The sequence below is a fragment of the Bacillus sp. COPE52 genome, assembly GCF_003355115.1.
In the GTDB taxonomy this organism is placed as follows: Bacteria; Bacillota; Bacilli; order Bacillales; family Bacillaceae_G; genus Bacillus_A; species Bacillus_A toyonensis.
In genome coordinates this window covers 4,776,636-4,831,589 of sequence record NZ_CP031292.1, presented here as the reverse complement: position 1 = coordinate 4,831,589, position 54,954 = coordinate 4,776,636, and the positions used below count along the sequence as shown (strand labels likewise).

Annotated in this window: 62 protein-coding genes and 3 pseudogenes (1 of these 65 cut by a window edge); 37 read left to right on the top strand and 28 right to left on the bottom strand. The window is 36.5% G+C overall.

The genetic code is table 11. The features are described from left to right. Positions 1-778 carry the 5' portion of a class II fructose-bisphosphatase gene (gene glpX, locus DPQ31_RS24595; RefSeq protein WP_000439085.1) on the bottom strand. It extends 194 nt beyond the left edge of the window, so 778 of the gene's 972 nt are visible here — the first part of the coding sequence; it begins with the start codon at positions 776-778; its stop codon lies off the left edge, out of view. 147 nt (positions 779-925) lie between these two features. Between glpX and DPQ31_RS24590 the strand changes: the two genes are divergently transcribed. The 4 genes from DPQ31_RS24590 (at position 926) to DPQ31_RS24575 (ending at position 3,604) form a co-directional block, all read left to right on the top strand. Continuing rightward, on the top strand, positions 926-1,366 hold the full coding sequence (locus DPQ31_RS24590) for a DUF86 domain-containing protein (protein ID WP_087949220.1): 441 nt from the start codon (positions 926-928) through the stop codon (positions 1,364-1,366). 86 nt (positions 1,367-1,452) lie between these two features. Further along, on the top strand, positions 1,453-2,085 hold the full coding sequence (locus tag DPQ31_RS24585) for a helix-turn-helix transcriptional regulator (protein ID WP_000503334.1): 633 nt from the start codon (positions 1,453-1,455) through the stop codon (positions 2,083-2,085). Positions 2,086-2,193: 108 nt separating this feature from the next. Continuing rightward, positions 2,194-2,958: a TIGR01457 family HAD-type hydrolase gene (locus DPQ31_RS24580; protein WP_000276473.1), complete on the top strand. Its 765-nt coding sequence runs from the start codon at positions 2,194-2,196 to the stop codon at positions 2,956-2,958. A 115-nt stretch (positions 2,959-3,073) separates the two neighbouring features. Next, positions 3,074-3,604: a DUF5673 domain-containing protein gene (locus DPQ31_RS24575; protein ID WP_087969453.1), complete on the top strand. Its 531-nt coding sequence runs from the start codon at positions 3,074-3,076 to the stop codon at positions 3,602-3,604. A gap of 33 nt (positions 3,605-3,637) precedes the next feature. On the opposite strand, the gene DPQ31_RS24570 is transcribed toward DPQ31_RS24575, so the two are convergent. Then, positions 3,638-4,219 (bottom strand): NAD(P)H-dependent oxidoreductase, encoded by a 582-nt coding sequence (locus DPQ31_RS24570; protein ID WP_097957509.1) that lies wholly within the window; start codon positions 4,217-4,219, stop codon positions 3,638-3,640. Positions 4,220-4,505: 286 nt separating this feature from the next. On the opposite strand from DPQ31_RS24570, the gene DPQ31_RS24565 reads away from it, so the two are divergent. From DPQ31_RS24565 to DPQ31_RS24555, 3 genes are all read left to right on the top strand, one after another. After that, positions 4,506-5,294, top strand: coding sequence for an ABC transporter ATP-binding protein (locus DPQ31_RS24565; RefSeq protein WP_087969451.1), 789 nt, complete (start codon positions 4,506-4,508; stop codon positions 5,292-5,294). After that, positions 5,278-7,851 carry an FtsX-like permease family protein gene (locus DPQ31_RS24560; RefSeq protein ID WP_001267758.1) on the top strand — a complete coding sequence of 858 codons (2,574 nt, stop codon included), beginning with the start codon at positions 5,278-5,280 and terminating at the stop codon, positions 7,849-7,851. Before DPQ31_RS24565 ends, DPQ31_RS24560 begins: the two co-directional genes overlap by 17 nt. 507 nt (positions 7,852-8,358) lie before the next feature. Continuing rightward, positions 8,359-8,838 carry a GNAT family N-acetyltransferase gene (locus tag DPQ31_RS24555; protein WP_098138120.1) on the top strand — a complete coding sequence of 160 codons (480 nt, stop codon included), beginning with the start codon at positions 8,359-8,361 and terminating at the stop codon, positions 8,836-8,838. 23 nt (positions 8,839-8,861) lie between these two features. On the opposite strand, the gene DPQ31_RS24550 is transcribed toward DPQ31_RS24555, so the two are convergent. Further along, entirely contained in the window at positions 8,862-9,353 is a 492-nt protein-coding gene (locus DPQ31_RS24550; RefSeq protein ID WP_000665097.1) for a phosphatidylglycerophosphatase A family protein, read from the bottom strand. 120 nt (positions 9,354-9,473) lie between these two features. On the opposite strand from DPQ31_RS24550, the gene yutH reads away from it, so the two are divergent. Further along, positions 9,474-10,475, top strand: coding sequence for a spore coat putative kinase YutH (yutH, locus tag DPQ31_RS24545; protein WP_000614220.1), 1,002 nt, complete (start codon positions 9,474-9,476; stop codon positions 10,473-10,475). Positions 10,476-10,536: 61 nt separating this feature from the next. Here yutH and DPQ31_RS24540 read toward each other — a convergent pair whose 3' ends face one another. Next, the gene (locus DPQ31_RS24540) at positions 10,537-10,752 is read right to left on the bottom strand and encodes a hypothetical protein (RefSeq protein WP_001125484.1); all 216 of its coding nucleotides are present in this window, start codon (positions 10,750-10,752) and stop codon (positions 10,537-10,539) included. 502 nt (positions 10,753-11,254) lie between these two features. Next, the gene (locus tag DPQ31_RS24535) at positions 11,255-11,491 is read right to left on the bottom strand and encodes a NifU family protein (RefSeq protein ID WP_000431159.1); all 237 of its coding nucleotides are present in this window, start codon (positions 11,489-11,491) and stop codon (positions 11,255-11,257) included. Positions 11,492-11,697: 206 nt separating this feature from the next. Here DPQ31_RS24535 and DPQ31_RS24530 point away from each other — a divergent pair, with 206 nt between their 5' ends. Continuing rightward, positions 11,698-12,006, top strand: a complete 309-nt coding sequence (locus DPQ31_RS24530; RefSeq protein WP_000248598.1) for a YuzD family protein — start codon at positions 11,698-11,700, stop codon at positions 12,004-12,006. Between the two features lie 52 nt (positions 12,007-12,058). Beyond that, positions 12,059-12,853 (top strand): nucleotidyltransferase domain-containing protein, encoded by a 795-nt coding sequence (locus DPQ31_RS24525; protein ID WP_208731131.1) that lies wholly within the window; start codon positions 12,059-12,061, stop codon positions 12,851-12,853. A gap of 29 nt (positions 12,854-12,882) precedes the next feature. Here DPQ31_RS24525 and DPQ31_RS29440 read toward each other — a convergent pair. Further along, positions 12,883-13,175, bottom strand: a pseudogene (locus DPQ31_RS29440) (hypothetical protein); the annotation flags it as partial. Between DPQ31_RS29440 and DPQ31_RS29875 the strand changes: the two are divergent. The 3 genes and pseudogenes from DPQ31_RS29875 to phnA all read left to right on the top strand — a co-directional run. Next, positions 13,170-13,379: pseudogene (locus tag DPQ31_RS29875) on the top strand (hypothetical protein); the annotation flags it as partial. The pseudogenes DPQ31_RS29440 and DPQ31_RS29875 sit on opposite strands and share 6 nt — an antisense overlap. Before the next feature lie 311 nt (positions 13,380-13,690). Next, entirely contained in the window at positions 13,691-14,485 is a 795-nt protein-coding gene (locus DPQ31_RS24520; protein ID WP_208731129.1) for a DUF2628 domain-containing protein, read from the top strand. A gap of 234 nt (positions 14,486-14,719) precedes the next feature. Continuing rightward, on the top strand, positions 14,720-15,061 hold the full coding sequence (gene phnA, locus DPQ31_RS24515) for an alkylphosphonate utilization operon protein PhnA (protein WP_000212733.1): 342 nt from the start codon (positions 14,720-14,722) through the stop codon (positions 15,059-15,061). Between the two features lie 201 nt (positions 15,062-15,262). Here the strand turns inward: phnA and DPQ31_RS24510 are convergent, their stop codons facing one another. The 4 genes from DPQ31_RS24510 to DPQ31_RS24495 form a co-directional block, all read right to left on the bottom strand. Continuing rightward, positions 15,263-16,060, bottom strand: a complete 798-nt coding sequence (locus DPQ31_RS24510) for an ABC transporter permease (RefSeq protein WP_000679276.1) — start codon at positions 16,058-16,060, stop codon at positions 15,263-15,265. Beyond that, entirely contained in the window at positions 16,044-16,703 is a 660-nt protein-coding gene (locus tag DPQ31_RS24505; protein WP_098138130.1) for an ABC transporter ATP-binding protein, read from the bottom strand. Before DPQ31_RS24505 ends, DPQ31_RS24510 begins: the two co-directional genes overlap by 17 nt. A gap of 64 nt (positions 16,704-16,767) precedes the next feature. Beyond that, positions 16,768-16,941, bottom strand: a complete 174-nt coding sequence (locus tag DPQ31_RS24500; RefSeq protein WP_001054619.1) for an aspartyl-phosphate phosphatase Spo0E family protein — start codon at positions 16,939-16,941, stop codon at positions 16,768-16,770. Positions 16,942-17,191: 250 nt separating this feature from the next. Next, positions 17,192-18,262 (bottom strand): NAD(P)/FAD-dependent oxidoreductase, encoded by a 1,071-nt coding sequence (locus DPQ31_RS24495; RefSeq protein WP_208731127.1) that lies wholly within the window; start codon positions 18,260-18,262, stop codon positions 17,192-17,194. A 371-nt stretch (positions 18,263-18,633) separates the two neighbouring features. Between DPQ31_RS24495 and DPQ31_RS24490 the strand changes: the two genes are divergently transcribed. The 3 genes from DPQ31_RS24490 (at position 18,634) to DPQ31_RS24480 (ending at position 20,375) form a co-directional block, all read left to right on the top strand. Next, a complete protein-coding gene (locus tag DPQ31_RS24490) occupies positions 18,634-18,873 on the top strand; it encodes a YuzB family protein (RefSeq protein ID WP_000595027.1) in 240 nt (79 codons plus the stop codon). 240 nt (positions 18,874-19,113) lie between these two features. Continuing rightward, entirely contained in the window at positions 19,114-19,980 is an 867-nt protein-coding gene (dapF, locus tag DPQ31_RS24485; RefSeq protein WP_097957527.1) for a diaminopimelate epimerase, read from the top strand. A gap of 41 nt (positions 19,981-20,021) precedes the next feature. Further along, on the top strand, positions 20,022-20,375 hold the full coding sequence (locus tag DPQ31_RS24480; RefSeq protein WP_000573824.1) for a HesB/IscA family protein: 354 nt from the start codon (positions 20,022-20,024) through the stop codon (positions 20,373-20,375). 151 nt (positions 20,376-20,526) lie between these two features. Here DPQ31_RS24480 and DPQ31_RS24475 read toward each other — a convergent pair whose 3' ends face one another. After that, entirely contained in the window at positions 20,527-21,090 is a 564-nt protein-coding gene (locus DPQ31_RS24475; protein ID WP_097837606.1) for a GNAT family N-acetyltransferase, read from the bottom strand. 228 nt (positions 21,091-21,318) lie between these two features. Here DPQ31_RS24475 and DPQ31_RS24470 point away from each other — a divergent pair. Beyond that, positions 21,319-21,417: pseudogene (locus DPQ31_RS24470) on the top strand (methyltransferase); the annotation flags it as partial. Between the two features lie 106 nt (positions 21,418-21,523). Next, the gene (locus tag DPQ31_RS24465; RefSeq protein WP_000833123.1) at positions 21,524-21,877 is read left to right on the top strand and encodes a YxeA family protein; all 354 of its coding nucleotides are present in this window, start codon (positions 21,524-21,526) and stop codon (positions 21,875-21,877) included. A gap of 28 nt (positions 21,878-21,905) precedes the next feature. Here DPQ31_RS24465 and DPQ31_RS24460 read toward each other — a convergent pair whose 3' ends face one another. Continuing rightward, positions 21,906-22,367, bottom strand: a complete 462-nt coding sequence (locus tag DPQ31_RS24460) for a 2-thiouracil desulfurase family protein (RefSeq protein ID WP_199634317.1) — start codon at positions 22,365-22,367, stop codon at positions 21,906-21,908. Between the two features lie 80 nt (positions 22,368-22,447). On the opposite strand from DPQ31_RS24460, the gene DPQ31_RS24455 reads away from it, so the two are divergent. Further along, positions 22,448-23,329, top strand: a complete 882-nt coding sequence (locus tag DPQ31_RS24455) for a helix-turn-helix domain-containing protein (RefSeq protein WP_208731125.1) — start codon at positions 22,448-22,450, stop codon at positions 23,327-23,329. Between the two features lie 17 nt (positions 23,330-23,346). Here DPQ31_RS24455 and DPQ31_RS24450 read toward each other — a convergent pair whose 3' ends face one another. From DPQ31_RS24450 to DPQ31_RS24440, 3 genes are all read right to left on the bottom strand, one after another. After that, the gene (locus tag DPQ31_RS24450) at positions 23,347-24,594 is read right to left on the bottom strand and encodes an MFS transporter (RefSeq protein WP_000391933.1); all 1,248 of its coding nucleotides are present in this window, start codon (positions 24,592-24,594) and stop codon (positions 23,347-23,349) included. 319 nt (positions 24,595-24,913) lie between these two features. Next, on the bottom strand, positions 24,914-25,393 hold the full coding sequence (locus DPQ31_RS24445; RefSeq protein WP_097957532.1) for a GyrI-like domain-containing protein: 480 nt from the start codon (positions 25,391-25,393) through the stop codon (positions 24,914-24,916). Positions 25,394-25,543: 150 nt separating this feature from the next. Then, positions 25,544-26,533, bottom strand: coding sequence for an NAD(P)/FAD-dependent oxidoreductase (locus DPQ31_RS24440; protein WP_208731122.1), 990 nt, complete (start codon positions 26,531-26,533; stop codon positions 25,544-25,546). 462 nt (positions 26,534-26,995) lie between these two features. Between DPQ31_RS24440 and DPQ31_RS24435 the strand changes: the two genes are divergently transcribed. The 5 genes from DPQ31_RS24435 (at position 26,996) to pepA (ending at position 31,593) form a co-directional block, all read left to right on the top strand. Beyond that, a complete protein-coding gene (locus tag DPQ31_RS24435) occupies positions 26,996-28,204 on the top strand; it encodes an NAD(P)/FAD-dependent oxidoreductase (RefSeq protein ID WP_000856621.1) in 1,209 nt (402 codons plus the stop codon). Between the two features lie 123 nt (positions 28,205-28,327). Continuing rightward, on the top strand, positions 28,328-28,834 hold the full coding sequence (locus tag DPQ31_RS24430; protein WP_000415305.1) for an NUDIX hydrolase: 507 nt from the start codon (positions 28,328-28,330) through the stop codon (positions 28,832-28,834). After that, a complete protein-coding gene (locus DPQ31_RS24425; RefSeq protein ID WP_199632712.1) occupies positions 28,831-29,148 on the top strand; it encodes a YuiB family protein in 318 nt (105 codons plus the stop codon). The genes DPQ31_RS24430 and DPQ31_RS24425 overlap by 4 nt, the downstream gene beginning before the upstream one ends. Before the next feature lie 86 nt (positions 29,149-29,234). Then, positions 29,235-29,861 carry a 3D domain-containing protein gene (locus DPQ31_RS24420; protein ID WP_002156546.1) on the top strand — a complete coding sequence of 209 codons (627 nt, stop codon included), beginning with the start codon at positions 29,235-29,237 and terminating at the stop codon, positions 29,859-29,861. Between the two features lie 247 nt (positions 29,862-30,108). After that, on the top strand, positions 30,109-31,593 hold the full coding sequence (pepA, locus tag DPQ31_RS24415; RefSeq protein WP_000487963.1) for a cytosol aminopeptidase: 1,485 nt from the start codon (positions 30,109-30,111) through the stop codon (positions 31,591-31,593). Positions 31,594-31,740: 147 nt separating this feature from the next. Here pepA and cdaS read toward each other — a convergent pair whose 3' ends face one another. Continuing rightward, positions 31,741-32,346, bottom strand: coding sequence for a sporulation-specific diadenylate cyclase CdaS (gene cdaS / locus DPQ31_RS24410; protein WP_001158745.1), 606 nt, complete (start codon positions 32,344-32,346; stop codon positions 31,741-31,743). Between the two features lie 143 nt (positions 32,347-32,489). Between cdaS and DPQ31_RS24405 the strand changes: the two genes are divergently transcribed. Both DPQ31_RS24405 and galU read left to right on the top strand, forming a co-directional pair. Continuing rightward, positions 32,490-34,214: a phospho-sugar mutase gene (locus DPQ31_RS24405; RefSeq protein ID WP_208731121.1), complete on the top strand. Its 1,725-nt coding sequence runs from the start codon at positions 32,490-32,492 to the stop codon at positions 34,212-34,214. A 108-nt stretch (positions 34,215-34,322) separates the two neighbouring features. Further along, complete coding sequence (galU, locus tag DPQ31_RS24400) at positions 34,323-35,210, top strand: UTP--glucose-1-phosphate uridylyltransferase GalU (RefSeq protein WP_000757818.1); 888 nt, start codon at positions 34,323-34,325, stop codon at positions 35,208-35,210. Between the two features lie 45 nt (positions 35,211-35,255). Here galU and DPQ31_RS24395 read toward each other — a convergent pair whose 3' ends face one another. Together DPQ31_RS24395 and DPQ31_RS24390 are read right to left on the bottom strand one after the other, a co-directional pair. Beyond that, a complete protein-coding gene (locus DPQ31_RS24395; RefSeq protein WP_001252145.1) occupies positions 35,256-35,849 on the bottom strand; it encodes a biotin transporter BioY in 594 nt (197 codons plus the stop codon). Between the two features lie 50 nt (positions 35,850-35,899). Continuing rightward, the gene (locus DPQ31_RS24390) at positions 35,900-36,643 is read right to left on the bottom strand and encodes a DUF3298 and DUF4163 domain-containing protein (protein WP_199632682.1); all 744 of its coding nucleotides are present in this window, start codon (positions 36,641-36,643) and stop codon (positions 35,900-35,902) included. Between the two features lie 93 nt (positions 36,644-36,736). Here DPQ31_RS24390 and DPQ31_RS24385 point away from each other — a divergent pair, with 93 nt between their 5' ends. Then, positions 36,737-37,120, top strand: coding sequence for a hotdog fold thioesterase (locus tag DPQ31_RS24385; RefSeq protein ID WP_001140604.1), 384 nt, complete (start codon positions 36,737-36,739; stop codon positions 37,118-37,120). 38 nt (positions 37,121-37,158) lie between these two features. Here the strand turns inward: DPQ31_RS24385 and DPQ31_RS24380 are convergent, their stop codons facing one another. Both DPQ31_RS24380 and DPQ31_RS24375 read right to left on the bottom strand, forming a co-directional pair. Beyond that, positions 37,159-38,535, bottom strand: coding sequence for a glycine--tRNA ligase (locus DPQ31_RS24380; protein WP_199632681.1), 1,377 nt, complete (start codon positions 38,533-38,535; stop codon positions 37,159-37,161). A 346-nt stretch (positions 38,536-38,881) separates the two neighbouring features. Then, the gene (locus DPQ31_RS24375) at positions 38,882-39,595 is read right to left on the bottom strand and encodes a DNA alkylation repair protein (RefSeq protein ID WP_000553335.1); all 714 of its coding nucleotides are present in this window, start codon (positions 39,593-39,595) and stop codon (positions 38,882-38,884) included. Positions 39,596-39,712: 117 nt separating this feature from the next. On the opposite strand from DPQ31_RS24375, the gene DPQ31_RS24370 reads away from it, so the two are divergent. After that, positions 39,713-40,180: a hypothetical protein gene (locus DPQ31_RS24370; RefSeq protein WP_000390112.1), complete on the top strand. Its 468-nt coding sequence runs from the start codon at positions 39,713-39,715 to the stop codon at positions 40,178-40,180. 110 nt (positions 40,181-40,290) lie between these two features. Here DPQ31_RS24370 and DPQ31_RS24365 read toward each other — a convergent pair whose 3' ends face one another. Further along, the gene (locus DPQ31_RS24365) at positions 40,291-41,616 is read right to left on the bottom strand and encodes an ArsB/NhaD family transporter (protein ID WP_000545233.1); all 1,326 of its coding nucleotides are present in this window, start codon (positions 41,614-41,616) and stop codon (positions 40,291-40,293) included. A 289-nt stretch (positions 41,617-41,905) separates the two neighbouring features. Between DPQ31_RS24365 and kapD the strand changes: the two genes are divergently transcribed. Then, entirely contained in the window at positions 41,906-42,529 is a 624-nt protein-coding gene (kapD, locus tag DPQ31_RS24360; protein WP_000344367.1) for a 3'-5' exonuclease KapD, read from the top strand. Positions 42,530-42,570: 41 nt separating this feature from the next. On the opposite strand, the gene DPQ31_RS24355 is transcribed toward kapD, so the two are convergent. Further along, positions 42,571-42,954 carry a kinase-associated lipoprotein KapB gene (locus tag DPQ31_RS24355; protein WP_001209336.1) on the bottom strand — a complete coding sequence of 128 codons (384 nt, stop codon included), beginning with the start codon at positions 42,952-42,954 and terminating at the stop codon, positions 42,571-42,573. Between the two features lie 164 nt (positions 42,955-43,118). On the opposite strand from DPQ31_RS24355, the gene DPQ31_RS24350 reads away from it, so the two are divergent. Both DPQ31_RS24350 and sodC read left to right on the top strand, forming a co-directional pair. After that, positions 43,119-43,295 carry a hypothetical protein gene (locus DPQ31_RS24350; RefSeq protein WP_000982764.1) on the top strand — a complete coding sequence of 59 codons (177 nt, stop codon included), beginning with the start codon at positions 43,119-43,121 and terminating at the stop codon, positions 43,293-43,295. 68 nt (positions 43,296-43,363) lie between these two features. Beyond that, a complete protein-coding gene (gene sodC, locus DPQ31_RS24345) occupies positions 43,364-43,903 on the top strand; it encodes a superoxide dismutase [Cu-Zn] (RefSeq protein ID WP_000746516.1) in 540 nt (179 codons plus the stop codon). Positions 43,904-44,122: 219 nt separating this feature from the next. Here sodC and DPQ31_RS24340 read toward each other — a convergent pair whose 3' ends face one another. After that, positions 44,123-45,274, bottom strand: a complete 1,152-nt coding sequence (locus tag DPQ31_RS24340; RefSeq protein WP_199632679.1) for a MalY/PatB family protein — start codon at positions 45,272-45,274, stop codon at positions 44,123-44,125. A 117-nt stretch (positions 45,275-45,391) separates the two neighbouring features. Here DPQ31_RS24340 and DPQ31_RS24335 point away from each other — a divergent pair, with 117 nt between their 5' ends. Further along, positions 45,392-45,643, top strand: a complete 252-nt coding sequence (locus tag DPQ31_RS24335; RefSeq protein WP_000537646.1) for a YugE family protein — start codon at positions 45,392-45,394, stop codon at positions 45,641-45,643. 181 nt (positions 45,644-45,824) lie between these two features. Here the strand turns inward: DPQ31_RS24335 and DPQ31_RS24330 are convergent, their stop codons facing one another. Together DPQ31_RS24330 and DPQ31_RS24325 are read right to left on the bottom strand one after the other, a co-directional pair. Then, positions 45,825-46,664 (bottom strand): alpha/beta fold hydrolase, encoded by an 840-nt coding sequence (locus tag DPQ31_RS24330; RefSeq protein ID WP_001015213.1) that lies wholly within the window; start codon positions 46,662-46,664, stop codon positions 45,825-45,827. 109 nt (positions 46,665-46,773) lie between these two features. Beyond that, positions 46,774-47,754 (bottom strand): 2-hydroxyacid dehydrogenase, encoded by a 981-nt coding sequence (locus tag DPQ31_RS24325; protein ID WP_199632678.1) that lies wholly within the window; start codon positions 47,752-47,754, stop codon positions 46,774-46,776. A 244-nt stretch (positions 47,755-47,998) separates the two neighbouring features. Here DPQ31_RS24325 and DPQ31_RS24320 point away from each other — a divergent pair, with 244 nt between their 5' ends. From DPQ31_RS24320 to yugI, 3 genes are all read left to right on the top strand, one after another. Beyond that, positions 47,999-48,496: an Lrp/AsnC family transcriptional regulator gene (locus DPQ31_RS24320; RefSeq protein ID WP_000255691.1), complete on the top strand. Its 498-nt coding sequence runs from the start codon at positions 47,999-48,001 to the stop codon at positions 48,494-48,496. Then, positions 48,493-49,683: an aminotransferase gene (locus DPQ31_RS24315; RefSeq protein ID WP_199632677.1), complete on the top strand. Its 1,191-nt coding sequence runs from the start codon at positions 48,493-48,495 to the stop codon at positions 49,681-49,683. Before DPQ31_RS24320 ends, DPQ31_RS24315 begins: the two co-directional genes overlap by 4 nt. 253 nt (positions 49,684-49,936) lie before the next feature. Beyond that, positions 49,937-50,281 (top strand): S1 domain-containing post-transcriptional regulator GSP13, encoded by a 345-nt coding sequence (gene yugI, locus DPQ31_RS24310; RefSeq protein ID WP_000003767.1) that lies wholly within the window; start codon positions 49,937-49,939, stop codon positions 50,279-50,281. A gap of 109 nt (positions 50,282-50,390) precedes the next feature. Here yugI and DPQ31_RS24305 read toward each other — a convergent pair whose 3' ends face one another. Then, a complete protein-coding gene (locus DPQ31_RS24305; RefSeq protein WP_000105788.1) occupies positions 50,391-50,624 on the bottom strand; it encodes a DUF378 domain-containing protein in 234 nt (77 codons plus the stop codon). A 275-nt stretch (positions 50,625-50,899) separates the two neighbouring features. Between DPQ31_RS24305 and DPQ31_RS24300 the strand changes: the two genes are divergently transcribed. Further along, positions 50,900-52,252 carry a glucose-6-phosphate isomerase gene (locus DPQ31_RS24300; RefSeq protein WP_000103665.1) on the top strand — a complete coding sequence of 451 codons (1,353 nt, stop codon included), beginning with the start codon at positions 50,900-50,902 and terminating at the stop codon, positions 52,250-52,252. Between the two features lie 108 nt (positions 52,253-52,360). Beyond that, entirely contained in the window at positions 52,361-52,774 is a 414-nt protein-coding gene (locus DPQ31_RS24295; protein WP_000612324.1) for a YugN-like family protein, read from the top strand. On the opposite strand, the gene DPQ31_RS24290 is transcribed toward DPQ31_RS24295, so the two are convergent. Both DPQ31_RS24290 and DPQ31_RS24285 read right to left on the bottom strand, forming a co-directional pair. Beyond that, positions 52,761-53,756, bottom strand: coding sequence for a potassium channel family protein (locus tag DPQ31_RS24290; RefSeq protein WP_208731118.1), 996 nt, complete (start codon positions 53,754-53,756; stop codon positions 52,761-52,763). The genes DPQ31_RS24295 and DPQ31_RS24290 overlap by 14 nt on opposite strands. 94 nt (positions 53,757-53,850) lie before the next feature. Further along, complete coding sequence (locus DPQ31_RS24285; protein WP_000386692.1) at positions 53,851-54,531, bottom strand: MgtC/SapB family protein; 681 nt, start codon at positions 54,529-54,531, stop codon at positions 53,851-53,853. Between the last annotated feature and the right edge of the window lie 423 nt (positions 54,532-54,954).

Below are 54,954 nucleotides of genomic sequence, written 5' to 3'. Positions count from 1 at the left end.
AGTCATCTAACATAAGAAGTTGACGAGGATCTTCTAATCCCATTTCACGACAACGAGCTTCTTCTTCTTCGTTCATTGGAACTAAGCGAGCTTGCATTTCACCTTCAAGGCATTTTAATGCTGCTGCAGAAATAACGCCTTCTGGAGCTCCGCCAACACCTACGAATAAGTCGATACCTGTTCCAGGGAGTGCTGTTGCGATTGATGCACCAACATCGCCATCACCAAATAATTTCACGCGAGCCCCTTTTGCACGAACACGGTCAATAATATCTTGATGACGTTCACGTTCTTGAATGATAACTGTTAGATCACGAATCTTTTTATTGTTAGCTTCTGCTACAATTTCAATTGTTTTTTCAATTGGATCATCTAAGCTAATTTTACCAGCTGCTTTTGGACCAACCGCGATTTTTTCCATGTACATATCAGGAGCGTGAAGAAGGTTTCCTTTATCTGCGATTGCGATAACTGCCATTGCGTTTGCAAGACCTTTTGCAACGATGTTTGTACCTTCTAATGGATCAACGGCGATATCTACTTCTGGACCGTTACCTGTTCCTAGTTCTTCACCAATATATAACATCGGTGCTTCATCAAGTTCTCCTTCACCAATTACAACTGTACCTGCCATGTTTACTGAATCGAACATATCACGCATAGCTGTAGTTGCTGCATCATCTGCTTCATTTTTCTTTCCGCGGCCCATCCACTGTGCGGATGCTAATGCTGCTGCTTCTGTTACACGGACAATTTCTAGTGCGAGTTCACGTTCCAAGATTTCATTCCTCCAATTTCAAAAATCATACAAATATAACTATAACAAATAACGGAGAAAAGGTGAATTCGAAAAATTGTCGATTTTTTCAGAAGAAAGCGTTACAATTAAAATGTAAATGCTTTAATTTCCAGGTAGGTGACATGAATGTACTTCGTAGACAGAAAAAAAATAGAACAAATGCTAGTATGTTTAGAACGAGCAACAAATACATTTCAAGAGAAGAAGATATATGAAACCGAGTTTGAATTTTATGCATTAGAGCGCATAGCCCATCTTATGATTGATTGCGTATTAGATGTAGGGAATGCGATGATTGATGGATTTATTATGCGCGATCCAGGAAGCTATGAAGATATTATCGATATTTTAATGGATGAGCGAGTGATAAGTGCAGAAGAAGGACAAGGAATGAAAGAAGTTATCCTTCTTCGAAAAATGCTTACGCAAGATTATATTCAAATGAATCATGATGAATTATATAAGACGATTCAAAAACATATTGCAGTGGTAGAGAACTACCCAGCAAATATTCGCAGTTATTTAGAGAAGGAATTAGGGCCTGTATCTGCATTTGTACCAGAATAATTATGCTTATGAGATCCCCGGGAATACCTTTTGGGGATCTTATATTGTATGTGAGAAAGAAAAGGGAGAAGGGAGAAGGGTAAAGCATGGGGGAAGCACGCACTACGAAAGACGAGATTGTCCAATTGTTGAAAGTAAAGGGAGAACATACGGTAGCAGAATTAGCTGACGTTTTAGAGATTACAGAAATGGCGATTCGAAGACATTTAAGTAATCTTGAGAAAGATGGGTTCATTTATTCTAAGATGGTCAGGCAACATGTCGGAAGACCAACTTATTTGTACGGGTTAAGTGAAAAGGGAGAAGATACATTCCCGAAAGAATATAAGCAATTTGCGATTGATATGCTAGAAGATTTAGCTCGAATGGGCGATGAAAAAATACTTCGTTACGTTTTGAAAGAAAGAACGAAGCGAATGGAAGAAAAATTGCAAAAGAGAATCAGTAATCAAAAGAACTTAGCATATAAAGTGCAAGAGGTAGCAGCAATGCAAGAGAAAAATGGTTATATGGTTCAAATAAAGAGAGATGGAGAGAACTCTTTCGTAATTGAAAAGCAAAACTGTCCGTTAAAGGAAATTGCAGAGAGATTCCCGCAAGTATGTGCAGATGAAAAAGAGATGTATAAGCGTTTATTTGCGAATGCAGATGTAAATACGCTAGCAAACATGTGTGAGGGTGATTGTAGTTGTTCTTACCAAGTAAAAGAGAAAAAATGAACGTTCTGGGGCGCTTTAAGGTAAAGCGTTTTTTTCTTTTGGAAAAGGGGGTAATATAAGAGTGGTATGATAGATGAGAACTCTAGCATAGAAGGAGAGACATAATAGATGTATAAAGGTTATTTAATTGACTTAGACGGTACGATGTATCGTGGTGAAGAACAAATTGAAGAAGCAAGCGACTTCGTGAAAGCATTAGGAGAGCGCGGCATTCCGTATTTATTCGTTACGAATAACTCAACTCGTAAACCAGAACAAGTTGCAGAAAAACTTGTTCGTTTCGATATTCCAGCGAAAGCAGAGCAAGTATTCACAACGAGTATGGCGACAGCGAATTTCATTTATGAACGTAAACAAGATGCAACTGTATACATGATTGGTGAAGAAGGCTTACATGATGCTCTTGTGGAAAAAGGATTTGAACTTGTGGATGAAAACCCTGATTTCGTTGTTGTTGGTTTAGATCGCGACATCACATATGAAAAATTAGCAAAAGCATGTCTTGCTGTACGTAACGGTGCAACGTTTATTTCTACAAATGGAGATATTGCTATTCCAACTGAGCGTGGATTATTACCAGGTAACGGTTCATTAACATCAGTTGTTACAGTATCAACAGGTGTGGAGCCAATCTTTATTGGAAAACCAGAATCAATCATTATGGAACAAGCGTTAAAAGTGCTTGGCATAGGAAAAGATGAGGCATTAATGGTTGGGGATAACTACGATACGGACATTTTAGCGGGAGTAAATGCTGGTATGCATACCCTTCTTGTCCACACTGGAGTCACAACTGTGGAGAAGTTAACAGAATACGAAGTTCAACCGACGCAAGTTGTGCATAACTTGACGGAGTGGATTGAGAAGATGTAATGAAATGCAGGTAACCGGAAGAGGTTACCTGTTTTTTTATGCATAATTGCATATGTACTATAAGTATATAAAATGTAAAATTTAAATGTAATGATGTAAGGGGGAGAGAATAAGAATGTACTGGATGTCATGTATTATGTTTGTTTTTACATTATGTGTTTTGTTTTTTATTCTATGGAAGATATATAAAATAAATGAAATGAAAAAAAGCGCAGGAAAACTCATTGCAATGTATCCTCGGGTGAAAAGACGTTGGGTTGCATTACTTGGACCAGCATATTTCATTGGACAATGTATGTATATATATGCTCAATACGTAAGTGGTGATATTGGCACACTTGAACAGTTTCTCATTCAGTCAGGTAGTTATGCTGTAGCAAGTTGTTTTATGACTTTAATAGCGATCCATCTTATTAAAAGTGTACAAATATATGAAAAAGGTGTAGTAGACGGATTAAACTTTTATTCATACGAAGAATTGAAAGGCTATAAAACATCAACATGGGAAAATCCAAAAGAAAATATATTTTTATATCGCGGGCGAGAAAAAATGAATGACAATGTGAATTTACTTATTAGACAGGAAGATATGAATGAATTAGAAAGCATTCTTCAAAGGTATATTCCGAAATTAATGATGAAATGAAAAACTCCGGTTGTTAAAGCCGGAGTTTTTTTATTAAAATGCACGATTCACAACATCTTTAACCTCTTCAAGATATTGTTTACGCACACTGTCATCCACAGAAGGAACACTTGTATAGAATGTATGCTCAAGTGTTTCAATGCCTGTAAATTCAAAAATACCAACATCTGCTGTTTTTTTCATTGCATCAAACATACCGCCTGCTGTGTATACTTCTTTTGAATTTCCCATCGTAGATAATAACAATCCTTTTTTACTGCTTAATAATTTTTCAATACCATTCTCACCGTAAGCATAAGCGAAGCCGTGGCTAAATACACGGTCAACGTATCCTTTTAAAATAGCAGGAAGACCTGCCCACCAAACTGGGTAAATGAATGTAATACTATCAGCCCAAGTGATATGCTCTTGTTCTTCTTTAATATCTTCTGGTGTGTTTCCTTGGGAAAATGAGATGAAATCGGAAGCACCTAATACTGGATTGAAGTTTAATTCATATAAATCACGAACGCGTACTTCATGACCTTTGCCTTCTAATTCACTTTTTACAGTTTCTAAAATTGCATGGTTAAAGCTTTCTGTATTCGGGTGTGCATAAACGATTACATGTTTCATTGTTCTTCCTCCTACTTGTGGATATGTGAATAGTTTTTAAATATTCGTGTAACTATTATGGTTACTTTCGTTGCGAGAGTCAACTTTTCTGACGTGAGAAATAAAGTGAAATTTTAATCGGTGGGGGCTATCCATCCCGCACTGATTATTTGCTTACACTAATCGGGCACTTACTGCCGGTTAATATAAATGTTAGTATGTGACAAAAAAATACAAAATAGTAGGGATTTTGCATTTTCGAATAGAATATATAGATTGGTAAATAGAGAGAGAAGGGGATATCGGGATGAATATTATTGAAATTGAAGGGTTAGAAAAATCGTTTGATATTGGAGATAGTAAAGTAAAGATCTTAAAAGATATTAATCTTCAAATTCAAAAAGGAGATTTTGTTTGTATTATGGGGGCAAGTGGATCGGGGAAAACGACCTTACTTCAGCTGTTAGGTGGATTAGATATTCCATCAGTAGGTAGTATTCGAGTTAATGGTACGGAGATTTCAACATTAAAAGAAAAAGAGCTCGCTTTATTTAGAAGGCATAAAATCGGTTTTATTTTTCAACAGTTTAATTTAATTCCAGTGTTTAATGCGGAGGAAAATGTAGGGTTGCCTTTATTATTAGATAATGTTTCGCAAAAAAAGGCAACGGTGACAGCAAATCGTTTATTAGAACTCGTTGGATTGAAAGGAAAAGAAAAGCATTTACCAGCACAGTTATCAGGTGGGCAACAGCAAAGGGTTGCGATAGCAAGAGCCTTTGCAAATGAGCCAGCTATTATATTAGCTGATGAGCCAACAGGGGCGTTAGATTCAGAAAACAGCAAAAATATTATTGCGGCACTTCGCAATGCATGTGATGAATTAGGGCAAACAGCTGTCATTGTAACGCACGATCCGTTCGTAGCGGCCCATGCTGATAAAGTCGTTTTCTTATTAGATGGTGAGGTGATTCATGAGCATGCTGAAAGTAAAGGATGGAAATTTCGAAATATCCCGCAACAAGTTATCCACATTCAAGAGATTATGAATCGTCACTTTAAAGTAGGAGGTAAAGGTGATGCGATGGGTAATTAAGTATGCGGTAAAATCGATGAAACAAAATTGGTTGCGAAATATGTTGATTGCCCTCGGTGCAGCTTTAGGTGTTATGTTAGCGACGATGTTATTGCTAGGCAATCAATCAGTAGAGCAAAGTGTGAAGGAACAAGTAGTAAGTCGGTATGGAGATTATAATTTACAATTTGGCTATATAAAAAATGATATGTATTTAAATAATGAAAGTTTAAAAGGAATAGATGGCTTAGAAAATGCTGAAAAAATATCAAAAGTACTTATACCATATCCTTTCCCACACTATAAAGAGTTATCGGGAAAACCGTCCTATTGGGGTGTTGAGCAAGATTCTCCAGAAATACATTCTTATAAAATATTTGAAGGTCGATATCCGAAAGAAGGGGCTGAAGTAGCACTAACAAAAGGGTATACAGACCGTGAAAATATACGGGTGGGAGATACAATTAAACTGCCATTTCCGCAGCATGGAGAAAAGACTGTGAAAGTCGTCGGTATTTTAAATCCACCGTTAATGGCGGCAATGGGGCATGGGGCTTATTTTCCCATCCATTGGCTTCAAAAAGAATTAAATCTACTAAATCAGTTCAATCTCGTTCAAGTGAAAACAGCCGATGTAAATGTGAAGAGAGCGATTGCTCTTGATGTAAATAAGAAGATAGAAAATATAAAGGTGGACCAACGTACTTATGTAGATAAGGCATTTGAACGACTAAATGTAATGAAGCCATTAATTTTTAGTTTAGGTGGTATTGCCTTATTTGTTGTAGCTCTTTTAATAATGGGAAGTTTCTTCTTATCTGTCAGAAGTCGATTTAAGCAATGGGCATTATTACGTGCACTTGGTAGTAATCCAAATCAAATTATATTAGTCGTCTTATTAGAGGCTTTATGTATTGGGGCAATCGGATCGCTAGCAGGAGTTATTCTTGGAGCAGGTACGCAAACAATCGCTGCATCATTTATTAATAAATGGGTGAATATTGAGGGGGCAGGGAAAGAATCATTCTCGATTTCAGGCGAGATTTTACTCATTACGTTTTTACTAGGAATTGTTATGTCTATTATAGGGGCTATTATACCAGCCTTCATGGTTAGAAAGATTCCACCAGTTCAAGCGCTTAGGCCAGGTCTTCCTAGTAATGAGAAAAAAGAAAAAAGGTGGAGTGCTTTTAGTGGTAGCATTTTAATTATTGGTACTGTTATTGGACTAACGGGTAACGTATTAGAGCGGTATATCGGTTTTAATCCAAGTGCGATAGGTGCGCTGTTATTTGCGGTCGGTTTGTTATTTGCGATTCCGTTATTTATTCGGATGATAGCACCAGTGATTGCAAAACCACTTCAAATGATATTACGAATTGAAACGACGATTAGTAGCCGAAATGTCATTCGTTATCGAAATAAGGCGGCTGTGTCCGTTGCTATACTAGCATTTGGTTTTATGTTAGCACTTGTTGGAACGATGTATGTAAATTCTATGTATGAAGGTATGAAAAAAGGATTACAAAAACATTTACCAGCGGACTTAGTAGTAAGAATTCCGGTAGAGTCGCAAGGAATAGAAACATTACCGTTTAGTTGGATGGAGAAGGTTAGAAAAATTGACGGTGTAGAGGCGAGTGTTGGGAATGCTACAGACTTTACAGCAAAGCTTGTGAATTATGACTTTAAAAAAGCGAATCAAGAGTGGTATGAACATGCGAGGAAAAATGATTTTGAACCTGATTTGATGGAAGTTGTGGGAAATGATATTGTCGCGTATCAAAAAGTAACGAGAGCGAAGGTGATTGAAGGAAAAGATTTAAATAAGCCATTACAAGATGGTGAGGGAGTCATTACGAAGGAAACGGCTAAAAAATTAGGGCTTCAGTTGCATGATACGTTTGAAGTACAAGGAAAGGGAAAAGAAAAACAAACGATTAAAGTCGTTTCGATTATTGAGCAAGGATTAAGGTTAAGAGGATCAGATGTTTTCGTAAATGAACAATGGGCTCGCGATAAGTTTCACGTACAAGGATATGAAGCAATTCAAATTATGACTAATTCTAATCAATCATTTGAAGCGATTAAGAAGCAAGTAAAAGAAATTACAAAGAATAAAGAGAATGTAGAAGTTATAAACAGTTATGATTTATTGAAAGAACAAGAGCAGTTATTATCGCAAATGATGATGTTAATTCGCTTGTTAGTTGTAATTGTTTTCATTATTTCTGGTATAGGGTTAATGAATGCGATTGTCTCAAGTTTACATGAAAGACGTGCTGAAATTAGTATGATTCGTGCGGTAGGAGCTATTCCGAAGCAAATGAGACGGATCGTTTTATTAGAGGGAACTTTACTTGGAGCGATAGCTGGTTGTATCGGCATTTTTGGTGGGATTCTGTTTAGCTATATCGTGTTATCAAGCTTAGAGTTAACGGTTATTATTATTCCGTATAATCAAGTTTGCATATTAGCTTTTGCTAGTGTGGTGCTTGGAGCAGGGGCAGCGATGATTGCTTCATTACAATTAAGAAAGTTCAAATTAAGTGATACTTTAAAGGAATTATCGGCATAAAAGATTGCTATACCCCGCTCATACAAAGAACAAAGAAGACAAATAAAATGATGACAATACCAATACCGAAGTTAAATACGAGAGTACTATCCATATATGTAACCTCCTTGTTTTAAAGTGAAAAGCACTCTAGTCAGAGTGCTTTTTATTTTGAATCTCCCGTAACGTACTTCACAACTTTTAGAAAGGGATTCATGCGTGTAAAGAGTTACATTATTTTATGCGTTTATTTTGGGGAATGAGTAAGTCCTTATGAAATATAGAAAAAAGACACTCTTTCGAGTGTCTTTTATGATGACAAAATGTGTCAATTGCTTGAGTTCGATAAGACGCTAATTTCCGTTTTAACGCCTTTTCTTTAATCAAGAAGTGTAGCAACAGCGATTCAAATAAATTGTACCATTTGTGTAATGTTTGTGTGCATGCAATTCTGCATATTTCAATTAGAGGGAAATAAGGTGCGGAGAATGAATGAGTATATAGAACACTTGATAAGGAGAAAGAAGGATGGATATACATAAGTTAACGGTAGAAGAAGCAAATGAGATAAATACGTGGACGTACGAGGAACCATATAATTTATATAGTTTTTCAGGCGAGAAAGAAGTGATAGAAGAGCTATTAGATGGAACGTATTATGGCTGTTGTGACGATCAAGGAGAGTTCATCGGCTATTTTTGTTTTGGAGAAAATGCACAAGTACCAGGTGGAAGAGATGCTAATTTATATGGTAGAGAAAATCTGATTGATATCGGACTTGGTATGAAGCCGGCGTTAACAGGGAAAGGAATGGGGAAAGAATTTTTCAAAGCTGGAATAGCGTTTGCCACGAAAGAGTTTAATGCAAAAATGTTTCGATTAAGTGTAGCAACATTTAATACAAGAGCAATTACGCTATATAAAAATATAGGTTTTCAGCAAGGACCTATCTTTTTGAGCCGCGGAAGAGAATTTATGCTCATGGAATATGAAAGACCGTCAGCATAAAACTGACGGTCTAGAAAGCATTATTATTCCGAGTGATCAGCTCGGTGCGCTAAACGGCTTGAAGCAGCGGCAGCGATTCCGCCAACGATATCATCAAGGAATGTATGCACTTTGCCAGTTGATTTATCATTTAAGTATTCTAAAATACCAGGTTTTAATTTATCGATATATCCAAAGTTCGTGAAACCGATAGAGCCGTACACGTTAACGATAGAAAGTGCGATAACTTCATCAATTCCGTATAAGCCTTCATCACGTTTTACGATATCTTGTAACGGCGCACTTAACATTCCTTTTTCAGCAAGGACATCGAGTTCGATACCAGTAATTAGTGCGTTTTGTACTTCACGTTTTGATAATACACGCTCAACGTTATAACGGCATTCTGACATCTCTAAATTTGGATGATATTTTTTTTGAAGAAAATGAACAAGTTCAGCAATATCGTCAATTGTTACACCGCGTTCTTGTAATAGTTGTAATGCTCTTTCTTGTAGTTGATTTGATTCTTTCATGTTTATCACCTTTTTTTCTTTTTAGTATTTGTATACGTTTCGTTGCTTTATCATGTGCATAGGAATGAAAGGCGAGCACAAGCTCATATATATAAAGAAAAACCATAGGTGGCGACTGCGATGATTCAGCATATTTATGAGCATTATCACATGCATGTTAAAGAATTAATCCCCCTTGGCCCCTATAAAAGCTTTTGGATTCGCAACAAAATTTATGTACTTGTTCCAATTGGAGAAATGGAGGAAGAAGTACTTGTAGAGATGAAAAAGCTCAGTGACTATATGAACCAGCAAGGGGATATGACTGTAGCGACTTTCGTTCCGACTATACACGGCTACTATGTAAGTGAGATAGAAGAACAAAATTACTGCTTATTAAAAGGTATGCGCACGTTAGAACGACATGCTATGTCATTAGGAAGTGAGCTTTCTATATTCCATAAACGAGGTGCATTCTTTCCAGAAGAAATTGAGCAATTAAGCCGCATTGGTGAATGGAAAGCGTTATGGGAAAAAAGGCTCGATCAATTAGAAAAATTTTGGCAATCACAAGTGATGAACCACCCTACAGACGTATTCGATCAATTGTTTATCGAATCCTTCCCGTATTATTTAGGAGTTGCGGAAAATGCAATTCAGTATGTTGTCGATACAGAGATGGATGATACGCCACAAATGACCGATGCGGCAACAATTTGCCAGGAGCGATTTACACCTTTATTATGGCATCAAACGAAGCGTCTAAAACTTCCTTTTGAGTGGGTGTATGATCATCCCACTCGAGATATAGCAGAATTGATTCGCTATATGATGATTGAAAAGAAGAAAGACTGGGAGCAAACAATCGTTCAATTTGTTACAGATTATGAACGCAATTATTCGCTATCCTCATTTGGTTGGCGCTTATTATTTGCAAGGCTCCTGTTCCCGCTCCACTATTTTGAAACGGTCGAACGATATTATCAAACTGGGAACGAAGAACAAAAAAGTATATATAGAGATCGCTTAGAAGCTATTTTACATGATGTGAACCGCTCTGAGCAATTTATGAGGAATTTTTATGGATCACTTCGTTTGCCAATTGATAAGTTAGGGATTAGAAAATTAGATTGGCTATCTTAAAAGTATAAAAAAGAGACCGATTGAGGTCTCTTTTTTATACCGCAATTGTATATGTAATACATTATGCTCCTACCTGTTGATCTGCACATATATTTAAAATGAATTGATTTCTTTCGATTTTTTCATTTACTTTACTCAATAATTCTTGCTGGATTTCTTTAAATAAAAATTGATAGCTTGTATTCCATGTTGGTATAACGGACGAAAGGCCTAATAAATATTCTTTTTTCTCTTCTAGTTCTTGAATTGTTAAAAAAGTGTTCCCCATTTTTGGCATGTGTCGTCCCCCTATGTTTTTTACTTCATCCCGCTATTTGTGGGAATCGGGCTGCCCGTAAACGCCCACTGATTATAGTTTCACTTTATATGTGTGAACGATTCACTATATAGTATTAATTATCGCATTTTTTTGAGAAGGATTTCCAATTTTGTTTTATGATGTTAAAGGAGAAGTGTTATTTGAATAAAAAAAGAGACCCATTGGGGTCTCTTTCTAGGAAGCGATTCTGAACGAGCCGCTTCTGCTTTTAATTAATATCTAGCTCCAGCGGCTAAAATGTTCGGTGGCTTCGCTTCTTCCGCCGAGGCAAAAAGCGCCTCTATGTCAGAAGCTCCATCCTCCTCACATTCTGAACGAGCCGCTTCCGCTTTTAATTAATATCTAGCTCCAGCGGCTAAAATGTTCGGTGGCTTCGCTTCTTTTCCGCCGAGGCAAAAAGCGCCTCTATGTCAGAAGCTCCATCCTCCTCACATTCTGAACGAGCCGCTTCCGCTTTTAATTAAAATACTTGCTCTACTTCAATAACGCCTGGTACTTCTTCAAGTAACGCGCGCTCGATACCAGCTTTTAGTGTGATTGTAGAACTTGGGCAGCTTCCGCATGCACCCATAAGGCGTAATTTTACGATACCTTCTTCAATGTCTACTAATTCAACGTCTCCGCCATCGCGAAGTAAGAACGGACGTAATTTATCTAGTACTTCTAGTACTTGTTCTTGCATATGTGGGTTTTCCATTTTTATCGACTCCTTTCATCAGTTTTATTATAATCAAGATAGAGGGGAAAATCTATTTTTTCTGTTCTTGTTTTATTGTCGAAATATTTTATCATGTGTACAACGTGTTTTTTCAGTATAGGGGTATGGAATAAGTTTGTAAAATGATGTGCTTATGTAATAAGACATCTGAATATACTGTTAGAACAAGGAGTGGGGGAGAAGAAATGGTTAATGTGCAAGTGTATGGGACGAAAGTGATTTGTGCGAGCTGCGTCGGAATGCCATCTTCAACAGAAACGTTTGAGTGGTTACAAGCGGCGATTGGTCGTAAATATGAAGGACAAGAAAATAAATTTAATTTCGAGTATATTGATTTTCAACAAGAACAAGAAGATGAAGATAAAAAAGCATTCGCAGAGCGCGTAGTAGAAGAAGATTTATTTTATCCAGTCGTTCTTGTGAATGGAGAGATTGTTGGAGAAGGAAATCCTCGTTTGAAGGATGTTTACGAGGAAATCGAGAAATATTTATAAAGCAGGAAGCCTTTGCGAATTTGCGAAGGCTTTTTTTAATGGAGGGATAGATGTGGAGAATGGAATAAAACAAGCTTTACCAGCAGAAGTAAAGCAGTTAATGGAGCAGTACATAGCAGGGTTAAAAGAAATTTTTTTAGATGGAAAAATAGTCGGAGTATATGTTTACGGCTCTATTGCGCTAGGTGCATTTCATATAGAAACGAGCGATGTTGATTTTGTTGCAGTACTAAATGATTCCGTGAATGAAGCTGAAAAACAACAAATTGTAGAACTGCATAAGAAAATGAGTGAAAGTACGCTAGGTAAAAGAATGGACGGTATGTATATTCCGCTTGCTGACTTAGGGAAATACAATCATGAAATAAATGAGTACGTGTATTGTGCAGATGGTAAGGCGAATATAGGTCATTGGGATATTAATGCGGTCACATGGTGGACATTAAAAAATCAAGGCATTACAGTTATCGGGAAAGAAGTAGAAGACCTTCCACTTCAAATAAAGTGGGATGATGTAGTCAATACAATGCAATACAACGTAGAACAGTACTGGAGTGAAAAAGCGAAGCAGCCATATTTATTTTTTATAGAAGAATGGGTAGAATCAGCTGTCGTTACGATGGGGCGTATTTTATATACGTTAGATCATAAAACAATTGTTTCAAAAGATAGAGGATTGCAATACTTGTTAGAACGCTCAGCGAAAGAATGGGAGCCTTTATTAAAAGAAGTAGAGCGAATGAGGTATGATCCAAAGGAGAAGAAGAAACTTTCTATTTGGAGAAGGGCTGATATGACGAAGAGATATTTGCTTAGTATGATTGAAGAGTGTAGGAGAAAGTGGTAGGGAAAATAACAAAAGCATCCTGATACGCAGAATACTTTTTCTTTTTCCTCGTTATTAAGATGTACAGAGCAGTGTAAATATTGCTGTAAGTAGCGATTAGCTTGTTCGTATTGTTTTAATTTGTAGAAAGAAAAACAGGTAAGAAGCAGAAAAGCTTTTTTTGTAATATTGGAACGACAGCTAGTACCGGATTGATGGAATGTATATTTGTTTTGGTTAAATTTTCCTAATAATCCCAAGTTTGAAACCAGTCGAGAATGCTAGAAAGGTAATCCGGAATGTCGATAGTTTCATGTGAAACATTATGTAATAACTGGTTTTGTTATATAAAGATGGGGAAATTTATATTGCTACTTCAAATTTAGAATTAATAATACTTGATGCTGAATGTGGCGAAGTAAAATATATAATGAAACTCCTTAAAAATGTTGTTGAAATAGATTTTATTGGATCAATTGAGGAAGTTAATGATAGATTATTTATTAGTTGTGTAAGTGGGAATATGTTTGAAATAGTAGAAAGCTAATTTGTGAAGTCTTTTAAGTCGAGATTTTAGGTTGGGCCATCTCATAATAGTAATTTATATAATAGGAGTAGGATGCGTCCAAATGGTTTTGGGGCATCTTTTTTTGTGAACATACAAAACATTTAACTTAGTGTATTAAACGTATGATTCATAAGTATTTTAATATATTTTAAAGCAAAATGAAATAATTAATGGGTAATTGTCAGAATATATTCGATTTTCATTCATTTTTATGAAATATATGTACTTTTTGTTAGTTTCCTTCTTTTTGTACATATACAATACCTGTATATAGAAATAAGAAAAGGATGATGTATGTGAAAGACACTGTTTTACAAGAAACAATCTCTCCACAAGAGTTACATAAGATTGTGCAAAAGAATACGGCGTATTATGACTTTAAATGGGGGAAAGTAGAGAATCCAGCACAAGGGAATACATGGAATTGGGTAGCCTTTTTCTTCCCAACTTTTTGGTTAGCTTATCGTAAAATGTATAAGTTATTTATTATATTTGCGTTATTGGCTATACCTAGTATAGTTATCCCACCTTTTATAGATGTTCCAGATGGGATTTATGTAACATGTAGTTTAGCTCTTCAATTAGGAATGATGATATTTACTGGATGGCAAGGAAACCGTTTATATTATAAGCATGCTGTTCGTGTTTTACATAAGGGAGAAGATATGCCGGATCACAAGAAGGCGTATTACTTACAATCAAAGGGTGGCGCTAGTGCTGCTGGTATGATTGGTTTACAAGTTATAGTGGGGATATTGTTTGGTGGAGCTATGTTCGGACTTTCTCTTTTACCAACTGAGCCGAATATTAAAAATGTTGTTCGTTCATGTGATGAAGGATTTACTTTAGAGGTTATGACTGATAATCCAACTTGGAAGTTCGTGAAGAAAGAAAAAGAGTATGACGTAGTAGAGTTTACTGGTTATGACTATACAGAGAAGAAAAACGTAAAAATTAAATTCGCTGTTTATTTCAGTGAAGGTTACTTTGAATGGCAAGAAGTATATGAGAATAATAAGAAGTTAAGTGAAGAAGAGTTAGAAGAGTATCAATTTTATATTGAAGAGAATGGTTGGGGGTTCTAGTGAGAACTCATTCATTTTGAAAAGAAGAATCTTGTGAAGGTTCTTCTTTTTTATTGTAAACACCATACGAATTGAAATTTTGTAAAATACAATAAAAAATGAGAATTTGAGGTAGGCTTGTCAATAACGTAAGACTATGGCACTATAAAGAAATGCTATACAAATTTTATTTATCGAGATGTAAAAATCAAATTTGATTTTTACGTATAAATAATGAACGGAGGAAATGAATTTATGGCTACTTTACCAAATTGTCCAAAATGTAATTCAGAATATACGTATGAGGATGGCGTTCTTTTCGTATGTCCAGAATGTGCTCATGAGTGGGGCAAAGAAGCAGAAGCTGAAAACAATGATGGTGCAAAAGTTGTAAAAGATGCAAACGGAAACGTTCTTCAAGATGGTGATGCTGTTACTGTCATTAAAGATTTAAAAGTAAAGGGTACTTCTTCAGTTGTGAAGATTGGTACGAAAGTAAAGAGTATTCGTCTAGTTGATGGAGATCATGATATTGATTGTAAAATCGACGGTTTCGGAGCTATGAAGTTAAAATCACAGTTCGTTAAGAAGGCGTAAGACAAATAAAAAGAGGAGGCTATTCGCCTCCTCTTTTTATTATGTCACTTTTTGTCGGTAAATCGATATTTCGTACAAAACCGTTGATATATTCTGAGTTATGATAGATATATTTGAAAAATCGTTGATATATTGTAAGTTATGATAGATATATTGAAAAAATTGTTAATATAATTTCATTCGCTGTGAACTACGCACGATTCACCTCGCATCATAGTCAATTTCTTTCAACTGACAGCGCTTATTAAAGAATGTTTTATATCCAAGCTGTAAGAAGATAATGACAGCGAAAGCGGTACTCCCTGAAATACCGAGTATGATAGCAATTTGATATTGAATTGCTGTAAACGGTGATACACCGGATAATATTTGACCGGTCATCATGCCGGGTAAGCTTATAATTCCCATACCGACCATGGAATTGATTGTTGGTAAAATAGCAGAATCAAAAGCGTCCCTTATGAGGGGAGCAGTTGCTTCTTTCGGTGTTGCGCCGAGCATAAGGGCACCTTCAATATGATCTCTTTGAGATTTCATATTGTTTAAAAAGGTGTTTGCCCCGAGGCAAATACCGGTCATAGCATTACCGATTAACATGCCGGCAATAGGAACGATATATTGCGGTGCATACCACGGATTATGCCCGATAATAACAAAGATAAATAGTAGTAATGGTCCGATTGATCCCGCAACCATGGAAAGAGCGGCTACACGTTTTAATTCTTTTGACATCGGAATATTAACTCGTTTATAAATATTAAAAATAGCAAATGTAGTAATAGAAGTAATGAGAGCAATTGTATAAAATGGATTACTGTTTTCAAATATGTATGTAAGGACATATGCAACAAGTACGAGCTGAATGGTCATACGGAATGTTGCGATCGCAATTTGTTTCTCGCGAGGTATCCCTTTTAATCTTACAAGTCCGATTAAAATAAGAATGAAAATATAGGCAGCAGCAAGTTGCCAAATTTGGAGTTCAATAACGCCCTTCAACTGAGAGCACTCCCTTTCTAGTTGCACCGTTTGTTTTACTAATTTCAATAATATCGTCTGCAATTTCTTCTGGAAGTTGTTGCGAGTGCGTGATGAAGATAACGGTTTTTTTCTTTTCTCTTGCGAGTATAGTGAATTGCTTCATAACGCGGCGTTCTGTATCACTATCTAATGCCGAAGTTGGTTCATCTAATAAATAGACAGGCGGATCTATAAGTATGATGCGAGCAAAAGCAAGCCGTTGTTTTTCCCCGCCTGATAATGAAGCGGCGTTGTCTTCTAAATTTTTATTTAAGCTAACAGTCGTTAATGCATTCTGCAAAGTATCATCACTTGGAGAGGGTTTTTCAGAAAGACGAAGTCCCATTAATAGATTGTCTTTAACTGTTCCGTCAAAAATAGGTGGAGTTTGTCCGAGCATAACTACGTCACGGCGTAATTGAATAGGGGGATAATCAGAAATTGGTTTTCCGTTATATTCGATTGTACCGGATGTTGGAGATTGTAAATCATTTAACATGCGAAGTAATGTACTCTTTCCGCTCCCACTTTCACCGATAATACAAGTGATTGTCTCTTTTTGAATCTGTAAATAAGGAATGTGTAGTATATCTTTATATGTAACGTCTTTTAATATAAACATAAATTGCTCCTTTCTGATTCTAGTTATATCGTATCAAAAAAGAGAGAGAAATAGAAAAATAAGGTTATAAAGAGCAACGTTTTTTCTTCGTCTTGAGTTTTATTAATAAGTTAAGTAAACAATCTAATTCTTGACTGAAAGAAATTACTTTATCATGAGTGAATCCGTACATTTCAACGAGATAGATCAATTCTTTCTTCTTCGTTTCTATTCGATCGTGTAGTTTCGTCAAGTTCATAAGTGAAATGTAATGCCTCCTATAAAAGTATTTATCACATAAAAAATAAGACCGAATTCATTCGGTCTTAAAGGAAATAATAAAAACAACTTACAAATAGCATACACTTTTCATCAATAGTTTTTAATATAAAAATAGAAAATTTTTGAATAAATATTGAGAAAAATATTTCTGATAATTTCTGTTTATGAAAAAATTTTTTTTAACTAATGAAAAGAGGCTGCCTACATAGTAGACAGCTCGTAAAGTATTAACCGTTATGATATTTATACATCCAAAGAAGACCGGATTTTAATAATCTCGGTACACGTCCCATTAATGGTTGGTTTGCTAGTAAACCAAATCCGTGCTTTTTGCCGAGGGAACCGAGAACACCTTTTAATTTAATAACAGGTAGTTCATCAGGAAGTGGTTCATTATTCCAACGTTTTAATAATATTTGGACAATTTGTTCTCCTTGACCTTCAGCAAGTTGAGCAGATGGTGCGTGTGGAAGTGCTGCACAATCTCCTACAACGTAAACGTGCTCGTCATTTGGAATATTGTGATATTTTGTTAAAACAACCCGTCCGCTACCATCTTGTTCAACCGGAAGGTTTCGAACAACTTCATTTGCTTGAATACCAGCTGTCCAGACGATTGCATCACATGCAAGAGGTTCATCGTGGTTGTACACAATATTTGGTTCGACTTTGGTAATGTTAGAGTTTCGTATAATGGTAACGTTATGTTTTATAAACCATTCTTCTACATAACTACTTAATTTCTCTGGATATGGGAATAAAATTCTATCTTTTCTATCAAATAAATAGATTTTTAAATCAGAACGGCTCTCACGAAGTTCACTTGCTACTTCAACGCCACTTAAGCCAGCACCAACGACAGCAACTGTAGCATTCGGTTCTAGGCCATTTAATTGTTCATATGTCTTACGTGTTTGTTCAATTGATTGTAGACTGTGTGTATATTCCTTTGCCCCAGGAACGTTATGATATTTATCTTCACAGCCAAGTCCGATAATTAAATCATCATATTGGATTGCTTCACCGCCATCAAGATGAACAGCTTTTTCTTCGAGATCAATATTTGTTATTGTGCCGTATTGAATATTGAGGCGTGGGTGCTCAGGAAACGGTATGCGAATATGCGTTTCTGAAATTGTACCCGCTACTAATGCATAATATTCAGTTTTGAAACAATGGTATGGTACTTTGTCGATTAATGTCACCTGTACATCATCTGGAAGTTGGTTGCTTGGAAGTAGCCGTTGCAGAATTCTCATTCCACCGTAGCCACCACCTAGTATTACGAGGTGTTTCATGATGGATTACCCCTTTTCTGTTGAAATGTCCCCTAATCCTAAAATTTTATATTAATAAAATATTTCGACTTTACTCAATCAAATTATATCGAATTTGTGAACAAATAACAATGCATGAATGAATACTCTGTTGTACAATAAGAAGAAAAGTAAAGTAAACTGTTTTCCTTTTCTAGTTACTATTTCATTATGAAGGCCGAAAAGCAGTGTTGTGAATATATTTATATAGAAAAGAATATTTGCTTTGAAGTGAAACAGTGAAGGAATTGAATAGTTTAGTAAGTGTAATGAAAACAACAAGAAACAGCTTAGTTTTCTTCTTATAGATGAAGTCAGAAGGTAATTTGTTTTGTAGTACAGGGGGGAGAATTTTGATTAAACCGTTAATTGAATTTTGTGTAGGTAACCTCGCGAGTGGTTCACAAGCAGCTTTAGAGAAATTAGAAAAAGATCCGAATTTAGATGTAATGGAGTATGGATGTTTAGGATATTGTGGTATTTGTTTTGAAGGCCCATTTGCCCTTGTGAATGGTGAAGTAGTACAAGGATCGACAGTAGAAGAGCTTGTTAATAATGTATATGAGTATTTGGATGAAAATCCAATGTTTTAAGGTGTTGCGAATGGGCAGCACCTTTTTCCATTAGATAAAATATTATTTCGCAGGGTAGGATAATACGGAATATAAATAAAAAAAAGGCCCTTTTAGAAGGGCTTTTTTCCTACACAATTTGTGCAAGAATGGCTCATCGCCAAATGTTGTCAAATATGAGAAACGGGGGACATTCATATTGTGTTCTAAAAGCATGCATTCTATACTTAAAATAACAAATTATTTTTGGAGTGAATACAAATGAGCCAATTTTCTTTTACAAAAATGCATGGTCTTGGCAATAGTTATATATATGTAAATATGTTTGAGGAACAAATTCTTGAAGAAGATTTAGCTCTTGTGGCGGAAAAAGTTTCAAATATTAATACTGGTATTGGGGCAGATGGAATGATTTTAATTTGTCCTTCTGACGTAGCTCCGGTGAAAATGCGCATGTTTAATAATGATGGTTCAGAAGGGAAGAGCTGCGGCAACGGTTTACGCTGCGTAGCGAAATATGCGTATGAGCATAAACTAGTAGAAGAAACAGTTTTCGCAATTGAAACGTTAGCCGGAATTGTAACGGCTGAAGTAACGGTAGAAGATGGTGTAGTTACATTAGCAAAAATCGATATGGGAGCACCACGTTTAACACGTGCAGAAATCCCGATGCTTGGTGAAGGTGAAACACCGTTTATTCGTGAAAACTTCTTATACAATAATCATCGTTATGCATTTACAGCTGTTTCAATGGGGAATCCGCATGCGGTTATTTTTGTTGATGATGTAGAAAAAGCGCCACTTACAACACTTGGACCAGTCCTTGAGACACATGAAATGTTCCCAGAGCGAGTAAATGTTGAATTTATCGAAATTTTGAATGGTGACGAGATGAACTTCCGTGTTTGGGAACGTGGATCTGGTGTAACACAAGCTTGCGGGACAGGAGCATGTGCTGCAGTTGTAGCTGCTATTTTAAATGGAAAGCTGGAACGTGGTAAAGAGATTACAGTTCATTTAGCTGGCGGCGATTTAATGATTGCATGGACAGAAGAAGGAAATGTGTTAATGAAAGGACCTGCGGAAGTAATTTGCCGCGGAGTGTATGAGTACAAGATAGAAGCGTAAAGATGTATAATAGAATGAGAACAGAAAGGATGGTGTATTTCATGATTGAAGTAACAGAACAAGCAGCTTTTCAAATTAAAGATATGTTAAAAGATGCTGAAGATGGAGAGAAGTACGTGCGCCTTGCTGTACACGGCGGCGGATGTAGTGGTCTTTCTTACGGCTTAGGATTTGAAGTAGAACCAAAAGAAGACGACACAGTTCTTGAATTTTTCGGTGTTGAATTTGTTATCGATAAAGAAAGTGCTCCAATTGTTAAAGGAGTAAAAGTTGATTATAAACAATCGATGCTTGGCGGCGGATTCACAATTGATAATCCAAACGCAATCGCATCATGCGGATGTGGATCATCTTTCCGTACAGCGACGAATGCTGGTAAGCCAGAAGAGTGCTAATTTTTTGGCAGAAATAGAGAAAGACCTTTTTAACGATGGAATACAATCGTTAAGGAGGTCTTTTCTTTTGTCGTGAAAAATCAAAAAGCCACCTTCTAAATTTAGAAATCAGCCTCAAGATATGTTGTGCAACGAGTTTTAAAGTCTTAATCTAATTTATCTTTGCATAGATGCAAGTATCAGTTAGTTGTTTGCCGTCAGCTGAAAGATCCTCATTACGTAATATCCCTTCAAGCTCAAAGCCTAGTTTTTCAGGAATCGCACGACTTTTTGTGTTATTACGTTCACATCGTATTTCAATCCTTCTAAATTTGAATAACTGAAATCCAAGGTTTATTAACGCACTTACTGTTTCTGTCATATATCCATTGCCACTAAATTGGGTGTTAATCCAGTATCCAATTTCACATTTAGAAACCTTCCAATCAATCGCGTGAAGGCTAGCAGTTCCGATAAAATTATTCGTCTCCTTATGATAGATAAGATAGCGAAAGCTTTCTCTTTTCAAAAAATCTATATGCGCATTTCTAAGGAGAATTTCCGTTTCTTCAACAGTAGGAATGGACTGGAATAAAGACAACCATTGCTTTAATTCATGAATTGAATCTTTAATAGCTTTATGTACTACATTCCCTTCACCTGCTTGCAGTGGTGCTCGAAGAATGAGTTTGTCTGTTTCTATTTGTAACGGAACATCTAATAAAATAGGATTCATATTATTTCTCCCCTCGAAAACTTTAAATTAGGAAATAATGAAATTTATGTAATAAAAAACTTTCAGCCAAAAGTTAGAAAATAATAAATATATATTCAATTCATCTTTTACAAATCCCTTTTCACATATTGAAAACGAAATCGCTAGTTGGTTGAGTAAGGAATTATTATTTTTTATCTATTTTCTTACGATTTTTGTCTTTTGCATAATAGAAGTTGGCTGATGTGTATGAAGAAGTTTAATGAAGTAGTAGCAACTGATCCGAAGGTAGAATCTGTCCTCGTTCCAATTGGTGTTGGAATGACTATTTCTAAAGTGAAGAAATAATTATTATCTTACAAAAGTGTAATGTTCATGTCATGTTTTTGAATTTCTTCTTTAAAGCCTGAGCTTTAAGATAAGAATATAAGAAAAAACATTTGAGGTGAAGGAAATGAAAAGATACATTGCACTTTTTAGTATTTTAGTTGTATTTGCAAGTCTGTTAGTTGGTTGTGATATTAATCGTTTAGGAAAAGATGAGTATTATGTTCAAGTTACAGCTGATGGAATTGAAAAAAATGAGAAGTTTGATAACGGAGAGCCACATAAATATTTCGAGTATAAATTAAAAGGATTCGATAAAGGTGGAGAAGAAAAAGAATTGGAATTCACAGCTCCAAAAAATCTTCGCAAAGAAGCATTCTTACGCGTATACAATTCAGATAAAAAAGGTGTAACAGCTTGGGAAGAAGTGAAAAAAGACGAGCTTCCAGCGAAAGTTAAAGAAAAATTAGGTGCAAAATAAGAAAGAAAAAAGGAATTGACGAACAGGGTCAATTCCTTTTTATATTCTCAAAATCCTCTTCTGAAATGACTGTAAATCCATGTCTTTTGAATAAAGCAGTTGTTACCCCATAACCAGTTTTTTTATTCCTGTTAAATTCTCCAGTGTAAATTGTAGAACTACCACAAGATGGACTACGTTCTTTTAAAATAATATATTCTGGGTGTAAGTCTTTAAGTTGTTCTAATGCTTTATAAGCACCACTTACGAAAGCTTCTGTGACATCTTCTCCATCTTTTGTCATCACTTTCGCTTTTCCGTCCAAAACGTCATCGCCATTCCCACCAATAATTTCAGCGGAAGGACGAGGCGTCGGTAGTCCTCCTAATACTTCAGGACAAATGAGGACTGTATCTTCTTTGTGCAAAAGTTCCTCTATTTTTGAAACGAGATTGTCATTCCCATCATAACGACAAGCGATACCACCTAAACAAGCGCTAATTACAATCATATTTTCATCTCCAATAAAGAAATATTAACTATCACGCCAATTTCTCTTCCTGCTTCTTACTTATAAATGAGGTGATAAGAATGGGAAGCTTATATAATTTAATGAAACCATATAGTGAATTTCAAAGTAAAGAGGAGTTTAATATATATCAAAAACAAGTTTTGAAATATTATCGATTTCAATTAAATAAAACGGATGCTACCATTATTCATTTTTTAGGAAAGTATGCGGTGAATGAGAAACAGAAAACAGTAGGAGTTGCTTGTCCGTTAATGGAGACGATTGCGACGAATGTTGGAAAGAGTATTCGTACAGTACGCCGCTCCGTTGCAAAGTTAGAGGAACTAGGAATTATAAAGCGTGTTGCGACAAAAGAAAGACATAAGCGCGGTGGGTATAGTGCGAACTTATATATTTTTCTTATATCTGCAATTGACCGCATGGATGACCGTATGAAAATGTCCGCATGTGAAAGTAAGGATTATGCAGCTGGCTGTAGTAAAAATGAGCAAAAATATGAGGGGGAAACAATTCTTTTTAAAAACATTCCACAAATAAAAGAGAAAAGAAAAATAACGTATGAGCTTGATGAAACGTATTGCCGTCATGATATACCGAAGTCTTTTATATACGCACTGGTGCCGATGACAAGTAATCCGAAGAAGATTAATATATTTTGGAGTAAGGTGGAACTTGCGTATAAAAAGAGTGGCTTATTAGAGCAAGGTGTTTTATTAGAGCAAATATTAGCTGATGAAGAAGTGAACGGAAATTTCATTTGGCGCGTGAAAAGTGTTGTGAGGGCACATAAATATGGGGAAATTCGTAAAGATATTGGGGCACTTTTGTACAGTACAGTGCGAGATTTATTTTTTGAGGTTGGATTAGAGTGGGGAGCAGCATTAAGGAGGAGAAAGGGAGTACATCTATTTGATCCGTTTAAAAAAGAGCCATGCTTATAATACATGACTCTTGCTTGTTAATCGAATTTCCTTACAACTGGAACACGAATCGCTACAAATAGTACGAAGACGATAACGGCGATTGCACCGCTTTTCATAACGGTTACGATTGGAATTCCTATTGCAAGTGCAATGGATGTGAATGCATAAGAGAGCGGGATAAAGCCCATTGATGATAGCATAAGTAAACTCATTACACGCCCCATCATCTCTTCTTTTACAGTTGCTTGAATCATCGCCATAAGTGGAACGATCGCCATTGCGATTGTAATACCGTAAAACATGCCAGCTAATAATGCCTGCCAAAGTACCGTACTAAAGTTAATGGATAAGAAGAATATACCAGACAGTAGCATCATGATAATGCAAAATAGGCCGCGTCTACGATTAATATTCTTTAAACCGACAATGACAGCGCCTATCGCCATTCCACCACCAACAGCAGCTTCTAAGTAACTGAACTGAAGTGAATCACCGTGCAGGACATTTTTAACGAAGAGCGGGAAACCGACTTGCATCGGACCGATTAAAAATAAGTTTAGAAAAGCGCTACAAATAAGGAAAGTTGAAAGGAATGGTGATTCCTTTACATATAAGATTCCTTCTTTAATAGAAGTAAACATGCCTTTGTCGGTATCTTTTTGCTCTGACATCGTAAATTGTATTTTTTGAACGAGTATGGCCGCAACGATCAGTAGTAAAATCGTAATCGAAAAGATTGTTTCATAGTTCGTAAATTTGATGAGAATTCCACCAAGTACAGGGCCCAAGATGACCGACGCTTGATTCGTCATTTGTGTAAGTGAATTTGCCTGCGTTAAGCGGCTTTTTTCTACAAGTTCTGGAAGAATAGATCCATCTGCGGACCAGAAAAAAGCATCAGCAAGTCCAAAGAATAAAGCGAATAAGGCAAATGTATATAGTGTTACATCACCGACGATGAACCATGTGAGAATGGTTGCGACAAGAATCGCTCGAATAATATTGGAGTAAAACATAATATTTTTTTTCGGGAATTTATCAGCTACAGCGCCGCCGATAATCATAAAAATAAGCCTTGGAACACTAAGAGCTACGAAAACAACACCGAGTGAAGCCTCAAGGTTTAATGTTTTTGCTATGTACCACGTTTGTGAAAAAGTAAAAAAGGCTAAAGCAAAGCTTGAAAAAAGAGTAGCTGCCCAAAGAAAAAGGAAATTCGTATTTTTTAATAACGGTTTTCCGCTTCCTTCTAGAGCAGTTTTATTTTGTTGTAGTTCCTCCATATTGCTTCCTTTCTATGTGACAAATTTAAACTAAAAAACCTATTAACAATCTTTTTATCCTGCGTTAACGGGCAGTAAAAATCCCACCTCAAAATTCGGTTCGAGCAAAGAAGTTAGGTGGGAGACCAACTGCCCGTAAACGTCCGATTGGTGAAGGCTAATACTCAGTGGGGGATGAACAAAACCCCCACTGAGTATAGTTTCACTTTATACAGTTTCTAATATTTCTATACTGCACTTTCTCATTGTAGACAATAATAATGAATTTGCCCAGTAGCTATTTAACGACAAAAAAAGAAGATACCAAAGAGTATCTTCTTTAAGCTAATGCGATATAAATATCTACTTGCACATTATTTGGGTCTACCGCTTTTTCATCATACAGTTCGAAATCTGTTGTAAAAGCACGTTTGTTTTCTTTCGACCATTGCCAAATGTATTCCCAAGCTTCGCACACGACTTCAGAAACTGGGCCTTTTCTCGATGTAAATACCGCATATGTAGCGGCAGGTATTGTTAAAGTTGTCATATTTTCTGGAACGTCTTTTAATGAAGAAACGGGCATACCGATTGTAAATTTATATGTGCCAGTTTCATCTGATTCGTAGTTTGAATAGAAAGCGAACGTTTCCTTTGTTTGTTGATTTGGGATGTGATGCATCATTTGTTCTTGGAAGTATTTGTTCCAAAGCCCTGGGATTTTTCCTTCAGTAGACGCCTCTTTTTCATTTGTCGTTGTAAGAGAAACACCGATTGCTTGGAAAGCTTCTTTTTTTACGATAATGGGTTCGTTAATCATGAAAATTCCTCCTTTTAAATAAGAACGTTTGTTCTGTTTTAGTGTAACATGTTTTTGGGGAGAAGTAGAGCTTTTTAGAAAGTGTTACTTTTTTGAGGAGATATAAAAGAAACCCTTTCATATGTGAAAAGGGTTCTTCGTAGTTCTATATTAAAACATACTGGAGCTATGCATTGGTTGAAGTTTTGCGTTTGGATCGAAGTAAGCTTTTGCATTGTTTACTGCTGTCGGTGCTTCACCAAATCCACAAGCGATAAGTTTTACTTTTCCTTCATATGTACAAATGTCACCAGCAGCGTAAATGCCAGGAATATTTGTTTCCATTTTTGAATTCACAAGAATGCTATTTTTTTGTATATCTAAGCCCCAGTTTTTAATTGGGCCAAGAGAAGAAACGAAGCCGTAGTTTACAATTACATCATCAACATCGATGATAAGTTTTTCTTCTGTTTTTACGTGTTGAAGAACGACTTGTTCAATTTTGTCATCACCAATGAGTTCAACTGGAACGTACGGTGTGCTTACTTCTGCACGAGAATTCATTAAGCTTTCGACGCTATGTTCATGTGCGCGGAATTTATCACGGCGATGAACGATTGTAACTTTGTCAGCAATCGGTTCTAACATCATCGTCCAGTCTACTGCTGAGTCGCCGCCGCCAAATACAACAACACGCTTGCCAGCAAATTTATTCATATCATCAACGAAATAATGTAAGTTTTTCTTTTCGTATTTTGCGGTCCCCTCTAATTCTAAGCGGCGTGGCTGGAAAGCACCATTACCAGCAGTAATAATGACTGATTTAGAATAGTGAGTTTGTTTATTCGTAACAAGTTTAAATATACCGTCAGCTTGTTTCTCAAACGTATCAACAGCTTCTTCTAAGCAAACTGTTGGATCAAATTTCTTCATTTGCTCTTTTAAGTTATCAACTAACTCTTGTGCACGCACTTTTGGGAATCCAGCTACATCATAAATGTATTTTTCAGGGTAGAGTGCGGATAATTGTCCTCCAAGTTGAGGTAAGCTTTCAATGATTTTTACACTTGCTTGTCTCATACCGCCATAAAATGCTGTGAAAAGTCCAGTTGGACCACCACCAATAATTGTTATGTCGTAAACTTTTTGATTTTCTGCCACTTTCATTCCCCCTATAGATGGAATTTTGATATTGATTTCATATATTGTTCATATGTACATGAAAATCCTGCAAATGATGATACTTTCAAATAAATGATAGCATATTTCAGTTCATAATACTTCTGAAAACGACTGAATTATAAGTAAGTTTCCGCATAGATGTTTTTTACATTGTATAAAATATACAGAAAGGAAAATACATGAAAAAAAGGCTGAAAAACCCTTGTAAACGCTATGTTATTTTAAAATATTGATAATTCGCTAGGTGCTTGAATTATGGAATAAAACCGACTAATATAGGGAAGTATTATGTTAAATTTCTATGACAAAATTCGTACGATTTTTTGACTGCGTTTTGTTACGATATAGAATGTGATAAATTCCACATTCTTGACAAATAGAGTTTTTAGTACTTGGTATTATTTTTCATTACTATTATATAAAGAAAAGGGTTGTGATTTGGTGAAGACTCCAAAAATCGTAGTTTTAGGTGCAGGTTATGGCGGGATGATTACGACTGTTCGTCTGCAAAAAGCATTATCTGTAAATGAAGCTGAAATTACGCTAGTAAACAACAACAGCTATCACTACCAAGCGACTTGGTTACACGAGAGCGCAGCTGGTACATTACAAGATGAAAAAATCTGTCTAGATATTCAAGACGTTATTGATACAAATAAAGTGAACTTTGTACAAGATACAGTAGTAGAAATTAAAGCTGCTGAAAAACGCATTATCTTAAAAGACAGCGAGTTAGAGTATGACTACTTAGTAATTGGTCTTGGTTTCGAATCAGAAACATTCGGAATTACAGGATTAAAAGAGCATGCATTCTCAATCGCTAACATTAATGCAACTCGTGAAATTCGTGAGCATATGGAAGCTAGTTTCGCTAAATATGCAACTGAACAACGCGATGAGTTAGTAACAATCGTTGTTGGTGGTGCTGGATTTACTGGTATCGAGTACGTAGGTGAGCTTGCAAACCGTGTTCCTGAACTTTGCAAAGAGTACAATGTACCACGTGAAAAAGCACGTATCATCTGTGTAGAAGCTGCTCCAACAGCACTTCCAGGTTTCGATCCAGCGTTAGTAGAATACGCTGTAAAACAACTTGAGAAAAAAGGTGTAGAATTCCGCATCGGTACAGCAATTAAAGAAGCAACTGAAGAAGGTATTATCGTTGCGAATGGCGATGACACTGAATTAATTAAGTCTGAAACAGTAGTTTGGGCTGCAGGTGTTCGTGGTAACGGTATTGTGGAAGAGTCTGGCTTTGAAGCAATGCGCGGACGTGTAAAAGTCGATGAGTACATGCACGCTCCAGGATACGAAGATGTATTCATGGTTGGTGATGCAGCGTTAATCATTAACGAAGAAATTAACCGTCCATATCCACCAACAGCACAAATTGCAATTCAACAAGGTTACAACATTGCACATAACTTAACTGTGTTAGTTCGTGGTAAGGGCGAAATGAAAAAATTCGCATTCGACAATAAAGGATCTGTATGTTCTTTAGGGCATGACGATGCAATGGGCGTTGTTATGGGTAAAAAGTTAACAGGTTGGAAAGCTTCCTTCATGAAGAAAGTAATTGATAACCGTTACCTATTCTTATTAGGTGGACCTTTATTAGTTCTTAAAAAAGGTAAATTAAAGTTCTTTTAATATATAATAGAAAAAGCAGAAACGGCTAAGAGCTGTTTCTGCTTTTTTCATATTAAAAATATAGTATAATATATAAAAAAGAAAGAATATTCTGTCCGTTCAGGTGGAGGAGGTTATTACATCATGGAGAAACGAGGGAAAGTGTGGTTAGCTGTTAGTGGTTTAGTAGCTACAAAAGATGGCAGGTGGCTATTTGTTAAGAAAAAATACAGTGGATTAAAGGGGAAATGGTCTTTGCCAGCTGGTTTTGTAAATGAAGGTGAGACGGTTGATGAAGCTGTGAAACGTGAAGTATTAGAAGAGACAGGTATTGTCGCTCATGTGAAGGGGATTATAGGTATTCGGTCGGGCGTTATTCGTAATGAAATTAGTGATAATATGATTATTTTCCTTTTGGAGCCTGAAGGGGAAAATATTATTGTACAGGAGAAGGAATTGTCTGAAGTAGCATTTTTACATCCAGAGACGATTGCTGACGATCCCAATACGTCTGTACTTATTAAATATTTGCTAGAAAGAAGATCAGAACTACATCTTGAAATGGACAAAACATTAAATCCAGGAGAGCAATTTGGTTATACAGCCTATCACGTATTTACGGCGCATGCGAAGGAGAGGGAGAAAGAGTGAGTATACCGGTACTACTTATTTCAATGATGTTATTCTTTATTTTGTTTTTTGGAATTGGATTTTTACTCAACATGATTTTGCGAGCTACATGGGTAATGGTTATTGTGTATCCGATTGTTTGTATGCTTATTATTAATAAAGCGAGTGTGTGGGATTATTTTTCAAAGCCGAAAGAAACATTTTCTTCATTTGGGAAAAGTGTATCGCATTTAGGACAAGCCGATATGTTTATTTTATCTACTGGATTAGTAGGTGCTGCTTTGGCAGGAATCGTAATTAAGAAACTTCGAAAGAGTGGATATCAAATGTTTTAATCTCCAATCAATTTGGAGATTATTTTTTTGCATATTCCTTCATCGTATAGGGAATGATTAACGATGAAGGAGTGTGGAATATAAAAATGTTAAAACGATATTGTATTCGCATTATGATGACTTGTTTACTTGTATCCGCATTATGCGTAACATGGAATGCTTTCACAGGAGTTTCTTTATTAGAGATTGTAAAGAAGTATGAGGGAACGAGTGCAAAAGAAGTACATGCAGCAGAAGTTAAGAGAAATGTTGCTCCGAGTAAAGAAGTGATAAATGCTTTAGAGCAGGCAAACGATTGGTCTAAATATCGTTCAATTGAAATGACTGCAACTGGTTATACGTCAGGAGTGGAGTCAACTGGTAAGAGTCCAGGACATCCAGAGTATGGTATTACATATTCAGGTGTTAAAGCGAAAAGGGATTTATATTCTACAATCGCTGCGGATTTACGTGTATTCCCGATTGGAACGATTTTATTCGTGCCAGATTACGGATATGGGGTTGTCGCTGATAAGGGCGGTGCTATAAAAGGAAATCGTCTTGATTTATATTATGATACGGTGAAAGATGTTTATAGCCAATGGGGTAAGAAAAAAGTAAATGTATATGTAGTTAAGGTAGGAAATGGTAAGTTTACAGAAGAAGAGTTAACGATGTTAAATGAAGACGAAACGATGCAAGTGTTTCGTGGCCAATATTTAAAACAAAGATAGTCTAGTGGTAATTACGCTAGACTTTTTTATTTGATCATAGAAGAAATGGAAGAAAGATGGATTACCCCGCTATTTGTGGCCCGTAAAAGCCCGATTGGTGAAGGCTAATGATCAGTGGGGGATGAAGAAAAACACCACTGGTTAAAGGTTCACTTTATATAGGATGTAACAGAAGTTAGAATTGTCGCATTTTATCGAAAATAAAGTTATAATAAAGGCAGAGTAGAGAAATTTAGGGGGTCTGAACATGTTTCAAGTACAAAAAGAATTAGCAGGTCATGAAGCGGTAATTGTTGCCTTATTTGAAGAAGAGAAAACGAGTAGTTTTGTACAAGAACTGGACAAAGCGTTTGAAGGGCAATTACAAGTTTTATTAGAAGAGAAAGAACTTTCTACTAAGAAGAAAGCTATTTCAAAAGTACATAGTTTAGGAAAAACAAATGTAAAACGCTATTACTTCGTCGGTTTAGGAAAGAAAGAATCTTATACGACAGAAACGTTACGTGCGGCTCTTGGTAAGGCGTTTAAAACGTTACAGGCAGCAAAAGTACAAGATGCAGCAATCTTACTTGATTCTTTCGTAACAGAGAAATTAGATGTGATTGATGTAGCTCATATAGCGGCAGAAGTACAAGGTCTTGGTACATATGAATTACAAACGTATAAATCAGATAAAAAGGATCGTGTAGAGTTAGAGAAGTTCACGGCTATTACAGCGGAAGATGCACAGGAAATTGAAGCTGCATTAACAGTTGGCTACGTGCATGGACGCGCAACAAATTCGGCTCGTACACTTGTAAATATGCCGCCAAACGTATTAACAGCGACGAAGCTTGCTGAGTATGCTGTTGAGTTAGCGGAAAAGTATGATATGGATTATAAAGTTCTTGAGAAAGAAGAGATGGAAGATCTTGGTATGGGTGCGTTACTTGCAGTAAACCAAGGTAGTACAGAGCCGCCAAAAATGATTGCTCTTATTTATAAAGGAAAAGAAGAGTGGACAGATGTCATTGGATTTGTTGGAAAAGGAATCACATACGATACAGGTGGTTATTCTTTAAAACCACGTGAAGGCATGGTCGGTATGAAAGGTGATATGGGCGGTGCTGCTGCTGTATTAGGTGCGATGGAAATTATCGGTGAACTTCGCCCAGAGCAAAATGTGATCGCTGTTATTCCATCAACTGATAACGTTGTAAGTGGTACAGCATTTAAGCCAGACGATGTAATTACATCTATGAGCGGAAAAACAATTGAAGTATTAAATACAGATGCAGAAGGTCGCCTTGCGTTAGCGGACGGTATTACGTATGCTAAAAAACTAGGTGCAAACTACCTTATTGATGTTGCGACATTAACAGGCGGTGTAATTGTTGCACTTGGAAATCATACGACAGGCGCAATGACAAACAATGAAGAGTTGTTTGAGCAAGTACTAGAAGCTTCTATGGAAACGGATGAATCAATTTGGCAATTACCGATTTTTGATCGTGATAAAGAACGCGTTCGAAACAGTAAGTTTGCTGATTTAAATAACTCACCAGGCCGTGAAGGGCATGCGGTTATGGCAGGTACATTCCTAGGTGAATTTGCTGAAGATACACCGTGGGTACACTTAGATATCGCTGGAACATCTGAAACATCAGGAGCAAATGATTTAGGGCCGGCCGGGGCAACAGGTGCAATGGTACGTACACTTGCAACACTTGTTGAGCGTTTCGGGGAAGAATAATTTTTGAAGAAAAGACTGTCTCAAACATTTGAGGCAGTCTTTTCTTATTGATATGGTACGAGTGTGATCAGTTTTTGTCGGTAAGTCGATACAACTTCATTTACTATTATGCTGTTTAAAAACGTGTGGCATAGTGAAAGGCTCGTCTTATAAAGAAATCGTATATAACGTCCCGCTTAAAGCAAAGGAAGTACGTCCTGTTTCTTCAGAGACAACTAAAATAAGTGCGTCACTTTTTTCTGATAAGCCAATTGCAGCTCTGTGACGTGTTCCTAGTTCAGGATCAACTTCCGTACTTTTCGTTAACGGAAGAATATTAGCTGCTGAAACAATATGATTATTTTTAACGAGAACGGCTCCGTCATGAAGAGGATTACCTGGATAAAAAATTGATTCGAGTAACGGTGCAGTTAAATGAGCGTTTAATGTTGTGCCAGTTTGAATACAAGATTCAAGCGTCTCGTTTCGTTCCACAACGATAAGAGCACCGTGTTTGCGGGCACTTAAATGTTGGACAGCAGTTGTGATAAAATGTGAGCTTTCTGTATAAGGTGATAAATACGCCTGAATATAGTATGTAGCTGCCAATGTTTGTACATTTGCCAACATATGATGAATCTCTTCCATTTTACATAAAATACATTCATCTTCTTTATCAATTGCTTGCCTCATAATAGATAATTCTTTTTCAGCGCTTTCAATCATTTGCTTTGTTTGTATTTTGAGCTCTTCGGACAAGCCCCATTCTTGCATAATCCTCATTCCCTTTGGTGGAGTATTTAACCATAGTGTATACAAATATTCCTAGTAAAATCCTGCTATATTTTATAAAATATTGAGATACAGGTTGTTTTTTTCATATAATAAAGGTATGACAAGCGGGAGGAGATAGAGATATGAATTGGAAACAAGAATTTAGTCGCTGGCTTTCATATGCAGAATTAGACGTAGAATTAAAAGAACAGCTAGAAAACATGAAGCAAGATGAGAAGAAAATTGAGGATAGCTTTTATAAAAATTTAGAGTTCGGTACAGGTGGTATGCGTGGTGAACTTGGTGCTGGTACGAACCGATTAAATGTATATACAGTTCGTAAAGCGACACAAGGATTAGCGAAATTTATTGAAAAATTAGGTGAAGAAGCAAAGGAACGTGGTGTTGTTGTAGCATATGATTCTCGTCATAAATCACCTGAATTTGCAATGGAAGTAGCTGCAACACTTGGTGCACATGGTATTAAAACATATGTATTTGAAAGCTTACGCCCAACGCCGGTGCTTTCTTTCGCAGTTCGTCATTTACATACAGTAAGTGGAATCGTTCTTACGGCAAGCCATAATCCGCCTGAATATAATGGTTATAAAGTATATGGTGACGATGGTGGACAGTTGCCTCCAAAAGAAGCTGATGAGTTAATTAGTTACGTAAATGCAGTAGAAGATGAATTAACAGTTGAAGTAGCTGATGTAGAGCAATTAAAAGCTGAAGGTTTATTACATATTATTGGACAAGAAGTAGATGATGCATATGCTGCAGAATTGAACGATGTCATTATTAATAAAGAAATGGTACAAAAGGTAGGGAAAGACTTAAAAATCGTCTTTACACCATTACACGGAACATCAAATCTTTCTGTACGCCGTGGTTTAGAGGAAGTTGGATTTACAGATGTAACGGTTGTAAAAGAGCAAGAGTTACCAGATCCAAACTTCTCTACAGTAAAATCACCGAACCCAGAAGAGCATGCAGCGTTTGAATATGCAATTCGTGACGGTGAAAAAATTGGTGCAGATGTGCTAATCGCAACAGACCCTGATGCAGACCGTCTAGGTGTAGCAGTTCGTAATCATGATGGTGAGTTCCAAGTATTAACTGGTAACCAAACAGGTGCATTAATGCTTGATTACTTACTATCTCAAAAGAAAGAAAACGGAACGCTTCCAGAGAACGGTGTTGTATTAAAAACAATCGTAACGTCTGAAATTGGTCGTACAATTGCAAAAGCATACGGTTTAGATACAGTTGATACGTTAACTGGATTTAAATTTATTGGTGAAAAAATTAAACAGTACGAAGAAAGCGGACAATATGAATTCCAATTCGGTTATGAGGAAAGCTATGGTTATTTAATCCGTCCATTCTGCCGTGATAAAGATGCGGTACAGTCTGTTTTATTTGCATGCGAAGTAGCTGCATACTACAAATCACAAGGTAAAACGTTATATGATGGTTTATTAGAAGTATTTGAGAAGTACGGTTTCTTCCGTGAAGATCTTGTGTCATTAACGTTAAAAGGGAAAGATGGAGCGGAAAAAATTCAAGAGATGATGGCGACATTCCGTGAAAATCCTCCGAAAGAAGTAGCGGGCTTAACAGTCGTAGCGGTTGAAGACTATAAAACAAGCATCGTTACATCTTTACAAGATGGACATAAAGAAGAGATTCACTTACCGAAATCAAATGTGTTAAAATATCAATTAGAAGATGGTTCTTGGTTCTGCTTACGTCCATCTGGAACAGAGCCGAAAATCAAGTTTTACTTTGGTGTAAAAGATAATTCTTTACAAAATAGTGAACAAAAGTTACTTACTATTAAAGAAGATATTATGAATCGTTTATAATATAAATTAATTTTAGGTAGTCAGAACAAAAGGGAAGCAAAACTTCCCTTTTGTTCTATGTAAGGAAATAATCGTTATTGATCCTGACAGAAGAGAGGGTATTTTGTTATGAAAAAAGTAAGAAAAGCGATAATCCCAGCAGCTGGATTAGGAACACGTTTTTTACCAGCTACAAAAGCAATGCCAAAAGAAATGTTACCGATAGTAGATAAACCAACTATTCAATATATTGTCGAAGAAGCAATACAATCAGGAATCGAAGATATTATTATCGTTACTGGTAAAACAAAGCGATCTATTGAAGATCATTTTGATAATGCATTTGAATTAGAGCAAAATTTATTAGAAAAGAAAAAGTATGAGTTACTTGAAAAAGTACAGGCTTCTTCAAAAATGGTAGATATTCATTATATCCGTCAAAAAGAACCAAGAGGATTAGGACACGCAGTTTGGTGTGCACGTAAATTCATCGGTGATGAACCATTTGCTGTTTTATTAGGTGATGATATCGTTCAAGCTGAAAAACCATGTTTACGTCAGTTAATGGACGAATATGATAAAACACTTTCTTCTGTTATTGGTGTACAAACGGTTCCAGAAGATGAAACACATCGCTATGGAATTATCGACCCATTAGAGCAGGAAGGACGTCGTTACCAAGTTCGTAATTTCGTTGAGAAACCAGCAGCAGGTACAGCACCATCAAACTTAGCAATTATGGGACGTTACGTCTTAACGCCTGAAATTTTCATGTTCTTAGAACAGCAAAATGTCGGTGCTGGCGGTGAAATTCAGTTAACAGATGCAATTCAAAACTTAAATGAAATTCAACGAGTATTTGCTTACGACTTCGAAGGAAAACGCTACGATGTTGGTGAAAAGTTAGGATTCGTTCAAACGACAATTGAAATGGCCCTGCAACACCCAGAATTACGTGGTGACATGGTTACAATGATGAAGAGAATTTTAGAAGAACAAACGAATCAAGAGTCTTAATATAAAAAAAGAGTTATTTCAGTGTACTGAAATAACTCTTTTTTATTAAGAAATCGTCGAATGAGAACGTTGATAAGCAGAACGGCGTACAGCATAGTATATGCGAGGTGCGATAATAGCACCGATAATTGTAAATGCGATATCTTTTACTGCAAACCACATCATAATCATCCAGGCAGCTTTATAACTCATATTACCGCCCATGAAGAGATTGACCGCCCCGTACATGTAAGTAGTACCGATAATATAAGTTAAAATGATTCCTGTGAAAGAAGCGATAGCAAATGTACTGAATGTTGGTCTTTCTTTTTGTTCTACTATTTTTCCTGATACGTAAGCAACGATAATAAATGCGATAATAAAACCACCAGTAGGATCTAAAAGTGCTCCGAATCCAGCTTTGAAGTTAGCGAAGATTGGTGCGCCGGCTACGCCAACTAGCATATACACAGTCATTGATAATGCACCAAGTCTACTTCCAAGAAGAAGGCCTGCTAAAATTGCGAAAAATGGTTGCATAGATAACGGAACGCCCGCTATTTGCAGGAATGGCGCCCAAGATACAATATTTGCACCAATGGCCATAAGAGCAACAAACATGGCAGCTAATGCTAAATCTAAAACATGAAATCTTCTCATAATGTTAACCTCCTGTTGTTTTTAGGTTAACATTATCGTAGCGAAAATATTTACTTGTTGTCAATCAAATTATTTTGATAAGAAGGCTTCAAATAGTCTCTTAGCAACGTATACGGAATACGAAATTGTGGAATGCCGCTTGAATAAGGAGCGATCTCATATAAAGGGAAATAAATAACGAGATTGTTTGGTTCTAAAAAGAAGTGAAACTTTTTAGCACTCATTACTTTTTCCGTTGCATCAGGAAAATAAATACTTTCATTTTGTTTAATTTGCCTTACAATTTCTGCACGGATTACTTCTTTATATTTATCTTCTTTTTGAAATAAATCGTCTAAGCGTAGTAATTTTTTTTCATTTAAATCAAATGTGTTTGCTTTCCACGTATAAAGGCCGTGTGCCCCGCCCGTATATTGATAGTAATTCACATATAGGCTGAGAAAAGGTGGTTTATTTAAGGAGATTTTATAATCAACATTCGCCACGTACGGATGGAAGGGTGTACTAGACCCTTCTGTTTCTTTATAATATTTTTTTGCTTCTTTTTCTAATTTGTTTTTAAATTTGTCAGTAGATTTTTTGTAATAGAAATTGAGCTTATTTTGAAATTTAGAATCGGAAAAATTGTGAAAAGAAGGCCTACTAATTTGATATTCTATATAAGGTTTCTTACCTTTTTGCGTTATAGTCTGAACATCGATTGTCAGGTTAGATGCTTTGGCTGCCATTGCACAATTTGGTACAATAGTCAGCAAGGAGAACATGAGCAATAGTATACAAAGTTTCTGTTTCATTGTGGTGAAACCTCCTTATATAAGTGTTATAGGTAGTTTGAAAATAAATAGGTAAAATTATACATTTAATTAAAGAGAGAAGGCGAAAACGATATGGCAAAAACTTTAATGGACTCACTTGGAATTGAGTTGTTAGAAATGACAGAAGATAAAGTAGTTGCTACGATGCCTGTTGACGAGCGTACGCATCAGCCGTTTGGATTTTTACATGGTGGTGCTTCTATTGCGTTAGCGGAAACAGTAGCAAGTGTTGGATCATATAATTTAATTGATCAAGAGAAATGTATTTGTTTCGGTCTAGAAATTAATGCAAATCATATTCGCTCAAAGAAAGATGGAATCGTAACAGCAATCGGGACACCGATACATAGAGGACATTCAACGATGGTTTGGGATATTCGTATCATTGATGAAAATGATGATTTAATATGTATTTCAAGATGTACAGTAGCAATTAAAGAAAAACGTGAAAAATAAAAAAGAGGCAGCTCTCATGAGCAGCCTCTTTTTTATAATTAGAACTGGATTTTCTTTTCTAAGAAACCTTTTAGTTCGCTAATTGGCATACGAACTTGTTCCATTGTGTCACGGTCACGTACTGTAACAGCTTTGTCTTCAACAGAGTCGAAGTCGTATGTGATACAGAATGGTGTACCGATTTCGTCTTGACGACGGTAACGTTTACCGATAGAACCAGTTTCATCAAAGTCTACCATGAAGTCTTTAGCTAGTTCTGCGAATACTTCAGTAGCACCTTCAGATAGCTTTTTAGATAATGGTAAGATTGCTGCTTTGTATGGTGCTAAAGCAGGGTGGAAACGAAGAACTGTACGAGAATCGTTTTCTAATTGCTCTTCTTCATATGCATCACATAAGAACGCTAATGTTACACGGTCTGCGCCTAAAGATGGCTCGATGCAGTATGGTACGTAACGCTCGTTCGTTTGTGGATCGATATAGTTAAAGTCTTCGTTAGAGTGTTCCATGTGACGTTTTAAATCGAAGTCTGTACGAGATGCAACGCCCCATAGTTCGCCCCAACCGAATGGGAATTTGAATTCAATGTCAGTTGTTGCGTTACTGTAGTGAGATAGCTCTTCCTCACCGTGGTCACGAAGACGCATGCTCTCTTCATGCATACCAAGTGAAAGTAACCAGTTTTTACAAGTTTCACGCCAGAATGCGAACCACTCTAAATCTTCACCAGGCCTACAGAAGAATTCAAGTTCCATTTGTTCGAATTCACGTGTACGGAATGTGAAGTTACCAGGCGTGATTTCGTTACGGAAACTCTTACCAATTTGGCCAATACCAAATGGAAGTTTTTTACGCATAGAGCGTTGTACGTTTTTGAAGTTTACGAAAATACCTTGTGCTGTTTCAGGACGAAGGAAGATTTCGTTTGTGCTAGACTCTGTAACACCTTGGAATGTTTTGAACATTAAGTTGAACTGACGAATTTCAGTGAACTCTTCACTACCACAATCAGGACATTTTACTTCATGTTCTTTCATTAAGTCAGCCATTTGGTCGAAAGTAAGACCGTCAACAACCATTTCAATGCCTTTTGCATCTAATGCATCTTCAATTAATTTGTCAGCACGGTGACGCGCTTTACATTTTTTACAGTCGATCATTGGATCGTTGAAGTTACCAACGTGACCAGAAGCGATCCAAGTTTTTGGGTTCATTAAAATAGCTGCATCTAAACCAACGTTGTGTGGAGATTCTTGAATGAATTTTTTCCACCAAGCTTTTTTAACGTTATTTTTTAATTCGATTCCAAGTGGACCGTAATCCCAAGTGTTTGCAAGACCACCGTAAATTTCAGAACCAGGGAAAACAAAACCGCGATGTTTCGCTAAGTTTACAACTTGTTCCATTGAATACATAATAAAATCCTCCTTTTGAAAGTTAACGTATTGGCGATGACGTGCTCTGGTACTTGTGAAATGCGCAGTATATGCTTTGAAAAACATAAAAAAACGCTCATCCCAAGGCATATTTGCCTAGGGACGAGCGTTTGCCCGCGGTTCCACCCTAGTTGATACACAAAATGTGCATCCACTTTATCATGTAATGCTCGAGACTGCCGTTTCCTTGCGTCTTCAGGCTTTCACTATCCCTGAATCGCTTTTTGTGCAAGTACTTATAAGTCCGTCATCGCTACTTATATTAATAATAATGAACATATTCTAACACGTTCTTTTTTAAATCTCAATAGAGGAACGCGTCTATCTATGATAGAGTCTCGCCTATTTTTTCGTTATTTATTCCGTAATTTTGTTTAATATGCTTAATTGCTTCACGTTTACTGAGCGGGGCAAGCTCGTTATTTTGCACGTATTCCCAAACGATATCAGGCTTTGTTTTTGCATACTCGCGAAGAACCCAGCCGATCGCTTTTTGAATGAAAAATTCTTTTGAAGAATGTAGTTGTCCAATAATCCAGAAAAGAAGTTCTTCATCCATCTTTTGTTTATATTTTAGTTGGAATAAAATAGCGGCACGTTGTAACCATATGTTATCTGATGCAATCCATTTTGGAATATATGCAGAAATTAATTCGGGATGTTGTAAAAAGATAGTACCTAAAAATGTAGGGACGATGCTATCAACAGAATCCCACCAAGATTTCGTAACAATAAGTTCTTCTAAAAATGGGATATGAGTTTCGTTTATATGCTTTTTATATTTTTGCATAATATCAAGTGCGGCAGCTTGATATTCACGTTCTGGTAAGTTCCAAAGTTCACGTACGATAATTTGGAAGTCTTTTTTATCTGGGAGAGTATGTATTTGAATGACGTCTTTTAATAATTGGCGTCTTTCCGGTGTTTGAATACCTAGAAATGGGAAGTGATTTTTCATATAACGAGCCATTGGTTCTGCCTTTTCAGGATTTTGATGAGCTGTAAAATGCTCTTGTAATGCTTGTACAAATGGATGCATAAGTGTTTCTCCTCTCTTATTACCTTTCTTCTCTTATTATACAAAGAGTTTGGTTAAATTTTAAAACATAACTTGCAATGTAATGAAATATGTTGAAAAGAGAGGGGAGAGGATAAGATGGAAGATCAGAGCGTACTAGCAGGTTTCTTTGCTCTTAGTTTTGCGTTTATTCTTGTTATAATAATTTGGGCAATTATTTCGTATTTGTTAACGGCTTTTGCACTTTATACGATGGCAAAAAATGATGGTGCAACTGATGGGGTTCTTGCGTTTATTCCATTTTTGAATAGTAAGACGTGGGGTGACTTGGCGAAGGATAAATTACCAGATTTCTTGAAAGAAGAGGCAGGGTGGAAAGTATTCGGTATATATGTCGCATGTTTCATCTTTAACTTCGTACCAATTATAAGTTTACTAGCAACAGCCGTATCGATTGTGCTGTCCATTTATCTCATCTACGCTATTTTAGACAGATATGGAACGAACTCTATACTATTTACGATTATTCATGTAATCACATTTTCGGTTTTCTTGCCGATTCATTTATTCATTATCCGAAATGAGCCGGTAAGATATAACGAGTAGATATATGCGGGGAGCTGTTTCGAAGCTATTTTGGAACAGCTCTTTGTTGGTTAATTGATATTTCGTTGACTAAGAAAAAAGGGCTGCCACATAGGACAGCCCTTTTTCTACTACATAAGATAGCGTAAATAAATGTAAATATGAGAAATGATTAATGAAACAATCATAATTGGGAAGCCGACTTTAAGGAATTCCATGTAGCTAAATTTATGTCCTTCACGACTTGCGATTCCGGCTACGATTACGTTAGCAGAAGCACCGATTAAAGTTCCATTTCCACCTAGGCAAGCACCTAATGCTAATGCCCACCATAATACGTCGATTTGTGCGTCAGAAGGTGATAAACCTAGCCCAACTGCCATATCGTTAATAAGTGGAATCATTGTTGCAACGAATGGAATGTTATCGATTGTTGCAGAGGCGATACCAGATACCCATAGAATAAGGATAGATGCATGAGAAATATCTCCGCCTGTTATTCCGACTACCTTTTGAGCTAACATTTTGATAAGACCGATATCGATAAGTCCTCCAACGAGTACGAATAGTCCCGCGAAGAAGAAAATCGTCACCCATTCTACGCTTGCGAATACTTCTTCAATTTCATGTTCTTTCACACCGATTAGCATAAGTACAGTAGCACCAGTCAAGGCGATAATAGCTGCATCAACATGGAAAATGGAATGAGTCATGAAACCTACAATTGTAAGTCCAAGTACTGTTAAAGATTTTTTCATTAATACTGGATCTTTAATGTATTGTTTTTCATCTAAGCTCATTAATTTTTTAACTTGTACAGGATCAGCAATTAATTGTTTACGGTACATGAAGTAAAGTATTGTTGCTGTAACTGCAATAATAATAATTACGATTGGTGCTAGATTCAGTAAGAAAGCATTGAAGTCTAGGTGCTTATTTGCAGAACCAATCATAATATTTGGCGGATCACCAATTAATGTTGCTGTTCCCCCAATGTTTGAAAAAATAATTTCAGAAAGTAAATAAGGAACAGGATTTACTTGCAAGATGCGCGTAATAGATAAAGTAACTGGAACAACAAGAAGTACAGTTGTAACGTTATCTAAAAATGCGGAGCCAAGCGCGGTAAGTAGGGAAAGGGAAATTAAAATTTTAATTGGATTTCCTTGTGCCCCTTTTGCTGCTTTAATGGCAACGTATTGGAAAACACCTGATTTACTCGTAATGTTCACCAAAATCATCATACCGATGAGTAGCGTAATCGTTCCCCATTCAATATGTTTCGTAAAGGCGTTATGTAAATCGACGACCCCCACAATTACCATGAGTGCTGCACCAAGAAGTGCGATGACAGCGCGATTAATTTTTTCAGAAATAATAATGGCATATGTAATTAAAAAGACTGCGATAGCAAAATAATACTGCCAGTTAGCGAGTTCTTGCGTTGTTTCGTGCAAAAATCTCATCTCCTTTCATTCATTTTTCTTAGTGTGTCAAATATTAACTAGATGAAACACACATAACGTCATTATAAAGTAGAAAAACTGCGGATGTAAATGAAAGGAGGGATTTTGTCATATTTTCTGCATAGGTCATTTTTTCTCATTTTTAAAAATATTTGTGGGCATTTGACATATATATAAGATACATCCAATCTGAATATTTAAAATGGAATTAGCATTCGAGCTTGTTCGTGTAGGAGTGTCAAATAGAAAGGAATGACAAAGATGATAAGGAAGGGATCGTATGGATGAACAACGATTTTTATTTTTAGATTTTGAGTTTACGATGCCCCAGCATCGAAAGAAACCAAAAGGATTTTTCCCGGAAATTATTGAGGTAGGACTCGTCTCGGTTGTAGGTTGTAAGGTAGAAGATACGTATTCATCACATGTCAGGCCGAAAACATTTCCTTCTTTAACAGATCGATGCAAGAAATTTTTAGGAATTAAACAAGAAATCGTGGATAAAGGAATTTCATTTCCTGAACTCATTGATAAACTTGCAGAATACGAAAAAAGATGTAAACCGACCATTGTAACGTGGGGAAATATGGATATGAAAGTGCTGAAGCATAATTGTGAAATGTCGGGAGTAGCTTTTCCGTTTTTCGGACAGTGTCGTGATTTATCGCTTGAGTATAAGAAGTTTTTTGGAGAAAGAAATCAAACAGGATTATGGAAAGCGATTGAGGCGTATGGAAAAGTAGGAACGGGTAAGCATCATTGTGCGCTAGATGATGCGATGACGACGTACAATATTTTTAAATTAGTAGAAAAAGATAAAGAGTATTTAGTGAAACCAGCACCTCCAACATTAGGGGAACTCGTGGACTTTTCAAAAGTGTTAAAGAAAGTGAGTACACAGTAACGACCAAATTGCACAGTATGTAATTTGGTCGTTTTGTTTTTTTAAAGTTTGTAGTCTTTTTTTAACTGCTCTAATGTTTCTAGACTACGAACCGCAAAAGGTGAATCATCTTCAGAAAATGAATTCATTTGAGTTTCTAATGCTAATTTGAGTGAATCTGTATAATCTAGAATCTCTCCTTCATATTTCTTCACCATTTGTTCTGGAATGTTCGTCTGTTCACGGAAAGCTAAAGCACGTCTTTCATGGAAAAATGGTACGTCAGCTTGTTTTACGTTATGTAAGTCACCTTGCACCGGATGTTTTAAAACAGCTAATACTTTTACGACGTAACTGCCAGGGCGGCTATTTGTAACTTCGCCGATGTATTTTCCCGTTTTATAAATACCAGTAACGATTTCACCAATTTCAAATGTTTCTCTCATATTTTTCACCTCAAGTTTATAGTAAGGAAAGTAGGAGAAGGAGTCAAAGAAATCATTCGCTTTCGGAACGCCCCTTGAGAATATGAATTGGTTCAACTATAATTTAAAATAATATAACAGAAAATTCTGATGGTTTTTGAATCCTACAATAAGGAGTGTTTCATATGATGCCTTTATATTTTCCGGAAGATAAAACAGAATATATTATTCCAGGGATTGTTTGCGTTCTATTTATCATTGGTGCCGTTGCTACGTGGCGTATGTTCATTCGTGTATCCAAACGAGAAGCAGAGCGATTACAGAAAGTAGAAGAAAAGCTTTTAGCTGAAAAGAAACGGTAATTCATTTTTGTATGTTTCCCTCTATGCTCGGACAATCTAAGGGCAGAATGTATTTTGGAGGGAATAGAATGAAAAAACGGCTTTTTTTCAGTTGTTGTTTATTATTTCTGATGGCAGGTTGTGACCAAGGAAAGCCGAAAGAAATTGAAGTGAAATTACATAATGCTTCAGGAGATGAAGTAGGGACTGCGAAAGTAGTTCAGCAAACAAGTGGAGTGAAAATTACGATTAAAGGGGAAGGTTTCGCGCCTGGTCCGCACGGCATACATGTACATGAAATTGGAGAGTGTAAAGCGCCTCGTTTTGAATCGTCTGGTAATCATTTTAATCCAGATAATAAAAAGCATGGCTTACTCAATCCGAAGGGTGCGGAAAATGGTGATTTACCGAATGTAATTGCAGATGGTTCTGGAAAGATTAAAGCGGATATCGATGCACCGCACATAACGCTTGAAGAAGGGAAAACGACGATTCATAGAAAAGATGGAGCGTCTATTATTATTACTGAAAACCCTGATGATGGCATGACACAACCAACGGGTAAATCTGGTGATCGAATTGCTTGCGGTGTGATTGTAAAAAAAGCGTCGGATATGAAGAAAAAGTAAAAGCTACCGTGGATGGTAGCTTTTTTTGTGAAACGTAATTGGAAATATATCAGCGATTATTGAAATATATTGACCGCAACTCAAAATATATCGGCGATTATTGAAATATTTCGACTGTAACTCAAAATATATCAGCGATTTTTAAAATATATCGATTTACCGACAAAAATTGAGAAAGAAGCCTGCCCAAAATTGATTCGTGGGCAGGATCCTTTCTTATTATGAAAACGTATGGCGCAGTCTGTTTAAAATTTCTTCTAAAACAGATCGTGGACAGCCAATGTTAATTCGAATATGTTCTTCGCCGCCTAATCCGTACTTTTCACCAGGTTCGACGATAAGTTTTCCTTTTTCCTCAAGTAACGTGGTGCGCTCGTTTTGAGAAAGTTTTAGGTGAGAACAATCAATCCATAATAAAAAGCTACCTTCTGGCTTCGTTACGGAAAGAGTAGGTATGTGATTTTTGATATATTCACAAGCGAATTGAGCGTTATCTTCTATATATAGTCGGATTTCATTTAGCCAATCATTACATTCTGTATAGGCGCTTTGCATCGCGGTATAAGCAAATGTATTTAGCCCATGGAACCCTTGTCTATATTGAATAGACGTAAAGGTATTACGTAGTTTTTCATTTGGAATAATAATGATAGATGCTTGTAATCCAGCTATATTAAATGTTTTACTTGGAGCCATACAAGTAATGGTACGTGCTGCTAATTCTTCAGATAAAGAAGCGAATGGTGTATGAGTACGATCTCCGTAAATAATATCAGCATGAATTTCATCTGAGACAACAATTACATTATATTTTGTACATAACGCTCCGAGCTTCATTAGCTCGTCTTTCGTCCAAACGCGTCCAATAGGATTGTGAGGACTACAAAGAAGCATTAGTTTAATCCCTTGTTGAAATTGTTTTTCTAAATGATCGAAGTCTATCATATATGTGCCATCTTGTTTATATAATGGGCTCACGCATAATTGTCTGTTGTTTGTTGTAACCATTTCGAAAAATGGAGGATAAATAGGTGGTTGTACAAGAACGGATTCGTTTTCCTTTGTGAAAGCTTGTACGCTCGTACTAAGAGCTGGAACGATCCCCGCACTAAATACGATCCATTCTTTTTGAATATCCCATTCGTACTGTTTTTTTGTCCAGTTACAAATAATGTCTCCAATATGTTCAGGTGGAAGTGTATAGCCAAAAATAGGGTGTTCGATACGTTTTTGTAATGCAGTTTGAATTGGTTTTGGTACTTCAAAATCCATATCGGCAATCCAGGCATGAATGAGTTCTTCGTTTTTATAAGTATCCCATTTTGTACTATGTGTTCCGCGCCGATTTACCGTTTTATGAAATAGCTGCATATGTTTGCCCCTTTCTTCTGTGAAACTGCTAAGTTATGAAAGTTCTCTCTCTTCTTATAGAATAGCTGATGTGATAGGATAAAGAAAAGTATTAAAAAGTGAAAAGGCGGGAAGTAGATGGGTACATATGAAAAGATGATAGAGGTTGTGAAGAATTGGGATCCGTTTCGAATGGGACCGGAGTTTTATGAAACAGAAGCGAGCGATGTAGTGAACGTCGTAACTGTGTTTGACGATTCGAAATATATTGCAAAGAAGATTCAACATATATACTTTATGTCTTTTGAGGAAGTACCTGCGCTTGAAAAATGTGAGAAATTAGCTGAAGAGTTACTTGTATTAAAAGAAGGCGGAAGTTGCTCATTATAGACTGTCGGAATTTCCGACAGTCTTTTTTATATTATCCCGCTATTTGCAGGGCAGTAAGACCCCCACCTAAAAAGACGGTTGAGGCAAAGAAGTGAGGTGGGAGATCCACTGCTCGTAAAAGCCCGATTGGTGCGGGCTAATAATCAGCGGGGTGAAACATTCCGCTGATTAAAGTTTCACTTTATTGCGCGGAAAAAGCGATAATTTCTTCATAAACATGTTCAGGCTTTTCCTCAGGTAGTAAATGCCCTGTATTTTCATAAGAGATAAATGTTGAATTCGGTAAATCTTTATGGAGACGGTGTCCTACATGTACAGGGACGACGCGATCTTTTTCACCCCAAATGAGTAGTATAGGCGTTTCGATTTTTTGTAATTCAGTTGAAGATAAGTCACCTTCACGGTCTCGTATCATGCGAGTTAGGGCGGGGAATATACGGTTGTCATAAAAAGGAGCGGAGTAGCCTTCCTTCATTTCATCATCAATTAATGAGTGATCATGAACGACATTCATTAAGTTATGAACAATCCCGCGCCTTATAATCCAGTTCTTTACGTATAAATGAAAGAACGGTAAATAAGAAGAATACAGTAAAGGTAAGGTTGCGCGTGCTAAATAGCTAGAGCTACATAGTAAAATCGTCTTTGAGATTAGTTCAGGACGTATACGGTTTACATAGAGAGAAATTTGCCCGCCCATAGAATGCCCAATTAACACAATATTTGAGAGAGATAAATGTTCGATTAAATCGATAATAATGGTTGCTAAATTGTGATAAGAATACTTAAAGAGATGAGACTTATCACTTTTTCCGAATGGAGGCAAATCAAGAGCCAGTACTGTTCCTGCTTTCGATAGTAAAGGAATGAGACGGCGGTAACTGAATGAGGAAGATAAAAAGCCGTGAACGAGTACGAAAGTAGGACGTTTTGTTTTATTTTTATGTTCATACAATTCGTAATGAATAGTAGTGCCGCGAGTGGAAAAAGTGAAATAAGGACAAGTATATTCATGATTCATTTTTTGTCACTCCATTGATTTTTGTTCATATCATCTCCAAGGTAGAAAAAAATATGTTAACAAAAAAAGGCAAGATGACATTGTCATCTTGCCTTTCGCTTATTCATCATTACCCGCGAACAATATTAGGCGGTGTTTTTCCTTGTAACCCTGCAACTAAATTTTCAGCGGCTGTCATGGCCATTTGCTGTCGAGTTTTTAATGTCGCAGATCCGATGTGCGGTAAAGTCACAACATTTTGTAATGATAAGAGCGGATTATCTTTTTGAATCGGCTCTTGTGTAAAAGTATCAATGCCTGCTGCAAAGATTTTCTTTTCTGTTAAGGCATGGATTAAAGCTTCTTCATCTACTGTTTTCCCGCGAGATGCATTAATAAAGATTGCTGTTTCTTTCATTAATGAAAATTCCTTTTCTCCGATAAGATGATACGTTTCATCTGTTAATGGAGTAAGAAGAACAATAAAGTCAGACTGTTTTAGTAGCGTCTGTAAATCACAATATGTAGCATCGAATTTTTGCTCTGCTTCTTCTTTACGGCGACGGTTATAATAAAGAACATCCATATCAAATCCGAATTTTGCTCGTTTTGCAACGGCCTCACCAATTCGTCCCATTCCGATAATACCGATTGTACTATGGTGCACATCTAGTCCGAAATGTTCTTTTCCGATTTCAGCGTTCCACTCACCATTTTTCACATAGGAATCGAGTTCGCAAACACGACGACCAGCAGATAACATAAGAGCGAAAACGAGGTCAGCTACTGTATCATCCAATACGTATGGTGTATTCGTTCCGATGACATTTCGCTTTTCCATCGCTAGTAAATCAAAATTATCATAGCCAACAGAAATGTTACTCACTACTTTTAATTTCGGTGCTACATTTAACAATTCTTCATTTATGGCAGATCCGAAATTTAATAACCCATCTTTATCTTGTATCTTCTCTAATAGAACATCACGAGGTACTTTCTCATTTTGATTCCATTTTTCATAATCACAGTGTTCTGATAAATAGTTTTCTACAAATGTTGGAACTGGTTCAGCGATATATACTTTTGGTTTCACGGTTCCATCCCCTCTCACTTTTCTCCCTTGTTAACGGACAATAAAGCCTCCCGCCCCTAAAAATGCCTGAAGCAAAGAAGATAGGGGGAGACTAACTGCCCGTAAAAGCCCGATTGGTGTGGGCTAATAATCAGCGGGATGAACCTTTCCACTGATTAAAGTTTCACTTTATTTTGACATAATTCTCTAAAAAAATCTTCTTTTCAAACTGGAAAGGGTATTTGTATAATTTAGACAGAAACGAAAAGGAAGGATGATTTATATGGTGACTGAAAAGGAATTAGAATTATTGGCTTGTCTTGAAAAAAGTAGTCGTTTGTCTGTAGATACATTGGCGAAGCTATTAAATATAGAAGTAGAAGAAGTGAAGAAGATGGTTGCGAAATTAGAAAGTGAAAAGATTATTGTGGATTATGTAACACATATTGATTGGACAAAAGTAAAAGAACATACGGGTTTAACAGCGATGATTGATGTGAAAGTTACGCCGAAGCACGGTGTTGGGTTTGATGCAGTTGCTGAACAAATTTATCGCTATTCAGAAGTGAAATCCGTGTATTTAATGTCAGGGACATATGATCTTTCTATTACATTAGAAGGAAAGACGATGGGAGAAGTAGCGATGTTTGTTTCTGAGAAATTAGCAACGATTGAATCTGTCGTTTCTACAACAACTCATTTCATTTTGAAGAAGTATAAACATGAGGGAATTATTTATGAAAAAAACGATGATGATAAGCGAATTGTGGTGACACCATGAAGCAGTTTGAACTGTCTAGAGTAGCAGAATCTTTACAACCGTCTGGTATTCGAAAGTTTTTCGATTTAGCGGCAAGTATGAAAGGTGTTATTTCACTTGGAGTGGGAGAGCCTGACTTTGTTACACCTTGGAATGTAAGGCAAGCATGTATCCGTTCTTTAGAGCAAGGATATACAGCGTATACAGCAAATGCAGGATTATTGGAGCTCCGTCAAGAAATAGCAAAGTATCTAAAAAAACAATTTGCAGTATCTTATGATCCAAACGATGAAATCATTGTTACGGTTGGAGCGAGCCAAGCGTTAGATGTAGCGATGCGTGCCATTATAAATCCTGATGATGAAGTACTCATTATTGAACCGAGCTTCGTTTCTTATGCACCGCTTGTAACATTAGCTGGAGGAGTTCCAGTTCCTATAGCGACTACTTTAGAAAAAGAGTTTAAATTACAACCCGAACAAATTGAAGCAGCTATTACAGCGAAAACAAAGGCAATTTTACTTTGTTCCCCAAATAATCCAACAGGTGCAATGTTAAACAAATCCGAACTAGAAAAGTTAGCAGTAATGGTTGAGAAGTACAATTTAATCGTATTATCTGATGAAATTTATGCAGAGCTTGTATATGACGAAGTGTATACGAGTTTCGCGAGCATTCAAAACATGCGCGAACATACGATTTTAATTTCGGGATTTTCAAAAGGATTTGCGATGACAGGATGGCGTCTCGGTATGATCGCAGCTCCCGTTCAATTTTCAGAGTTGATGCTTAAAATTCATCAATATTCTATGATGTGTGCACCGACGATGTCCCAGTTCGCAGCTCTTGAAGCATTACGCGGAGGGAATGATGAAGTCATTCGAATGAGAAATAGCTATAAGAAACGCCGTAATTTTATGGCGACATCTTTCAATGAGATGGGATTAACGTGTCATGTGCCGGGCGGGGCGTTTTATGTCTTTCCTTCTGTTGCCTCAACTGGACTAACTTCAGCGGAATTTGCAGAACAGTTATTACTAGAAGAAAAAGTGGCTGTTGTACCTGGAAGTGTATTTGGAGAAAGTGGTGAAGGATTTATTCGTTGTTCGTATGCAACATCGCTTGAACAACTTATGGAAGCAATGAAGAGAATGGAACGGTTCGTCGAGAATAAAAAAAGGACAAAACATAGTACGTTTTGTCCATAAAAGGGGGGGAATACTAGAAAGCCATGTGTTAGTATTCTATCCCAATATTGGAGAATTATACGTGCTACAGGAAATTTTTTCGTGAATTTTGAATGAGTTCTGTCATAGTGGTATAATTTACTAATATAAGGTATGCGCCTGTTAGGTAGCGATACGTAACAGGCGTACTAATTAATCGGATATTTAAAATAAGTACATCTGTTTTGCAATCTACATTTGTAGAGAAAATGGTAAACGTATGGGAGTGTTTCATATGTCAGAACAATATACAACAGGAGTGGTTGTAACAGGGAAAGTGACTGGAATTCAAGATTACGGTGCATTTGTAGCGTTAGATGCAGAAACACAAGGACTTGTGCATATATCTGAAATTACAAATGGATATGTAAAGGATATTCATGACTTTTTGAAAGTCGGCGATACAGTAGAAGTAAAAGTACTTTCAATTGATGAAGAGCACAGAAAAATGAGTTTATCGTTAAAAGCTGCGAAAAGAAAACAAGGAAGGATTCTTATACCGAATCCATCTAAGGACGGATTTAATACGTTGCGAGAAAAGCTGACAGAATGGATTGAAGAGTCCGAGTTAACAAAGTAAAAGAGGAGCGCATATGAGCGTTCCTCTTTTACTTTATCTTATGATATATATTTGCAAATATGATTGCATGCAATCATATTCGTATGTCGGAGGTGAAAGGACATACTGATTATCGAATTTCGTTTGTTTCTGGGTGCGTACCAAGATTTTCAGATGGTTTAAACAGTAAACCAAGATTGATAAGCCCAGATATACCAACGATGCCGTAAATAATACGTGCAAGAGCTGAGTTTTGTCCGCCGAAAATGGCTGCTACTAAGTCAAACTGGAAGAACCCGATTAGTCCCCAGTTTACTGCACCAATTACAGTAAAGACTAATGCGATACGTTGCAATGTACTCATGAAAAACCCCCCCTTAATTGTGAAGCATGAGCAAGCGCTGAGTTAATCAACTCTTTTATAGAATGGTGCAGTTATGTTGTTTTTATACATAAAAAATGTGTGAAAAAAAGATGTATATACATCTATACCGAAAAATGCGAATTTTTATGCAAAAAATGAACTTTTTCTAAAAAATATATATTGGTTACGTTTACACTGGTTGAATCGCTTGATTTACAACTTCAGTTTCGCTAAAGTGAATACAGAAATACATATCCATAATTGGAGGGAAAAAGATGAGTACACATGTAACGTTCGACTATTCTAAAGCGTTATCCTTCATCGGTGAACATGAAATCACTTATTTACGTGATGCAGTGAAAGTAACACATCATGCAATCCACGAAAAAACTGGAGCTGGGAACGATTTCCTTGGGTGGGTAGAGCTTCCGCTTCAATATGACAAAGAAGAATTTGCTCGCATTCAAAAATGCGCAGAAAAAATTAAAAATGACTCTGACATTTTACTTGTTGTAGGTATCGGTGGTTCTTACCTAGGAGCGCGTGCAGCAATCGAAATGTTAAACCATTCATTCTACAATACGCTTTCTAAAGAACAACGTAAAACTCCACAAGTGCTATTTGTTGGACAAAACATTAGCTCCACTTACATGAAAGATTTAATGGATGTATTAGAAGGTAAAGACTTCTCTATTAACGTTATTTCCAAATCAGGTACAACAACAGAGCCTGCACTTGCATTCCGTATTTTCCGTAAGTTATTAGAAGAGAAGTATGGAAAAGAAGAAGCTCGCAAACGTATTTATGCAACTACAGATAAAGCGCGTGGTGCATTAAAAACATTAGCTGATAACGAAGGCTACGAAACATTCGTAATTCCAGATGATGTTGGAGGACGTTTCTCTGTATTAACGCCAGTTGGTTTATTACCAATCGCAGTAAGTGGCTTAAATATTGAAGAGATGATGAAAGGTGCAGCTGCTGGTCATGACGACTTCGGGGCATCAGAACTAGAAGAAAACCCAGCTTATCAATACGCAGTAGTTCGTAACGCTTTATACAATAAAGGAAAAACAATTGAAATGCTTGTTAACTATGAGCCAGCGCTTCAATACTTCGCTGAGTGGTGGAAACAGTTATTTGGTGAAAGTGAAGGAAAAGATCAAAAAGGTATTTTCCCATCTTCAGCAAACTTCTCAACTGATTTACACTCATTAGGTCAATACGTTCAAGAAGGTCGTCGTGACTTATTTGAAACAGTTCTTAAAGTAGGTAAATCTACACATGAACTGACAATCGAATCAGAAGAAAACGATTTAGATGGATTAAACTACCTTGCTGGTGAAACTGTAGACTTCGTAAACACAAAAGCATATGAAGGTACATTACTTGCACATAGCGATGGCGGAGTACCAAACTTAATCGTAAATATTCCTGAATTAAATGAGTACACATTCGGTTACCTTGTATACTTCTTCGAAAAAGCATGTGCGATGAGCGGCTACTTATTAGGCGTAAATCCATTTGACCAACCAGGAGTAGAAGCATACAAGAAAAACATGTTTGCTTTACTTGGTAAACCAGGATTTGAAGAATTAAAAGCAGAATTAGAAGAGCGTTTAAAATAATAAAAAGCGACCGAAGATCCGGTCGCTTTTTATTATTTTACTGAAATGTCCATCGGTATATTCAAACTAGAATGGGTATGCTAAAGGAAAAGTCTTGGAGGGATGGGCTTGATTCCGATTCAATCAAAGTTAAAAGGACATACATATGCGTTATATAAGTTAGAAGAGGTTATGAAACCACTTGGATATAGTATTGGTGGCAATTGGGATTACGATAAAGGGTGCTTTGATTACAAAATCGACGAAGAAGATGGCTATCAATTTTTACGAGTGCCATTTACAGCTGTGGATGGGGAATTAGATGTGCCTGGTGTAATAGTCCGTCTTGAAACGCCGTATATTCTTTCGCATGTGTATCAAGACGAACTAGATGATAATGTGAATGCGTTAACAGCTGGAACGAGCGGATTTGATCAATTTGCTGAGCCGAAAGATCCAGATGGAGATGTGAAAAGTAAGTATATTAATATTGGGAAAGTATTAGTACAGGAACTAGAGCGTCACTTTTTTAATGGTGAATAACAATAAGTATGTCGCTTTCGATAAGAATGAAGGTATGGACTGGGTTAATCATATATTGATCGTCACGCTTTATACCTAGTAAGAGAATGTTTTGTTTTAAAAGAGTATAGCTACAATTTGCAAAAGTTTGTCCGGTGCAAGGCGGAGAAAGCTCCATCAGTTGCAATTTGTTATCAGAGATTTCATCGTAAAGTGAGAATAGTACACCTGAAATAGAAGGAAATAAAAGAGAAGCGGTAAATACATAGCTCGTTAATTTATTTCCTTCTATAATTTCTGATACACCAGCTCTCGTTGCATTTTGAATTTGATCCGAAGTAAGAAGTTCAGCGATGCAATGAATGTTTGGATTAAGTCCTTTTGCAGTTAAAATATTTAAGATGGACTGTGTATCAGCTAAGCTTTCATTTTTTTCTTTATCAGCCGTTATTAATATGGTGTGTGCCGTTGTAATGTTAGCTTTTAATAACGTTTGATCGTGATGTGGACAACCTTTTATAAACTCTAAATGATGAAATGGTTTTGGAAGTAAAGAAAGTGTTTCATCAATTAAAACGATATCAAGGTTTGGTTGTAAGATGTGCATTTGTTTTACAACATGTTTTGCCCGTTCGTTCCATCCGACAATAATCATATGAGCGCTAGCAGTCGCAGCTTCTTCTCCTTTAACTTTCATATATTGTTTATTAATCATATCAGTGGCGAATAGAACCATATAATAAGAACAAAAACCGGTTCCAAATAAAATAATACTCATACCGATGAGTTTGCCTATTAGTGTATGTGGGGCGAAGTCACCATAGCCAACAGTGAAAATTGTAACGATTGACCACCAAATTCCATCAAACCATGTGGTGAAGTGCGATGGTTCTAATCTATGTATAAGAAAGCCGGAAAAAGCAGTAAGTACAACAATAAAGCAAATTAAACGAAAAATAATGGAATCACGAAATGTATCTACTAAATTTGGACGGGATTTCAATTGCCAATTCCTCCTTACTTTGCAGGACTACATTCATTGTTACCATTATAGAAAAAAGAAAAACTCTCTAATTTAAAAGAGAGTTTGTTTTCTATTACATACTTTCAACTTCAGTTTGTTGAACACTTTCAAGGTGTTGAAGAGCATAATAAACATCAGCAGTATGTCTTTTTTGATCGATAGACAATTTTAAATGTAAATAGTGCGAACCATTTTCCAATGTTTTGAGCTTCATGTTCTTAACTTTTATATCCATTTCTTTTATTTCTTCAATTACGATCGGGATATTGTCCATATTTCGTACAACAAGTTTCACTGCGATATCACGTTGACGAAATGACCTAGGTCCTATAAATTTCATCGTTAATGGTATAAGTTCTACACTAATCATAAGGAAGCACATTCCGAAAATCGCTTCAATATAGAAACCAGCTCCAACGGCAATGCCAATACCAGAAGCACCCCAAATCATGGCGGCGGTCGTTAGCCCAGCAATACTATCGTTTCCTCTTCGTAAAATAACACCTGCACCTAAAAAACCAATTCCTGATACAATTTGAGCAGCAAGTCGAAGGGGGTCCATATTCATATGGTCGGTATGTGGTAAATTGTAAGCTGCTTTAATAGAAACAATAGTGAGGAGGCAACTAATAATAGAGATAACTAAACAAGTCTTTAAACCAAGTGGTTTACGTTTTAATTCACGTTCTAAACCGATGGCGAATCCTAAAATAGCCGAGAGACCTAGTTTGAGTAATAAATCGGTATAGTCCATATGTATTCCTCCTTGTATGATATTTTATAGGAATAAAACGTTTATTATAGAAAGAAACGGTTTTTGATAGAGTAACTTTATATAGAATATATGTAGGAATTGCTTATACATGAAGAGATATTTCGTTTAAGTATATGATATTAAAAAAGAAATGTGGGTGGTTTTAAAAAAAGTTTATAAAAGGTGTTGCATTTCAATTTTCACCATGATATATTAATAACCGTCGCTGATGCGGAAACGCAGAAAACGACAAAAAAGAAATTAAAAAACTTAGTTGACATCGAAAAACGAAGATGTTAACATAAGGAAGTCGCAAATGAGCGACCAAGTAGTTCTTTGAAAACTGAACGAAACAAACAACGTGAAACGTCAATTTTTATTTTTAGATGCTAGACAAACTAACTTTATTGGAGAGTTTGATCC

What these genes read in the sequence shown, in the direction of transcription:
- DPQ31_RS24590 (WP_087949220.1), top strand. Translation starts at nt 926, where the DNA reads ATGTACTTCGTAGACAGAAAAAAAATAGAACAAATGCTAGTATGTTTA.
- DPQ31_RS24585 (WP_000503334.1), top strand. Translation starts at nt 1,453, where the DNA reads ATGGGGGAAGCACGCACTACGAAAGACGAGATTGTCCAATTGTTGAAA.
- DPQ31_RS24580 (WP_000276473.1), top strand. Translation starts at nt 2,194, where the DNA reads ATGTATAAAGGTTATTTAATTGACTTAGACGGTACGATGTATCGTGGT.
- DPQ31_RS24575 (WP_087969453.1), top strand. Translation starts at nt 3,074, where the DNA reads ATGTACTGGATGTCATGTATTATGTTTGTTTTTACATTATGTGTTTTG.
- DPQ31_RS24570 (WP_097957509.1), bottom strand. Translation starts at nt 4,219, where the DNA reads ATGAAACATGTAATCGTTTATGCACACCCGAATACAGAAAGCTTTAAC.
- DPQ31_RS24565 (WP_087969451.1), top strand. Translation starts at nt 4,506, where the DNA reads ATGAATATTATTGAAATTGAAGGGTTAGAAAAATCGTTTGATATTGGA.
- DPQ31_RS24560 (WP_001267758.1), top strand. Translation starts at nt 5,278, where the DNA reads ATGCGATGGGTAATTAAGTATGCGGTAAAATCGATGAAACAAAATTGG.
- DPQ31_RS24555 (WP_098138120.1), top strand. Translation starts at nt 8,359, where the DNA reads ATGGATATACATAAGTTAACGGTAGAAGAAGCAAATGAGATAAATACG.
- DPQ31_RS24550 (WP_000665097.1), bottom strand. Translation starts at nt 9,353, where the DNA reads ATGAAAGAATCAAATCAACTACAAGAAAGAGCATTACAACTATTACAA.
- yutH (WP_000614220.1), top strand. Translation starts at nt 9,474, where the DNA reads ATGATTCAGCATATTTATGAGCATTATCACATGCATGTTAAAGAATTA.
- DPQ31_RS24540 (WP_001125484.1), bottom strand. Translation starts at nt 10,752, where the DNA reads ATGCCAAAAATGGGGAACACTTTTTTAACAATTCAAGAACTAGAAGAG.
- DPQ31_RS24535 (WP_000431159.1), bottom strand. Translation starts at nt 11,491, where the DNA reads ATGGAAAACCCACATATGCAAGAACAAGTACTAGAAGTACTAGATAAA.
- DPQ31_RS24530 (WP_000248598.1), top strand. Translation starts at nt 11,698, where the DNA reads ATGGTTAATGTGCAAGTGTATGGGACGAAAGTGATTTGTGCGAGCTGC.
- DPQ31_RS24520 (WP_208731129.1), top strand. Translation starts at nt 13,691, where the DNA reads ATGTATGTGAAAGACACTGTTTTACAAGAAACAATCTCTCCACAAGAG.
- phnA (WP_000212733.1), top strand. Translation starts at nt 14,720, where the DNA reads ATGGCTACTTTACCAAATTGTCCAAAATGTAATTCAGAATATACGTAT.
- DPQ31_RS24505 (WP_098138130.1), bottom strand. Translation starts at nt 16,703, where the DNA reads ATGTTTATATTAAAAGACGTTACATATAAAGATATACTACACATTCCT.
- DPQ31_RS24500 (WP_001054619.1), bottom strand. Translation starts at nt 16,941, where the DNA reads ATGAACTTGACGAAACTACACGATCGAATAGAAACGAAGAAGAAAGAA.
- DPQ31_RS24495 (WP_208731127.1), bottom strand. Translation starts at nt 18,262, where the DNA reads ATGAAACACCTCGTAATACTAGGTGGTGGCTACGGTGGAATGAGAATT.
- dapF (WP_097957527.1), top strand. Translation starts at nt 19,114, where the DNA reads ATGAGCCAATTTTCTTTTACAAAAATGCATGGTCTTGGCAATAGTTAT.
- DPQ31_RS24480 (WP_000573824.1), top strand. Translation starts at nt 20,022, where the DNA reads ATGATTGAAGTAACAGAACAAGCAGCTTTTCAAATTAAAGATATGTTA.
- DPQ31_RS24475 (WP_097837606.1), bottom strand. Translation starts at nt 21,090, where the DNA reads ATGAATCCTATTTTATTAGATGTTCCGTTACAAATAGAAACAGACAAA.
- DPQ31_RS24465 (WP_000833123.1), top strand. Translation starts at nt 21,524, where the DNA reads ATGAAAAGATACATTGCACTTTTTAGTATTTTAGTTGTATTTGCAAGT.
- DPQ31_RS24460 (WP_199634317.1), bottom strand. Translation starts at nt 22,367, where the DNA reads ATGATTGTAATTAGCGCTTGTTTAGGTGGTATCGCTTGTCGTTATGAT.
- DPQ31_RS24455 (WP_208731125.1), top strand. Translation starts at nt 22,448, where the DNA reads ATGGGAAGCTTATATAATTTAATGAAACCATATAGTGAATTTCAAAGT.
- DPQ31_RS24450 (WP_000391933.1), bottom strand. Translation starts at nt 24,594, where the DNA reads ATGGAGGAACTACAACAAAATAAAACTGCTCTAGAAGGAAGCGGAAAA.
- DPQ31_RS24445 (WP_097957532.1), bottom strand. Translation starts at nt 25,393, where the DNA reads ATGATTAACGAACCCATTATCGTAAAAAAAGAAGCTTTCCAAGCAATC.
- DPQ31_RS24430 (WP_000415305.1), top strand. Translation starts at nt 28,328, where the DNA reads ATGGAGAAACGAGGGAAAGTGTGGTTAGCTGTTAGTGGTTTAGTAGCT.
- DPQ31_RS24420 (WP_002156546.1), top strand. Translation starts at nt 29,235, where the DNA reads ATGTTAAAACGATATTGTATTCGCATTATGATGACTTGTTTACTTGTA.
- pepA (WP_000487963.1), top strand. Translation starts at nt 30,109, where the DNA reads ATGTTTCAAGTACAAAAAGAATTAGCAGGTCATGAAGCGGTAATTGTT.
- cdaS (WP_001158745.1), bottom strand. Translation starts at nt 32,346, where the DNA reads ATGCAAGAATGGGGCTTGTCCGAAGAGCTCAAAATACAAACAAAGCAA.
- DPQ31_RS24405 (WP_208731121.1), top strand. Translation starts at nt 32,490, where the DNA reads ATGAATTGGAAACAAGAATTTAGTCGCTGGCTTTCATATGCAGAATTA.
- galU (WP_000757818.1), top strand. Translation starts at nt 34,323, where the DNA reads ATGAAAAAAGTAAGAAAAGCGATAATCCCAGCAGCTGGATTAGGAACA.
- DPQ31_RS24395 (WP_001252145.1), bottom strand. Translation starts at nt 35,849, where the DNA reads ATGAGAAGATTTCATGTTTTAGATTTAGCATTAGCTGCCATGTTTGTT.
- DPQ31_RS24390 (WP_199632682.1), bottom strand. Translation starts at nt 36,643, where the DNA reads ATGAAACAGAAACTTTGTATACTATTGCTCATGTTCTCCTTGCTGACT.
- DPQ31_RS24385 (WP_001140604.1), top strand. Translation starts at nt 36,737, where the DNA reads ATGGCAAAAACTTTAATGGACTCACTTGGAATTGAGTTGTTAGAAATG.
- DPQ31_RS24380 (WP_199632681.1), bottom strand. Translation starts at nt 38,535, where the DNA reads ATGTATTCAATGGAACAAGTTGTAAACTTAGCGAAACATCGCGGTTTT.
- DPQ31_RS24375 (WP_000553335.1), bottom strand. Translation starts at nt 39,595, where the DNA reads ATGCATCCATTTGTACAAGCATTACAAGAGCATTTTACAGCTCATCAA.
- DPQ31_RS24370 (WP_000390112.1), top strand. Translation starts at nt 39,713, where the DNA reads ATGGAAGATCAGAGCGTACTAGCAGGTTTCTTTGCTCTTAGTTTTGCG.
- kapD (WP_000344367.1), top strand. Translation starts at nt 41,906, where the DNA reads ATGGATGAACAACGATTTTTATTTTTAGATTTTGAGTTTACGATGCCC.
- DPQ31_RS24355 (WP_001209336.1), bottom strand. Translation starts at nt 42,954, where the DNA reads ATGAGAGAAACATTTGAAATTGGTGAAATCGTTACTGGTATTTATAAA.
- DPQ31_RS24350 (WP_000982764.1), top strand. Translation starts at nt 43,119, where the DNA reads ATGATGCCTTTATATTTTCCGGAAGATAAAACAGAATATATTATTCCA.
- sodC (WP_000746516.1), top strand. Translation starts at nt 43,364, where the DNA reads ATGAAAAAACGGCTTTTTTTCAGTTGTTGTTTATTATTTCTGATGGCA.
- DPQ31_RS24340 (WP_199632679.1), bottom strand. Translation starts at nt 45,274, where the DNA reads ATGCAGCTATTTCATAAAACGGTAAATCGGCGCGGAACACATAGTACA.
- DPQ31_RS24335 (WP_000537646.1), top strand. Translation starts at nt 45,392, where the DNA reads ATGGGTACATATGAAAAGATGATAGAGGTTGTGAAGAATTGGGATCCG.
- DPQ31_RS24330 (WP_001015213.1), bottom strand. Translation starts at nt 46,664, where the DNA reads ATGAATCATGAATATACTTGTCCTTATTTCACTTTTTCCACTCGCGGC.
- DPQ31_RS24320 (WP_000255691.1), top strand. Translation starts at nt 47,999, where the DNA reads ATGGTGACTGAAAAGGAATTAGAATTATTGGCTTGTCTTGAAAAAAGT.
- DPQ31_RS24315 (WP_199632677.1), top strand. Translation starts at nt 48,493, where the DNA reads ATGAAGCAGTTTGAACTGTCTAGAGTAGCAGAATCTTTACAACCGTCT.
- yugI (WP_000003767.1), top strand. Translation starts at nt 49,937, where the DNA reads ATGTCAGAACAATATACAACAGGAGTGGTTGTAACAGGGAAAGTGACT.
- DPQ31_RS24305 (WP_000105788.1), bottom strand. Translation starts at nt 50,624, where the DNA reads ATGAGTACATTGCAACGTATCGCATTAGTCTTTACTGTAATTGGTGCA.
- DPQ31_RS24300 (WP_000103665.1), top strand. Translation starts at nt 50,900, where the DNA reads ATGAGTACACATGTAACGTTCGACTATTCTAAAGCGTTATCCTTCATC.
- DPQ31_RS24285 (WP_000386692.1), bottom strand. Translation starts at nt 54,531, where the DNA reads ATGGACTATACCGATTTATTACTCAAACTAGGTCTCTCGGCTATTTTA.